This is a genomic window from Mycobacterium sp. pV006, from assembly GCF_041287115.1.
Taxonomy (GTDB): domain Bacteria; phylum Actinomycetota; class Actinomycetes; order Mycobacteriales; family Mycobacteriaceae; genus Mycobacterium.
Genome location: NZ_JBGGKT010000010.1, coordinates 110,659 through 167,318 on the forward strand (window position 1 = coordinate 110,659; position 56,660 = coordinate 167,318).

The following is a 56,660-nucleotide window of genomic DNA, read 5'->3' on the forward strand; positions in this document are numbered from 1 at the left end:
CGCTCGGAGATCTTCTGCCCCAGCAACATTCCACCCCCGCCGGGTTTGGCGCCCTGACCCAGCACGACCTCGATCGCGTCGGCCTTGCGCAGGTCGTCGGGGTTCATGCCGTAGCGCGAGGGCAGGTATTGATACACCAGGTACTTGCTCTGCCCGCGCTCCTCCGGTGTCATCCCGCCGTCCCCGGTGGTCGTCGACGTCCCGGCTGCACTGGCGCCGCGGCCCAGCGCCTCCTTGGCCGGCCCCGACAAGGCGCCGAAACTCATCCCGGCGATGGTCACCGGGATGTCCAGGTGCAGCGGATGTTTGGCATACCGGTCGCCGAGCACCACATCGGTCGCGCACCGTTCGCGATAGCCCTCCAGGGGATACCTCGACATCGACGCGCCCAGGAACAGCAGATCGTCGAAATGCGGCAGCGGGCGTTTGGCGCCCCAGCCGCGGATGTCGTAGATGCCGGTGTCGGCGGCACGCTGGATCGCCGCGATGGTGGTCCGGTCGAACGTCGCTGATTCGCGCAGTCCCAGGCGGGCACGGTCGTCGCTGGTGTAGGTCATCAGTAGGCACTCGCATTGTCGACGTGGAAGTGGTACAGCGAACGGGCCGATCCGTAGCGGGTGTAGGAGACGGTGTCGTCGTCCTCGAATCCAGCTGCCTTGAGCAACAATTCGAGTTCACGATGGTGCTCGTCGCGCATCGGTTTGGCGATGCAGTCCGCGCCGAGTGAGGCCACCCCGCCGCGCACGTACAGTCTGGCTTCGTAAATCGAGTCGCCGAGGGCCTCACCGGCGTCACCGCGGACCACCAGCCGGCCGGCCTGGGCCATGAACGCGCTCATGTGGCCGACGTCGCCGCCCACCACGATGTCGACGCCCTTCATCGAGATGCCGCAGCGCGCCGCGGCGTCGCCCTCGATCACCAGCAGTCCGCCGTGCGCGGTCGCGCCGGCCGACTGCGAGGCGTTGCCCTTGACCCACACCGATCCGCTCATCATGTTCTCGGCGACACCGGTACCGGCGTTGCCGTCGATGACGACCTCGGCGTGCTGGTTCATGCCGGCGGCGTAGTAGCCGACGTGCCCGTTGATGGTGACGCGTACCGCGGCGTCCAAGCCGACCGCGACGTTGTGGGCGCCGGCGGGATTCTCGATGACGAAGTCACCCTGCAGATCCGGTGCGTGCAGCGCGGCGTTGACCTCGCGTAGGGGAGTCTTGGACAGGTCGAAAACTAGCGCGTCCATGCGTACACCACCTCCGGTTCGGGCTCCCAGATGCGCGCGGTCTCGACGCCGGGCAGTCCGGCCAGCGCGCGGTACTCGCTGCCCATGGCGACCCAGTCGTCGGTCTCGGCGATGACCGCGGGTTTACAGGCGATGGCGTCGCGCACCACGGCGAACGAATCACGGTGGGACACCAGCAATGTGTAGAACCCATCGAAGGTCGCGCACAGTTGCTTGAGTGTGGTCTCGACGTCCCGCCCGTCTGCGAGCTGCGCGGCCACGAACCGCGCGCCGACCTCGGTGTCGTTGTCGCTGTCGAAAACCACTCCGGCCGCGCGTAGTTGGCGGCGGATGGTGGCGTGGTTGGCGAACGAGCCGTTGTGCACCATGCACTGGCCTTCCCCGACCGCGTAGGGGTGGCAGCCGGCGGGTGTCACCGCGGATTCGGTGGCCATGCGGGTATGCCCCACGCCCTGCCAGCCCTGCGCATTGACCAGACCCCAGCGATCGGTCAGCGCCCGCGGGTGGCCGACGCCTTTGAGGACCGCGAGATCGGCGCCGAAGCCGCCGATGAGAGCGTCCGGGTAGGACGAACGCACGGTCGCCAACAGTGTTGCGGAGTCCACGTCGGCGGACAGCAGGTAGCTGCCGGCGACGGTGACCGCGTCGACGCCGGTGCCCAGGGCCTCCGACAGCGCCGGGATTACCGACGCGGTCGCATCTGCCGGTTCGGCGAAGTCGACCACCGACACGCACCCGCGGCCCGGAGGCGACCAGGTCGGGTCACCGTAGACGGCGACACCTGCGGAGTCGCTGCCACGATCGCCCATCTCGCACAGCATCCCGGTGAGCAGTTCACCGAGGCGCGGATACAGGTCCGGGGTCCGCAGGTGTAAGCCGACGATCCCACACATGTATTGCTTCCCTCCGATTCGACCGCGTCAGAACGCGGTCAGGTAGTGGTCGATCTCCCACGGGCTGACACTGCTGTGATAGGAGAAGAACTCGTCGCGCTTGACCTTCGCGAAGTACCGGGCCACCCCGTCGCCGGCGGTGTCGAGTACACCGGTGATCAACGAGTCCGCCTCGAACGCCTCGATCGCATGCAGAAGGGTGGGTGGCAGGGTGCGGGTGCCGATTCCGCTGCCGACCGCACCGGGATCGGTGCTGCGCTTGATGCCGTCGAGGCCGGCGCCCAACGTCGCGGCGATCGCCAGATACGGGTTGGCGGCACCGTCACCGCCGCGCAGTTCGATGCGTTCGCTGTCGGGAACCCGGATGTAGTGGGTGCGGTCGTTGCCGCCATAGGTCGGCAGCCGCGGGGCCCACGACGCACCAGAGGCCGTCGACGTCGCCCCGGTGCGCTTGTAGGAGTTGACCGTCGGTGCGATGACGGCCTGCAGCGCGCACGCATGCTCGAGGATCCCGCCGATGAATCCGTATGCAGTGGCCGACAATCCGAGTCCGCGCTCGTCACCGACGTCGCACGGGAACACGGGGGTGCCGCCGCTGGTCAGCGACAGGTGCAGATGCAATCCGCTGCCGGTCTTGTCGGAGAACGGCTTCGGCATGAACGTGGCGACCATGCCGCGTTCGGCGGCGATCATCGACAGCAGGTAGCGCAGCGTGACCACCCGGTCGGCGGTGACCAGCGACTCGGCGAACTGGAAGTTCTGCTCGAACTGCCCGTTGCCGTCCTCGTGGTCGTTGGCGTAGTTGGACCAGCCGAGCTGATTCATCGCCGCCGAGACCGCGGTGAGATGGTCGTACATCCGGGTGACCCCGCGCGCGTCGTAGCACGGCTGGGCTGCGGTGTCGGCGGTGTCGGCCACGGCGACGCTGCCGTCGTCGTTGCGGCGCAACAAAAAATACTCGACCTCGGCGCCCACCCACGGTTCGTAACCGGCGTCCGAGCAGCGCGCGATCATCGACTTGAGGATGACCCGCGGTGCGTACGGCCACGGGGCACCGTTGACGTGGGGGTCGCAGTGCACGATCGCCAAACCGTCTTTGAGGAACGGCACCGGGGTGAACGAGTCCGGGTCGGGTACCGCGATCAGGTCGGGATCCTTGGGCTCCTGCCCCATGGCACCCACCGCGTAGCCCGCGAATCCGACTCCCTCGGTGGCCAACTGATGCACTGCTTCGACGGGAACCAGTTTGGCGCATGGCTTCCCGCGCAGGTCGACGAACAACGCCAGGATGAACTTCGTCTGTGACTCTTCGGCGAGAGCGGCGAGGTCACGCGGCATGGACAACCACCTTAGGTCTCGTGATGGGAATCAAAGTATCACTGTGTGAAACACGACGCATGTCGAAACGGCCGGTGCCGATCCCGACGGGACCGGCACCGGCCGCATCGGTTCGTCAGGCCGGCGCCATGTCGTACGACGATTCCCGGTGGAACTTCGCGTCGATGCCCTGCTCCTCCTCGTCCGGCGAAATGCGGATCCCGACAGTCTTTTTCAGGACGAAGGCGATCGCGAACGCGACCGCGAACGAATACACCATCACCGCCCCCGCCGCGACGGCCTGCCGCCACAACTGGTCGAGGCCGCCGCCGTAGAACAGGCCGTTGATGCCGTTGGGCATGCTCTCGCTGGCGAAGAACCCGACCAGCAGGGTGCCGACGAGCCCGCCGACCAGGTGGACACCGACCACGTCGAGCGTGTCGTCATAACCGAAGCGGGATTTCAGGCTCACGGCATACACGCAGACCGCACCGGCGATCGCGCCGACGAAGATCGCGCCGACCGGCGTCACCGCGCCGCACGCCGGCGTGATGGCCACCAGACCCGAGATCGCGCCCGATGCCGCGCCGACACCGGTGACGTGGCCGTCGCGGAACTTCTCGACCGTCAGCCACGCCAGCACCGCGGCGCAGGTGGCCGCGAACGTCGTGACCATCACGATGGCGGCCGAATTCCCCGCCGCCAGAGCCGATCCGCCGTTGAACGCATACCAGCCGGCCCACAGCAGGCCCGCGCCCAGCAGGGTCAGCGGTACGTTGTGCGGCTTGCGCAGCTGGCCGAACATCGCGGACTTGCCCAGCACGATGGCCACCGCCAACGCCGCCGCGCCCGAATTGATGTGCACCGCAGTGCCGCCCGCGAAGTCCGCGGCGCCCAACCGGTTGGCGATCCAGCCGCCGACCGAGTCCTCGGTGACCACGCCATCGAACGCGAACACCCAGTGCGCGACCGGGAAGTACACCAGCACCGCCCACAACCCGGCGAAGGCCATCCACGCGCCGAACTTCATCCGGTCGGCCACCGCGCCGGAGATCAGCGCCACGGTGATGGCGGCGAACAAGGCCTGGAAGACCGCGAATAGACTGATCGGCAGTCCGGCGACCGTCGTCATCGGTTCGAGCAGATCGGTCATGCCGAGGAACTCGGTGACGTCTCCGACGAAGCCGCCGTAGGAGGTGCCGAACACCATCGAGAACCCGAACAGCACCCACAGCACGCCGATCAGGGCGACGGCGCCGAAGGTCATCATCATCATGTTGGTGGAGCTCTTCACCGACACCATGCCGCCGTAGAACAGCGCGAGCCCGGGAATCATCAGCGTCAGCCCGATGACGCAACAGAGTATGAACGCCGTCGTCCCTGTATCCATAGAATCTCCTGCAGTGTGCGGCTCCACGGACGAGCCGTTCACTGACAGTTATCGACGTTTCTGTTACAGAGACCGTCGTGCGGTGTTGCGTTGCGGTAAATCGTCAGGTGCCGCCGACGGGCCAGTTCAGCACGACCTCGGACAGCGGCAGCCGCTCGCGCGGCCGACGGTCCCGCTCCGCGATCTCCGGCGCGACGGTGTCGTAGTCGCCGAGGCGGCCGACCGCCACGACGACCAGCGGACGCAGTCCACCGAGTGCGAGGTCGCGCCGCAGCGCGTCGGCGTCGAACCCCGCCATCGGATGGACGACCAGTCCACGTGCGACCGCCTCGATCGACAGGTTCGCTGTCGCGGCGCCGACGTCGACCGCACTGTAGAGGGCCGCGCGGTCGTCCTCGCCCTCGTCGGCGCACAGCACGATCAGCGCGCTCGCAGCCCGCGCGTAGCTGTTGCCGCGGCGCAACGTGGCGGCGATGGTGACGAACGTCTCGTCGTCGCGCGATCCGACCACGAAGCGCACCGGCTGCCGTCCGCCCCAGGTCGCGGCCCAGCGGGCGGCCTCCAACAATGCGATCAGATCGACCCGCTCGAGCTGCGCGACCTGGTCGAATGCGCGCGGACTCCACCGCTGCGCGATCGGCGGATGGATCCCGACCTCGGTGCTCGCCAGGCGGCCGGGCGGATGGTCAGCCACCTGGGGCACGCTACCGGCGAAATAAATGACGCGCGCCCAACCTCTATCCTCTATGGGGATTCCCCAGCTTGCGGAAGGGTCGTGCAGTGGCGCTCGTGGTACAGAAGTACGGCGGATCCTCGGTGTCAGACGCCGAGCGGATCCGCCGGGTCGCCGAGCGAATCGTCGAGACCAAGAAGGCGGGTCACGACGTCGTCGTGGTCGCCTCCGCGATGGGCGACACCACCGACGACCTGCTCGACCTGGCCAGACAGGTCTGTCCGTCGCCGCCGGCACGCGAACTGGACATGCTGCTGACCGCCGGGGAGCGGATCTCCAACGCCCTGCTGGCCATGGCCATCGAGTCGTTGGGCGCCAATGCGCGCTCCTTCACCGGCTCGCAGGCCGGCGTCATCACCACCGGCACCCACGGCAACGCCAAGATCATGGACGTCACGCCGGGCCGGTTGCGGTCCGCACTCGACGAAGGTCAGATCGTCCTGGTCGCCGGGTTCCAGGGCGTCAGCCAGGACACCAAGGACGTCACCACGCTGGGCCGGGGCGGTTCGGACACCACAGCCGTGGCCGTGGCAGCCGCCCTGGGCGCCGACGTGTGCGAGATCTACACCGACGTCGACGGCGTCTACACCGCCGACCCACGCATCGTGTCGAACGCACGCCGCCTGGAGACCATCTCGTTCGAGGAGATGCTCGAGATGGCCGCGGCCGGCACCAAGGTGCTCATGCTGCGCTGCGTGGAGTACGCCAAGCGCTTCAACCTGCCGATCCATGTCCGTTCGTCGTACTCGGACAAGCCCGGCACCCTCGTCAAAGGATCGATGGAGGACATCCCCATGGAAGACGCCATCCTCACCGGTGTGGCCCACGACCGCAGCGAGGCGAAGGTGACGGTCACCGGCGTCCCCGACGTCCCCGGCTACGCGGCCAAGGTGTTCCGCGCGCTCGCCGACGCCGACGTCAACATCGACATGGTGCTGCAGAACATCTCGAAGGTCGAGGACGGCAAGACCGACATCACCTTCACCTGCTCGCGCGAGAGCGCGCCCGGCGCGGTGGAGAAGCTCACCTCGCTGCAGAGCGAGATCGGGTTCACCCGGGTGCTCTACGACGACCTGATCGGCAAGGTCTCGCTGATCGGTGCGGGAATGCGCAGCCACCCCGGCGTCACCGCCACGTTCTGTGAGGCGCTGGCCAACGCCGGCATCAACATCGACCTGATCTCCACCTCCGAGATCCGGATCTCGGTGCTGATCAAGGACACCGAACTCGACCGGGCGGTGGCGGCGCTGCACGAGGCCTTCAACCTCGGCGGTGAGGAAGAGGCCGTGGTGTACGCGGGAACGGGGCGCTGACATGGGTCTGTCGATCGGGGTCATCGGTGCGACCGGCCAGGTCGGCCAGGTCATGCGGGCTCTGTTGGCGCAGCGCGACTTTCCCGCCGACGAGGTCCGGTTCTTCGCCTCGGCGCGTTCGGCCGGCAAGAAGCTCGAGTTCCGGGGACGCGAGATCGAGGTCGAGGACTCCGAGACCGCCGACCCGTCCGGACTCGACATCGCGCTGTTTTCCGCAGGGGCGACGATGTCGCGGGTGCAGGCACCCCGGTTCGCCGAGGCCGGCGCGGTGGTCGTCGACAACTCATCGGCCTGGCGCAAAGACCCCGATGTCCCGCTGGTGGTCTCGGAGGTGAACTTCGCGCGCGACGTCGCGCCCCGGGTCCGGTCGCTGCCCAAGGGCATCATCGCCAACCCGAACTGCACCACCATGGCCGCGATGCCGGTGCTCAAGCCGCTGCACGACGAGGCCGGGCTGACACGCATGATCGCCTCGACCTATCAGGCGGTCTCCGGCAGCGGGCTGGCCGGGGTGGACGAGCTGTTCGGGCAAGCCAGTTCCGTCGTCGCCGACAGCCGCGACCTCGTCTACGGCGGTGACGCGGTGAACTTCCCGACGCCGAACACCTACGTCGCGCCGATCGCGTTCAACGTGGTGCCGCTGGCCGGGTCGCTGGTCGACGACGGCTCCGGCGAGACCGACGAGGACCAGAAGCTGCGCAACGAGAGCCGCAAGATCCTCGGCATCCCCGAACTCGCGGTGTCCGGCACCTGCGTGCGTGTCCCGGTCTACACGGGACACTCGCTGTCGCTCAATGTCGAGTTCGCCGAACCGATCTCGGCGCAGCGAGCCACCGAGATCCTGAGTTCCGCGCCCGGTGTCCGGCTGGTGGACGTACCGACGCCGCTGGCCGCCGCAGGCATCGACGAGTCGCTGGTGGGGCGCATCCGCCAGGACCCGGGTGTCCCCGACGGTCGGGGGCTCGCGCTTTTCGTCTCGAGTGACAACCTGCGAAAAGGTGCGGCGCTCAACACCATTCAGATCGCTGAGCTGCTGGCCGCCAGCCTCTGACCCTTGCGCCGACACTGCATCCTGCGCGGGATCGTGGCGATTTTCTGCGCGTGGAATGCAATTTCGGCGAGCGGCGTGGCTCACGCGACTCCAGGCCTGCCGCCGCTGTTGCCGGGACAGGTGCTGCGGCTGGCACCCGCGGCGGGAACCGGGACCGCCACAGCCGATTACGGCATCGGCGCGACCGATCTGTGTGAGTTCATGGAGTTCCCCAGCGGGATCCTTCAGGTGTGCGGCGACAGCTTCGCCGGTCAGGGTGTGGGATACGGCGGTTGGTACTCACCGATCGCACTGCACGTGGTCGGCGAGTCCCTCGATGAGGGCGAGGTGCGCTACGACGGCGTCACCGGCGTCTACGAACCGCTGCTGGCCGACCCGGCGCCGCCGGCAATGTCACAGCTGCCCGCGGGCGTCATCGAGATCAACCGGGAGAACTACCTGTTGGTCACCACAACCCGCGAGCTGCGACCGCAAACCTCCCGGTTGGTGAAAGCCGTTGCCGGGCAGACGGGTTGGCCCACAGTGCCCGGATCGCTACGCGATGCCGCCTACGCCGGTGGCGCCCAGTCGCAGATCAGCGGCTACTACGACCCGATCCCGACCACCGAATCTCCGCGGGGCTGGGTGTACATCGTGGCCAACAACTTCGACCGCAGCGGGCCGGTGTCGCTGTACCGCGCCACTCCCGACGAATTCACCGACCGCGCCGCGTGGCAAGGCTGGACCGGCATCGAGTGGGGCGGGGACGCCGCGCCGCTGTGGCCCGATCGGATCGGCGAGATCAGCGTGCGCCAGATTGACGGTGCGACCGTGTTGTCGTACTTCAACGCCACCACCGGCAACATGGAGATGCGGGTGGCGGCGCACCCGACCCAGCTGGGTGCCGCACCCGTGACGACGGTCGTCGTTGCGGCGCCCTGGCCCGAGCAGGTCGAGCTGCTTCCGGCGCCGCAGGACAACCGGCTGGCCCAGCCCTACGGCGGCTACATCTCGCCGCGTTCGACCCTCGACGACGTCCGGGTGTTCGTCAGCCAGTGGAACACCACTCCGCGCGGTGGGGCTCCGTACCGCGTCATCCAGTACGCGGTGAACCCGTTCAAGCCGTGGGTTTCATAGCGGGCGACGCTTCGCCGCGCTGCGCATCAGTGCGATGGCTCCTGGCCGGGATAGGGCAGCAGCGCCATCTCGCGGGCATTCTTGATGGCCAAGGTGACCTGGCGTTGTTGTTGCACGGTCAGGCCGGTCACCGTCCGGGACCGGATCTTGCCGCGCTCGGAGATGAACTGCCGCAGGGTCGGGGTGTCCTTATAGTCGACGCGGTCGAGGCCCAGGCTGGACAGCAGGTTTCGGCGCTTCTTCGCGGGAGCGGCTTCGCGCCGCCTGCTCTTGGCCGATGTATTCCTCGCGTGCGCGGTCACCAGCTCGACTTCCGTACCCCGGGCAGCTGACCGCCATGTGCAAGCTCGCGGACGCGGACCCGCACCGGACTGGCGTCGCGTGGCTGACGATTGAGTTCCGACTGTGCCGCCAGCCTGTCCTGCGGTGTGGTGGCCGGCGACTTGATGATCGCCTTCAAGTAAGCTCGTCGTTCGGCATAGCGGGCGACGATGCCGCGGCGTCGTTCGTTCTGCACGATCTTGGACTTCTTGGCCATCAGCGCTCCTCTCGGAAGTCGACGTGTCGACGTACCACTGGGTCGTACTTGCGCAGCGTCAACCGGTCCGGATCGTTGCGGCGATTCTTACGGGTGACGTAGGTGTAGCCGGTACCCGCAGACGAGCGCAGCTTGACCAAGGGGCGAATCTCGTGGCGCGCCATCAGATTTTCTGCCCATCTCGGCGCATCCGTGCCACCACCGACTCGATCCCGTCGCGGTCGATGACCTTGATGCCTTTGGCGCTGACCCGCAGCCGGATCCGACGACCCTCCGCGGGCAGGTAGTACGTCTTGGTCTGGATGTTCGGATTCCAGCGGCGACGGGTGCGGCGGTGCGAATGCGACACCGAGTTGCCGAAGCTGGGTGAGCGGCCTGTGACTTGGCAGTGGGCAGACATGTCGTCTTCCTTAATGAAAATGATTTTCGACAAGGGGCGCTTCGAACTGTAGCGTGAACCCCGGGTTAATGACAATCGTTTTCATTAGTGGAGGATTGATGCGAATGCGCACTCCGGTGATCGTGGTGGCCGGTCAGGGTGACGTCGATGAGGTCGTCGGCGCTCTCCTTGACGACGGCACCGCTGTGGTGGAGCACTGGTTCGACGGGCACGTGGTGCACCGCAGAACGACTCTCATGCAGGGCCCGATGCCCGCGACTGCGGCGGAAGTGCTGGAGCTCACCAATTGCTGTCTGTCGTGCACAGTGCGCAACGGTCTGATTCAGCACCTGCGACGGTTGCACCGCAGGCCCGATGTCACCCGCATCGCCGTGCGGCTGATGCCGTGGATGGAACCGGAACCGGTGTGCTACTCGATAATGCACTCTGCCGCCGGGTGTGACGTGACGGTCTGCGCTGTCGTCACCCCGGTCGACAGCGCCACGTGGTTGACGCAGGCGCTGGGCGATGACGAACTCGACGACGGCCGCACCGTCGCTCAGGTGGTCGTGGCGCAGGTCGAGTTCTCCGATGTCGTCGTCCTGAACGGACCAGACCCTGAGACTCTGGCCGTGGCACGCAGACTCGCGCCGAGAGCGCGCGTCACCGTCGGCACGGATCGGCTGCACCTCGCGCTGGCGAATCTCGAGCCCGATGCGCGGCGCGGACGCGGCGACGATCCGTACGCTTCACTGCTGACGGGCCAGCCCCCGCTCGCGCCGGCCGGCCGGGTCCGGCTCGTCGAGTTCCAGGCTCGCCGACCGTTTCATCCGGCCAGGCTGCATGCCGCGGTCGACGCGCTCCTCGATGGCGTGGTTCGCAGCAGGGGGCGCTTGTGGTTGGCTACCCGCCCCGCGCAAATCATGTGGTTGGAATCGGCCGGCGGCGGCCTGCGCGTCACCCCGACGGGGAAGTGGCTCGCCGCCATGACCTCTCGAGAGATCGCCTACGTCGGGCCGGAGCGACGTGCCATGGCCGACCTGATCTGGGAGTGCCGGTACGGAGATCGGCACACGTCGTTGACGGTGTTGGTGTGTGGGGCCGACCCCGGCGAGATCATCGATGCGTTGAACGCCGCGCTGCTGACTGACGCCGAAATGCGCCGTCCACAGGACTGGTGCGGCTACGTCGATCCCTTCGACGGTCCCGTGGAGGGGCCGACCGACCAAGCGCGGCTGGCATGATCGGGAAGATGAGTATCGACGTCGCTTACACCGCAGAGTCCACCGCAACCGGAGGCGGCCGCGACGGCCACGTGAAGTCGGCCGACGGCAGGATCGACCTCGACACCCGTCCACCCAAGGAGATGGGCGGCAGTGGCGACGGGGTCAACCCCGAACTGCTGTTCTCCGCCGGCTACGCCGCCTGCTTCCTCGGCGCGCTGCGACTGGTGGCCAAGAACGAGAAGGTCACCCTCGACGAGGCCAGCGGAATCACCGCCAAGGTCGGCATCGGCAAGGGCGAGGACGGCGGGTTCGGCCTGACCGTCGAGCTGATCGGTTACCTGCCCGGCCTCGAACAGAGCGCCGCCGACGACCTCATGGAGAAGGCGCACGGCGTCTGCCCATACTCGAAGGCCACCCGCGGCAACATCGACGTCTCGCTGCGCGCGAAGGTCTGACGTGCGGGTCGCAGTCGCTGCTGCCGCGGCGTTCGGCGTCACCGCGGCGTTGCTGACGGCCACCCCGGCCGCAGCGGCCCCGTCGGCGCCCGGCGTCGTGAACTACGCCGTGCTGCCCAAGGGTTCGGTGGGCAACATCGTCGGTGCCCGGCTGGGTTTCGAGTCCACGTTCGGACGACCGTTCCAGGGGTTCTGGGTCGACAACCCGGTGTGCAACAACTGGGCGGACATCGGCCTGCCCGAGGTGTACAACGACCCCGATCTCGCCGCGTTCAACGGCGCGGTGGCCCAGACCTCGCCGACCGACACCACCCATCTGGTCAAGCAGGCGGTCGGGGTCTTCGCCACCGCCGAGGCCGCCGAGCGCGCGTACCGACGGGTCGTCGACCGCACCACGGGGTGCGCCGGCCAGACCACCGCGATGCATCTGGACAACTTCACCACCCAGGTGTGGACGTTCACCGGGGCTCCGGCCGGCGCAGCCGACGCCGACTGGGTGAAGAGCGAGGCAAACACCGACCGACGCTGCTTCGTCACCACCCGCAAACGCGAGAACGTGCTGTTACAGGCGAAGGTGTGCCAGTCCGGCAACGGTGGACCCGCGGTGAACGTGCTGGCCGGAGCGATGCAGAACACCCTCGGTCAGTGAACTGTCATCGGCAGGTCACGATTTAAAGTCTTCGACGTTGTCGGTCTGTTCACCCAAGATGGAAGCCGCGCATCGACGACCCCGGAAGGGGGTGGCTGCCCATGGCCCGCACCACCACCCGCGCAGGCATCGCATCCGACTGCTTGAACAGCGCTGACGCGGCGATCGCGCACATCGTCGACGGCTGCCTGACCGACGGCCCGGTGGGCCGGGTCGGGTTGGAGCTGGAAGCGCACTGCTACGACATCGCCGAACCGGCGCGCCGACCCGACTGGACCACCCTGACCGCGGTGATCGCCGGGTTGCCGAGCCTGCCCGGTGGCAGCATTGTCACCGTCGAACCGGGTGGCGCAGTCGAGCTGTCCGGCCCGCCGCTGGCCGACGCGGTCTCCGCCATCGCCGCGATGGCCGCCGACCGTGCCGTGCTGCGGGCCTGCTTCGCCGCAGCGGGGCTGGGCCTGGTCCTGCTCGGCGCCGACCCGCTACGTCCGGCTGGCCGGGTCAACCCGGGAGCGCGGTATCGGGCCATGGAGGCGTTCTTCCGTGCCAGCGGCACCGAGGCCGCGGGGGCGGCGATGATGACCGCGACGGCGTCACTTCAGATCAACCTCGAGGCCGGTCCGCGCGCCCAGTGGGCGCAACGGGTGCGCCTCACCCACGCGCTGGGTCCCACACTGGTCGCGATCGCGGCGAATTCCCCGGTGCTGCACGGCGAGGTCACCGGCTGGCAGTCGTCCCGGCAACGCGTGTGGAGCCGGCTGGACGCGGCCCGCTGCGGGCCGATCCTGGGTGCGGGCGACGACCCCGCCGACGATTGGGCGCACTACGCACTGCGGGCGCCGCTGATGCTGGTGCACACCCCGGAACCGGAGCCGCTGCGCGACTGGGTCTCTTTCGCCGACTGGGCCGACGGACGCGTGCTGCTGGCCGACCGCCGGCCCACCGTCGCCGACCTCGACTACCACCTGACGACGTTGTTCCCGCCGGTGCGGCCGCGCGGCTTCCTCGAGATCCGGTACCTCGACAGCGTGCCCGACGCCTTGTGGCCCGCGTTGGCGTTCACGGTCACCGCGCTGCTCGACGACCCCGTGGCGGCCCAGGTCGCCGCCGAGGCCACCGAACCGGTCGCGACGGCGTGGGACCTCGCCGCGCAGGCCGGCCTCGCCGACCCCGGCCTGCACCGTGCCGCGCGGCTGTGTGTGGACGCCGCCGCGCAGCGGGCGCCCGCCGCACTGCAGGAATCGATGGAATTGTTGACGCGTTCGGTGCATCAGGGGCGCTGCCCCGCCGACGACTTCACCGACCAGGCCGCCACCCACGGCGTCGCCGCGGCGGTCGGCCGACTCGCACGAGGGGAACTGTGACCACACGCGAGACACTCGCCGAGGAACTTGCCCGCGCCCGCGCCCGCACCCTGGGCCTGGTCGACTTCGACGACGCCGAGGTGCGTCGCCAGTACGACCCGCTGATGAGCCCGCTGGTATGGGACCTCGCGCACATCGGGCAGCAGGAGGAGTTCTGGTTGCTGCGCGGCGGCAATCCCGACCGCCCCGGCCTGCTGACCCCGCAGGTGGATTCCCTCTACGACGCGTTCGTGCATTCACGCGCCGCGCGCGTGGACCTGCCGCTGCTCCCACCTACCGAGGCGCGCAGCTACTGCGCGACCGTGCGCGGCAAGGTGCTCGACGCCCTCGACGCGCTGCCCGACGACCACCCCGACGTGTTCACCTTCGGCATGGTGGTCAGCCACGAGAACCAGCACGACGAGACGATGCTGCAGGCGCTGAACCTGCGCACCGGAGCGCCGCTGGTCGACCGCGGCCACCGACTGCCGGCCGGCCGACCGGATGTGGCCGGGACGTCGGTGCTGGTACCGGGCGGCCCGTTCGTCCTCGGCGTCGACGCTGTCGACGAGCCTTTCTCGCTGGACAACGAGCGCCCCGCCCACGTCGTGGACGTCCCTACGTTCCGCATCGGTCGCGTACCGGTCACCAACGGCGAATGGCGCCATTTCGTCGACGACGGCGGCTACCGGCAGCGTCGTTGGTGGTCGGCCGAGGGCTGGGCGCACCGCGAGGCCGCGGGGCTGACCGCACCGCTGTTCTGGAACCCGGACGGCTCCCGTACCCGCTTCGGGCACGTCGAGGACATCCCCGCCGACGAACCCGTCCAGCACGTCACCTTCTTCGAGGCCGAGGCGTATGCCGCCTGGGCCGGCGCCCGACTACCCACCGAACAGGAGTGGGAGAAAGCCTGCGCCTGGGACCCGGTGACCCGTTCGCGGCGCCGATTCCCCTGGGGCGCAGCGCAACCCGACGACACCCGCGCCAACCTCGGCGGCGGTGCGCGTCGGCCCGCCCCGGTGGGCGCCTATCCCGCCGGCGCGTCGGCCTACGGCGCCGAGCAGATGCTGGGTGACGTGTGGGAGTGGACCACCTCGAGGCTGCGACCTTGGCCCGGGTTCACCCCGATGGTGTACGAGCGGTACTCGCAGCCGTTCTTCCACGGCCGGGGCGACGGTGACTACCGGGTGCTGCGCGGCGGCTCGTGGGCCGTGGGCGCGGACATTCTGCGGCCGAGCTTCCGCAACTGGGATCACCCGATCCGGCGGCAGATCTTTTCCGGGGTGCGGCTGGCCTGGGACGAGGGCGATGTGTAGGCACCTGGGCTGGCTGGGCGAGCCGGTGTCGGTGGCGTCGCTGACGCTGGACCCGCCCTCGGGTCTGCTCGTGCAGTCCTATGCCCCGCGCCGCCAGAAGCACGGCCTGATGAACGCCGACGGCTGGGGCGTGGGGTTCTTCGACGGCGACGTACCTCGGCGGTGGCGCAGCGCCGCCCCGCTGTGGACCGATGCGTCATTCGCGTCGGTGGCCCCGGCACTGACCAGCGGGTGCGTGGTGGCCGCGGTGCGCTCGGCCAGCGTCGGGATGCCGATCGAACCGACCGCGTCGGCGCCGTTCACCGACGGGCACTGGCTGCTGTCGCACAACGGGCTGGTGGACCGGGCGGTGTTGCCGTTGTCTCGGCGCGCCGAGTCCACCAATGACAGCGCGCTGCTGGCCGCGCTGATCTTCGAGCGTGGCCTCGACGCGCTGGGCGAGACCGTCACCGCGGTGGCCGCCGAGGATCCGACTGCCCGGCTGAACATCCTGGCGGGCAACGGATCCCGCCTGGTTGCCACCACGTGGGGTGACACTCTGTCGGTGTTGCGTCGCGACGACGGCGTCGTGCTGGCCAGCGAGCCCTACGACGATGACCCGGCTTGGCAGGAGGTGCCCGACCGGCACCTCGTCGAGGTGGTCGACACGAGTGTGACGATGACACCGCTGAAAGGACTGTGATGCTGTCGCTGGAGAACCACCTCGCCGCCGACGCCGCTGCGACGGCGCTGCGCCGTGACGTGCGCGTCGGTCTGACCGCACAACCGAAGTCGTTGCCGCCCAAGTGGTTCTACGATGACGTCGGTAGCGAGCTGTTCGACCAGATCACCCGCCTGCCTGAGTACTACCCGACGCGGGCCGAAGCCCGGATCCTGCGTACCCACGCCGGTGACATCGCCGCCGCCTGCGCCGCCGACACCCTCGTCGAACTCGGCAGCGGTACCTCGGAGAAGACGCGGATGCTGCTCGACGCGCTCCGCGACGCAGGATCGCTGCGTCGCTTCGTCCCGTTCGACGTCGACGCCGGCATCCTGCGCTCCGCGGCGGAGGCCATCGGTCGGGAGTACCCGGGTATCGAGATCACCGCGGTGTGCGGTGATTTCGAGCAGCATCTCGCCGAGATCCCGGCGGGGGGCCGCCGGTTGATCGCGTTTCTGGGGTCGACCATCGGGAACCTGACGGCCGGTCCGCGTGCGGAGTTCCTCTCCGCGGTCGCCGACCTGATGGCGCCCGGTGACGCATTCCTGCTGGGCACCGACCTGGTCAAGGACACCGAGCGGTTGGTGCGGGCCTACGACGACAGCGCCGGGGTAACCGCCCGGTTCAACCGCAACGTGCTCGCGGTGATCAACCGCGCGCTCGGCGCGAACTTCGACCTCACGGCATTCGAGCACGTCGCCACGTGGAACGCCGCCGAGGAACGCATCGAGATGTGGCTCAGATCGACTGAGCCGCAACGCGTTCGCATCACCGACCTGGATCTCGACGTCGACTTCGCCGCCGGCGAAGAAATGTTGACCGAGGTGTCGTGCAAGTTCCGGCAGTCCGGGGTGGACGCCGAACTGGCCGCCGCAGGGCTGCGCCGCACCCACTGGTGGACCGACGACGCCGGCGACTTCGCGGTGTCGCTGTCGGTGAAATGACCCTCGCCGAACAATGGCGCGCGGCGCGCCCGCCGGTCGCCGGGGTGCACACCGACAGTGCGGCGTGCTCGCGACAGAGCCTGGCCGTCATCGACGCCGCCGCCCGGCATGCCCGCCACGAAGCCGAGGTCGGCGGCTATGTCGCCGCCGAAGCGGCGGCGCCGGCCCTGGACGCCGGCCGCGCCGCTGTGCGGGCCCTGACGACGATGACCGACGCCGAGGTGTTCTTCACCACCGGCTCGAGCCATGCCCTCGACGTCCTGTTGAGCTCGTGGCGCGGTGAGCGCCGACTGGCCTGTCTGCCGGGAGAATTCGGCCCGAACCTGGCGATCATGGCCCGGCACGGTTTCGAGATCGACCCATTACCCGTCGACGACGACGGCCGGCTGGATCCCGACGGCGCCGCACGCGCACTGGCGGTGAATCCGCCGGCGCTGGTGCACTTCACCATGCTCGGCAGCCATCGCGGCACGGTGCAACCGGTCCGCGCGATCGCGGTGACGTGTCGGGACCTCGGTATCCCGTTGGTCGTCGACGCGGCACAGGGTTTCGGTCATCTGGACTGCACCGGTATCGGCGCCGACGCGATCTACACGTCCTCCCGCAAGTGGACCGCCGGTCCGCGGGGTGTGGGATTGCTGATCACCCGCCCCGGCCTTCTGCCGGAGGCAGATCGACTGCGTCTGCGGCACGCCGAAGCGAACGTCGGGCTGCACGTGGGGCTCTGCGTGGCCCTGGGTGAGCTGATGGCATGCGGTCCGGAGACGGTCCAGGCCAGGCTGCGCGAGGTCGGCACGATGACCCGCGCCACGCTCGCGGCGGCGCCCGGCTGGCAGGTCATCGAGGACGTCGACGAGCCCAGCGCCATCACCACCCTGTACCCGTGCGACGGGGTCGACCCGATGACGGTGCGCGCCCGCCTGATTGCCGAGCATTCGATCGTGACGACCTACCTGGGTGTCGAGCGCGCACCCCGCGAGATGACCCGCCCCGCGTTGCGGATCTCCCCGCACGTCGACATCACCGACTCCGACCTGGAAGCGGTGGCCGCGGCACTGGGGTCCCTCACACACTGACCGTCGCGGGGGTCAGCCGCACCGGCATCTCCTTGACCCCCGGCACCATCGTCGCCTGCATCCGGGTGACCCCGCCGTCGAGCTCGATGTGGTCGAACCGGGCCAGCAGCTCCTCGAACAGCACCTGGGCCTCCAGCCGCGCCAGCTGCGCTCCCAGGCAGGAGTGCTCACCACAACCGAATGCCAAGTGCGGGTTCGGATTGCGAGTGAGGTCCAGGGTCTCGGCGGTGGCGCCGAAGATCTCGGGATCGCGGTTGGCCGACCCGTAGAGCATCGTGACGAACTGCCCCGCCTCGATGAGCCGGCCGCGGATCTCGACGTCTTCGGTCGCGCAGCGCGACATGTTGGCCACCGGGGAGGTGAAGCGCAGGAGTTCCTCGACCGCCAGCGGCATCAGCTCGGGATACTCCCGCAGCAGCCGTAACTGCTCGGGGTGCTCGATCAACGCGAGTGTGCCCAGGGCGATCAGGTTGCGGGTGGTCTCGTTGCCGGCGACCAGCAGCAGGAAACAGAACTGCAGCAGATCGGCGTCGCTGAGCCGGATCCCGTCGACCTCGGCGGCGACCAGCACGGAGAGCAGATCGTCGGCGTCGGTGACCTCGCCGCTGCGGCGGGGTGCGATGAGTTCCTCGAAGTACGCGTAGAGCTCGCCCATTGCCACATAGGTGTCCATCTCCACCTCGGGGTCGTCCATGCCGACCATGGCATCCGACCACCGACGGAACCGCTCCCAGTCGCTGTCCGGGGCACCGATCAGTTCGGCGATCATGCGCGTCGGCAGCGGGGCGGCGATCTTCTCGGCGAACTCGACGCGCCCGGACGGGTCGATGGCGTCGAGCGCTGCACGGGCGAAGGCGCGCAGCTTGGGTTCGAGCAGCGCGACCTGACGGCGGGTGAAACCCGAGTTGATCAGCTTGCGCAGCTGCCGGTGCCGTGGCGGGTCGGTGAAGATCAGGTTGCCGTCCAATGCCGGCGCCTCGATGGCCGGGTCGGGCACCGTGATGCCACGCGCCGACGAGAACAACCCCGGGTGCGTCGAGACGTACCGGATGTCTTCGTATTTCAGCAGCGCCCAGAACTCGTGATCGGCGTTCCAGCACACCGGATCGGTCTCGCGCAGCTCGCGGTAGGCCGGGTACGGGTCGCCGGCGTAGAACGCGGGCGAGTGCAGGGGGTGGGCCATCGGTTCACTCCTTTGTGTGCAGCAGGCCGGTCAGGATCACCTGCAGCCCACGCCGGAACAGCGCTTCGGCGTCAGCTGCGGACGTCAGTCCCGCCGGGCCGAGATGGTGGTGCAGCTGCACCGAGCCGAGCAGGTGGATGTAGAACACGACGTGGGCGTCGTCGACTCTTTGTGCGGGCCAGCCGGATTCGGCGAGGATCGCCTTGGCGGTGCGATCCATGAGGTGTGCCGTCCCGGTCAGCGGGCGTTGCTGGAGCAGGGCGGCGATGCCCGGCATGTCGATCATGGCGCGCCAGGCGTTGGTGTGAAGCGCGACGATGCGCTGCGTCCAGTCGCCCTCGGTGGGGACCTCGATGCTCTCGACGACCGATTCGGCGAGGAGATCCAGCAGGGCCGCCTTGTCCTTGACGTGGTAGTAGACCGATGACGGGGAGGTACCGGCCGCGGTGGCCAGGGCCCGCATCGTGACGTTCTCGACGCCGACCGAGCGGGCCAGGTTCAGCAGGTGGTTGACCAGGTGGGTGCGGTCGAGCGCCCCGTAGGGCAACACCGACGTCGCACGCCGTGGTCGGGCCACAGCAGTCCTTTCGACCAGCGTTCGGATTCGAACGATGTTCAAATTGAAGCATCGCCGAACGCCGCCGGTCAAGGATGGCGGCGCGGAAGTGTTACGGCGCCTTGTGTGCCGACAACAGGAATGCCTGCATGCGCAGGCGGCCGTGCTCGTCGAGCAGGTCCAGCGGCGGCGGCGGTCCCGCCGTCTTCGGGACGTTGGAGTGGATCAGTGCCGGCCGGATGTCGTCGATCTCCCAGTACGGTGAAACCGCTTCGCGGAGTTCGATTTCGGAGACCTCGTTGGGTCCGGGCGACATCTCCTCCGGAAACGCGCCTTTGGCGAACGCGAGCACGAAGTACCCGGCACCGGGTGCTGCGGCCCGGTGGACGGACTGCAGATAGGCGTCGCGGGCCTCCACCGGCAGTGAGTGGAACAGTGTGCTGTCGACGATGGTGGAGAACCGGCCGTCGAAGCCCGTCAGGGCGGTGATGTCGGCGGCCACGAATGTCGCCCGCTCGGACAGACCGCGTTCGGCGGCGGCGGCGGTGGCCGCAGCGACCGCGGTGGGACTGATGTCGATTCCGGTGACCGTGTAACCGTCGGCGGCCAGCGCCAGCGACAGCGCGGCATGCCCGCAACCGGCGTCGAGGACCTCGCTACGGAACGCACCGGCGCGCCACAGGGCCGCGAGTTCCGGCTGAGGCTCCCCGATGTTCCACGGCGGTTCGCCGTCGAAGTCGCCTTCGCCCCGGTATGCGCTGTCCCAGTCCATCACTTCGGCCATGGCGCCAACCTACCCGCGAGCACCCGGCACCTCCCAGGTGTGCACCGGTTCGTTGCTGTGCATGTGTTCGCAGTACAGGCGCAGCATCTCGGCCAGCGCGTCGGGCCGGCTCGCGCCCCTGCTCTGCAGCGCGCCGACCGTCGCGGCCTGCCACGCAGCGCCGTTGCGGCCGGTCTTGGCGCGGCCTTCGATCACACCCAGGTAGCGGTCGCGCACCTCGGCGGACACCTCCCAGCGCCGCAGCCCCTCGTCGGCCATCGGCAACAGCCGGCGCAGCACCAACTCGTCGGGGGTGATCTCGCCCAGCCCCGGCCAGTACATCCGGCAGTCCATCCCGAATTGAGCGGCCTGCAGGAAGTTGTGTTCGGCGGCAGCGAAACTCATCTGCGTCCACACCGGCCGGTCCTCCTCGGACAGCGTGCGCAGCATGCCGTAGTAGAAGGCCGAGTTGGCCATCATGTCCACCACCGTGGGACCTGCCGGCAGCACCCGGTTCTCCACGCGAAGGTGTGGTCGGCCATCGACGATGTCGTACACCGGTCGGTTCCACCGGTAGATGGTCCCGTTGTGCAGACGTAGCTCCGAGAGCCGAGGTGTGCGCCCGGCCGCCAACTCGGCCACCGGATCCTCGTCGGACAACTCGGGCAGCAGCGACGGGAAGTAGCGCACGTTCTCCTCGAACAGATCGAAGATCGAGGTGATCCACCGCTCGCCGAACCACACCCGCGGCCGCACACCCTGGGTCTTGAGCTCCTCGGGGCGCGTGTCGGTGGCCTGGGCGAACAACTCGATCCGTGTCTCGGCCCACAGGTGATGGCCGAAGAAGAACGGCGAGTTCGCCCCCAGCGCCAGCTGCGGACCGGCCAGCACCTGCGCGGCGTTCCAGTTGTTGGCGAAGTCGGCAGGCGAGACCTGTAGATGCAATTGCATGCTGGTGCAGGCCGATTCGGGTGCGATCGTCGCCGCCTGCAGGCTCAGGCGTTCCGGACCGGCGATGTCGATCATGATGTCCTCGCCGCGCGCGGTGAAAATCGAATCGTTGAGCGCCTGATACCGGATCGATTCGCTCATCCAGTGGCCCGACAGATGCTGCGGCATCAACGTCGGCAGGATCCCGACCATGACGATGTGCGCGTCGCTGAGATTGGCCTTGGCCTCGGCGGCGTTCAGGCTGGCGCGCACCTCGTCCTCGAGGTCGAGCGCCGAGCGGCCCGGCAGCCGTCGCGGCGGCACGTTGAACTCGATGTTGTAGGCGCCCAGCTCGGTCTGGTAGGCGGGGTCGGCGATCGATGCGAGCACCTCGGCGTTGCTCATCGCGGGCTGGTACCGGGAATCGACGAGGTTGCATTCGATCTCCATGCCCGTCAGCGGCTTCTCGAAGTCGAAGCTGGACTGGGCGAGCATCGTCTCGAACACATCCAGACACAGCTGCACCTTGCGGCGGTACTCCCGCCGGTGCTCGCGGCTGAATTCGGTCCGCTTGAGTTCCTCGCCCATGCCGCCGATGCAACAGCGTCGATGACGCACGCGCAAGTATCGGCGTGTTTGCGGCGTCCCGGCCCGGGTAGTGCGTCGGTTCGGCCCGCCTGAGACAGAGGAGTTCGACATGACCGATGTCGCCAACCAACCGCCCGACCCCGGTGACAGCCGCGACGTGCTGACCGACCGTCAGGGTCATCCGATCTTCGACAACCAGAACCAGCGCACCGTCGGCCCCCGCGGTCCGGCGACGATGGAGAACTATCACTTCCTCGAGAAGATGAGCCACTTCGACCGCGAACGCATCCCCGAACGCGTCGTGCACGCGCGCGGCGCCGTCGCGTTCGGCTACTTCGAGGCCACCGGCACGTGGGGTGACGAGCCGATCGAGCGCTACACCCGCGCAAAGCTGTTCAACACCCCCGGCAAGCGCACCGACCTGGCCATCCGATTCTCCACCGTGATCGGCGGCCGGGATTCCTCGGAGGTCGCGCGTGACCCGCGCGGGTTCGCGGTCAAGTTCTACACCGAGGACGGCAACTGGGATCTGGTCGGCAACAACCTGGCCGTCTTCTTCATCCGTGACGCGATCAAGTTCCCCGATGTCATCCACTCGCTCAAACCGGATCCCGTCACCCACCACCAGGAACCGGCCCGCATCTTCGACTTCATGTCCCAGACACCCGAGTCCATGCACATGATCGTCAACCTGTTCTCCCCGCGCGGCATCCCGGCCAACTACCGCACCATGCAGGGCTTCGGCGTGAACACCTACCGGTGGGTCAACGCCGAGGGCGAGACCTTTCTGGTGAAGTACCACTGGATGCCCAAGGCCGGGGTCAAGAGTCTGACCGAGGCCGATGCCGCCGCGATCCAGGCCAGGGAACTGGGCAGCGCCACCAAGGACCTGTACGAGTCCATCGAGCGCGGCGACTACCCGGAGTGGGAACTGCTGGTGCAGGTGATGAGCGACGACGAGCACCCTGAACTGAACTGGGATCCGCTCGACGACACCAAGGTGTGGCCGGAAAACGAGTTCCCGCCGAAGCTGGTCGGGCGAATGGTGTTGAACCGCACCGTCGACAACTTCTTCAACGACAACGAGCAGATGGCGCTGGGCACCGGCGTGCTCGTCGACGGGCTGGACTTCTCCGAGGACAAGATGTTGATCGGCCGCACGTTCTCCTACTCCGACACCCAGCGCTACCGGGTCGGTCCGAACTACCTCCAGCTCCCGGTCAACCAGCCGAAGAACGCCAGGGTGTCGACCAATCAGCAGGGCGGGCAGATGCAGTACGGCATCGACAACGTCGGCACCAACCCGCACGTCAACTACGAGCCGTCGATCACCGGCGGGTTGCGCGAAGCGCAGGCGCCGACCGCCGACGAGTACGGACCGGAGTACCGCGGACGCATCACCCGCACGCGGATCCCGCGCACCAACGACTACGAGCAGGCCGGTCAGCGGTACCAGCTGATGGACCAGTGGGAGAAGGACGACCTGGTCGACAACTTCGTCACCAACATCGGTGAAGCCACCCGCGAGGTGCAGGAACGGATGGTGTGGCACTTCCTGATGTGCGACGACGAACTCGGGCTGCGCGTCGGGGAGGGGCTGGGCATCACCGTCGACGACGTGCGAGACCTGGAACCGCTGAAGTCCCAGACCCTGTCCGACGAGGAGGAGCAGCGGCGGCAGAACCTCGGCAAGAACGGCCCCCGCGACGTCGAGGGGCTCAAGATGACGCACTGCGTCCCCAACGAACGGGTGATGCTGGCGGGGTCCTGACCGATCAGGACCGGCGGGCCACCATGATCTGCGGACTCAGACACCCGCCGCGCAACCGGACCTCGATGTCGGGGTGGGCGTGGCGGGCCAACGCCCGCAGCGCCGACGGGCTGTAGGCGCGCAGTGAACTGATCACGCCGTCGTGCACGAACGGCACCAGCGGTGCCCACGGCAGCATCGTGGCCAACCGCAGCAGATGCAGCGGTGCGGGCGGGCGCGGCAGGTCGATCACCAGCAGCGCATCGGCGACGCGGGTGCCCTCGGCGATCACCCGCGCCGCCGCCTCCGGCTCGAGGTGGTGCAACGACAGCGCGAACACCGCGAGGTCGAAGTGACCGTCCGGTGCGTCGATCGCGGTCGCGTCGCACTGCCGTACCTCGACGCGGCGGTGCGTGCCGAGCTCACCGGCGGCGATCGCCGCCACCGACGCGGCGTCGACATCGGTGACCGTCAGCCGGGCGGTGGGATGCCAGTCCAGCAGCAGTCGGGACAGCGCGCCGTGCCCCGCCCCGAGCTCGAGGATCCTCGGGTCGGCGACGTCGGCGACCTCGTCCAGCGCGATCTTGGCGAACCGGGCGTGCTGCCCGAAGAGCTCGCCGGTCCGGTCCAGCGCCCTGATGACGCTGCGCTTCTTGGCCGGATCGACGTCGTCGCGGTCGAGGTATTCGCGCCGGTCGGTCTGCAGCAGCCGGTCCAGACAGGACGCGTCCGGGCCACCGCGCGCCATGGTGCCGATATCAGCTGTGCGGGTGCCCATTGGTCCATGATGGACGAATGGCCGACTTCGTCGCTGCAATCGACCAGGGCACCACCAGCTCGCGGTGCATGATCTTCGACCACGACGGCACCGAAGTAGGCCGCCACCAGCTCGAACACGAGCAGATCCTGCCGAAGGCCGGCTGGGTCGAGCACAACCCCGTCGAGATCTGGGAGCGCACCAGCGCGGTGCTGGCGTCGGCGCTGAACAGCACCAACCTGTCCGCCGGCGACCTCGCCGCGCTGGGCATCACCAACCAGCGGGAGACGTCGCTGGTGTGGAACCGCCGCACCGGGCGCCCGTACTACAACGCGATCGTCTGGCAGGACACCCGCACCGACCGGATCGCGTCGGCACTGGACCGCGACGGCCGGGGCGACGTGATCCGTCAGAAGGCCGGTCTCCCGCCGGCCACCTATTTCGCCGGCGGAAAGCTGCAGTGGCTGCTCGAGAACGTCGACGGGCTGCGCGCCGACGCCGAGAACGGCGACGCGATCTTCGGCACGACCGACACCTGGGTGCTGTGGAATCTGACCGGCGGGCACCGCGGCGGGGTGCACAGCACCGACGTCACCAACGCCAGCCGCACGATGTTGATGAATCTCGAGACCCTGGATTGGGACGACGAACTGCTCGGGTTCTTCGACATCCCACGTCAGATGCTGCCCGAGATCCGGCCGTCGTCGTGCGCCGAGCCGTACGGGACGACAGTCGAGACCGGTCCCGCCGACGGCGAGATCCCGATCACCGGGATCCTCGGCGACCAACAGGCCGCGATGGTCGGGCAGGTGTGCCTGTCGCCCGGCGAGGCCAAGAACACCTACGGCACAGGCAATTTCCTGCTGATCAATACCGGCGAGGAGATCGTGCGTTCGGACAACGGGTTGCTGACCACCGTCTGCTACCAGTTCTCGGATGCGAAACCCATTTATGCACTGGAGGGTTCGATCGCGGTGACGGGATCGGCGGTGCAGTGGCTGCGTGACCAGCTCGGCATCATCAGCGGTGCGTCCCAGAGCGAGGCGCTGGCCCGCCAGGTCGAGGACAACGGCGGGGTGTATTTCGTGCCGGCGTTCTCGGGATTGTTTGCGCCGTACTGGCGTTCGGATGCGCGCGGCGCGATCGTCGGCCTGTCGCGGTACAACACCAACGCCCATCTCGCCCGCGCCACCCTGGAGGCGATCTGCTACCAGAGCAGGGACGTGGCCGACGCGATGGCCGCCGATTCGGGAGTGACGCTGGAGGTGCTCAAGGTCGACGGCGGCATCACCGCCAACGACCTGTGCATGCAGATCCAGGCCGATGTGCTCGGTGTAGATGTGGTCAAACCCGTTGTCGCCGAGACCACTGCGCTCGGCGCCGCCTATGCCGCCGGTCTCGGGGTCGGGTTCTGGGACGGTCCCGACGACCTGCGCGCCAACTGGCACGAGGACAAGCGCTGGACGCCACAGTGGTCCGAGGAGCAGCGCGAAGCCGGCTATGCGGGCTGGCGCAAGGCCGTCGAACGCACCCTGGACTGGGTCGACGTCGACTGACTCACTGGCCCGCCGCCACCAACTCGCGCAAGACGAGGTCGGGATTCTCCCGCTGCACCGTCTCCAGGCGCCACTTCGTGGCGAACACCGCCAGCAGCGCACCGTCGCTGCGGGTGAACACCTCCACCGACGGCAACCGGGACAGCAATTCGACGTCGTCGGGCTCACACAGACGGGCCACGGTGTAGGGCAACGGTTCCAACGAAATCGGGGAACTGAACTCGCCGGCCATCCGGTGGGCGGCCACCTCGAACTGCATCGGACCGACCGCCGCCAACACCGGCGCCTGGTCACCGCGCCGGTCGGACCGCAACACCTGCACGACACCTTCCTGGTCGAGCTGCTCGATGCCCTTGCGGAACTGCTTGTGCTTGCTCGGGTCGGTGCCGCGCGCGACCGAGAAATGCTCCGGCGAGAAGCTCGGGATCGGCGGATACTGCACGGGCACTTCCTGATACAGCGTGTCGCCGGGCCGCAGGGCCGCGGCGTTGGCCAGACCGATCACATCACCCGGCCACGCCGTGTCCAACGTCGAGCGCTGCTGACCGAACACCGACTGCGCGTACTTGGTCACGAACGGTTTTCCGGTGGCAGCATGGGTCAGCACGTCACCGCGCTCGAACGTGCCTGAACACACCCGCGCGTAGGCGATGCGGTCGCGGTGCGCGGAATCCATGCCGGCCTGCACCTTGAACACGAACGCCGAGAACGGCGCGTCGGGGTCGCGGCGGTTGCCGTCCACGTCGACCTGACCGCTGGGTGAGGGCGCCAGCTGGGTGAGGACGTCGAGGAGCTGGTTCACACCGAAGTTGAGGATGGCGGAGGTGAACAGCACCGGGGTCGACGTGCACCGCAGGAACGACTCCCGGTCGAAGTCGGCGTCGTCGGCGGACAGCAGTTCGGATTCCTCGACCGCGGTGTCCCAGTCGTCTCCGGCGATCTCGCGGGCTCGGGACGCGTCGATGTGCTCTTCGGGCGCGGCGGTGGCGCCGCCGGCCGTGCGGGTGTACTTGATGTACTTGCCGGTCCGCCGGTCGAGGACGCCCTTGAAATCGCCGGCGATGCCGACCGGCCAGGTCAGCGGCGTGGTCTGCAGCTGGATGCGCTCGTGGATCTCGTCCATCAACTCCAACGCGTGCCGGCCCGGGCGGTCCCATTTGTTGACCACCGTGATGATCGGGATGCCGCGGTGGCGGCAGACCTGAAACAGCTTCAGCGTCTGCGGTTCCAGGCCTTTGGCCGCGTCGATGAGCATCACCGCGCAGTCGACGGCGGTGAGCACCCGGTAGGTGTCCTCGGAGAAGTCGGCGTGGCCCGGGGTGTCGAGCAGGTTGATGATGCAGGTTTCACCGGATGCCGTGGTGTACGGGAACTGCAGTGCCGTGGACGTGATCGAGATGCCGCGCGCCTTCTCCATCTCCATCCAGTCCGACACCGTGGCGCGACGGTTGCCCTTGCCGTGCACGGCGCCGGCCTCGGTGATCGCCCTGGCGTGCAGGACCAGCGCCTCGGTCAGGGTGGACTTGCCGGCGTCGGGATGGCTGATGACCGCGAAGGTGCGGCGGCGGCGCGCCTCGGCGGCAACTTTGTCGGAGCGGGGTCCGGCCGCGGTGGCCGACCCGGGGGAAGTCGTCATTATGGTGGCGATTTTATTGGCCGCCGGGGTGGAAGCGTTAATCGCGCGCGGGATGATCGAGCGCGCACTGGGTCTCCTGGTCCAGGACGATGTCGCGCACCGCGGTGTTCTCCTCCAGATGCGCCACCGACGACGTCCCCGGGATCAGCAGCACGTTGGGCGCCACCGACAACGTCCACGCCAGCGCGATCTGCGCCGGTGTGCGGCCCAGCTTCTGGGCTGCGCGGACCACCGCCGGATGGTTGAGCACCGGGTTGTCCGGCAGGAAGCCCGAGCCCAGCGGGAAGAACGGGACGAACGCGATACCCCGCTCGACGCACAGGTCCAGCACCGGCTGCGAGGTCCGGTCGAGCAGATTGTAGGCGTTCTGCACACACACGATCTCGGTGCGCTCCAACGCGATTCGCAGATGCTCGACGGTGACGTTGCTCAGCCCGATACCGGCGATCAGGCCCTCGTCGCGCGCGGTGATCATCGTCGTCAGCTGCCGATCGAACAGCGCGCGGTCGACCTCGGGCTCGAACAGGCGCAGGTTCACTGCGGCCAGCCGGTCGGTGCCGAGGGTGCGCAGGTTGTCCTCGAGCTGCCTGCGCAGGTCGTCGGGCTCCTGGGCCGGCAGCCAGTTGGCCTGCTCGTCGCGTCTGCCGCCGACCTTGCTGACGATCGCCAGGCCCTCGGGGTAGGGGTGCAGGGCTTCGCGGATCAGTTCGTTGGCGACGTCGGGTCCGTAGATCTGCGCGGTGTCGATGTGGTCGATGCCCAGTTCGACGGCGCGGTGCAGCACGGCGATGGCCTGGTCACGGTCGCGCGGCGGGCCGAAGACACCGGGGCCCGGCAGCTGCATGGCGCCGAAGCCGAGCCGCCCGACGGTGTAGGGCCCGAGCGGAAAGCGATCCATGACCTTTGTCTACACGCGTCAGTAGGCTGAGGCCACACAGCCCAGCGTCGGGAGATGTCCATGAGCGAAACCACCAGCAGCGCGGCGTCGATCTTCGAGGTGGGCAACTACGCGCCCGTCCCCGACGAGCTCACCGAATACGATCTGCCCGTCGAGGGCGCCATCCCGCCTGAGCTGTCGGGCTGGTACCTGCGCAACGGGCCCAACCCGCGCGTCGCGACCGGACACTGGTTCACCGGCGAGGGCATGATCCACGGCGTGCGCCTCGAGAACGGCCGGGCCGCCTGGTATCGCAACCGGTGGGTGCGCACCGACAGCTTCATCTCCGACTTCCCGCTGTACAACGCCGACGGCACCCGCAACCTGCGCGCCAGTGTGGCCAACACCCACATCGTCAACCACGCCGGCAAGACGCTGGCACTGGTCGAATCGTCGCTGCCCTACGAGATCACCAACGACCTGCAGACCGTCGGCGCCTACGACTTCGACGGCCGCCTGGTGGACTCGATGACCGCGCATCCGAAGATCTGTCCCGACACCGGGGAGATGCACTTCTTCGGCTACGGCAACATCTTCACGCCACACGTGACCTATCACCGCGCCGACGCCGACGGCACCCTGTCGGTCAACCGCGGGCTGGACGTCCCGGCGCTGACGATGATGCACGACTTCGCGTTGACCCCGAACTACGCGGTTTTCATGGACCTGCCGATCGTGTTCGACCTCGACATCGCGATGCGTGGCACCGGCGACATGCCTTACAGGTGGAAAGACGACTACGGCGCGCGGCTGGGGCTGCTGCGCCGCGACGACCCGTTCGGCGAGGTGCGCTGGGTCGACATCGACCCGTGTTACGTGTTCCACGTCGCCAACGCGTACGAGGACGGGCAGTCGCTGGTGTTGCAGGCCGTGCGCTATCCCGAATTATGGCGTGACAACGGCGGATTCGACGCCCAAGCTGTGCTGTGGACCTGGACGCTGGATCTGGTCACCGGGAAGGTGTCCGAAAGCCAGCTCGACGATCGCCCCGTCGAGTTCCCCCGTATCGACGACCGCCTGGCCACCAAGGCCGCGCGGTACGCGGTGTCGGTCGGCAAGAACAGCTGGGTGCGTCACGACCTGACCACCGGTGCCGCTGTCGAACACCGGTTCCCCGCCTCGGGACCGGGCAACCCCGGCGAGGCCGTGTTGGTGCCGTCGACCTCTGGTGCGCCCGACGAGTCCAGCGGTTGGTACCTGGGCTATGTCTACGACGCCGAGCGTGACGGCAGCGACCTGGTGATCCTCGACGCCTCCGATTTCGGCGGCGATCCGGTGGCGACGATCCGCCTGCCACAACGCGTTCCGTACGGCTTCCACGGCAACTGGATCGCCGACTGATCTACGACGGCACCTATCGTCCCGCGATGGGGCGGGATGTCGTCGCCTCAACCGTTGGCAACTTGTCGGTGCCCAGGTGCATCATGAGTGACATGACGTCTGATGTCTGACACGGGTGCGCTGCGGAGTGCAACACTCAGTAGGTCGCGTGTCGCCTGAGGCTTGGAGAGGCCAGATGACAAGAAGTGCCACGTTGTCCGACGACGAGCTGCGAGATCGACGGAATGCGATCCTCGACAAACTGGGGCTGACGCTGGATGAACTGCGTGAGCGGGCGAAAAATTACGCGCTGGTCGGGGAGGAACACGACGCGTGGGAGCAGCTTGAAAGTATTGCGTTTCTCTTGGGAGAGAGTCCCGCCTAGCACTGATGGCGCTGACACACGACGAGTTCAACGACGAAGTCGATGAATTCGTAGACGACGTGGTCAATTCAGCTGACTGCTTACGGACCCGCCTTGGGTGGACGCTGGACGTCACGATGGCCGAGGCCGAGAGACTCCGCGCCGTCGTTGATCTGAGGCTCCCGCTGCAAGGGCCGGGTGAGGAGATGTACGGAAGCCTCGCGGAACTCACAGCGAACTACAAGCTGTGCGTGGACTCATTCGGTACCCATATCGCGGTCGAACATTCCTCGTTCACGCTGAAGGCGAAGGTGGACCGAACACCGATCATCCGTTGGGATTACGACCGAGATGCGACTCGCAAACCGCGCTCGCATGTCCAGGTGACCGCGCACCGCGGCGCGCTGTCCCACATACTGTCTCGACTAGGGCACGAGACACCGCACAGCATCGAGTCACTACATCTTCCGACAGGTGGAGAACGGTTCCGGCCGTGTCTGGAAGATGTTGTCGAATTCTTGATTCGTGACTGTGGCTTCAGGGGAAACGAGGATTGGAAGCAAGCCATCCGTCACGGTCGTGCCCGGTGGCGCCGCATTCAGACACGAGCTGCTGTACGCGATTCGCCCGAAAGCGCAGTTGCCGAACTCGAAGCATTGGGATACGCAGTGAGTCCCCCGGATAGCGGTCCGCTAGAGGAAAGGACTGACCGACTCACGGCCTGGTGAATCACAACGGGGCACGGGAAGCGTTCATCTCCGCGAGGCGCTAGGACGGCGGGGTGAAACCCCCGCTGTGTGTCGGTGCCGGCGGTGCCGGCTGTGCCTGCGGAGCCGGCCATGCCTGCGGTACCGGCCACGTCGGCGGCGGCGGTCCGCCGGACCGCACCGCGGCCTGCGGATGCATCCGCAGCAGTTCGCGGCGATGCCGCTCGGCCAGCACGGCAGAGAGCACCATGGCCGGTGGCGCGCCCGGCGGAGGCGGCGGCGAGATCTGGGCGACCACGTCCGTCGCGATCCGCAGCGCCATCTCGTCGCGCACCTGAGGCTGCAATTGCTCTGCGCGAGACAGGAACTGCCGGGCCAGTTCGGCCTGGGCAGGGGCCAAGCCGGACAGTTCGAGTGCCGAGGCCCACGACGCCAACTGCGGCGGCATCATCGGAGGCGGGGTCATCTTCGGGGCCCGCTCGCTGATCACCACGGTCCCGGCGAAGATGTCACCGATCCGTTTGCCCTTCGACGAGAGCAAACTGCTGATCACCGCCGGACCACCGGTGAACATCCAGATCTCGATGAAACCGGCCAGCGCACGGAACAGCGCCTGACGGAAACGTTCCGGACTGCCGTCGTCGGACACCACCCGCAGGCCCATCACGATCTTGCCCAGCGTGCGGCCCCGGGTGGCGGTCTCGAAGATCACCGGGTAACCCACGATCGCCAGCACGGTGAAGATGATCAGCACCGCGGCCGAGAACGCCTCGTCGAACTCCGACAGCGTCAGGGCCCACAGCGCCACGCCGATGACGTACACGATGAACACCACCGTGACGTCGATGAGAACCGACAGCGCGCGTACCGGTAACTGGGCGATCTGGATGTCCAGAACCACCGCGTCACCCGTCACCACGGGCTGTTGCTGGCCGACCATATCCGCCACGCTACTAAAATCCGTGTGATGGATGTCGACGCGTTCGTTCAGGCGAACCGCCCGTCATGGGACCGACTGGAACATCTGGTCAAGAACCGGCGCCGCCTCAGCGGAGCGGAGGCAGACGAACTCGTCGACCTGTACCAGCGGGTGTCCACGCACCTGTCGATGGTGCGGTCGTCGTCGTCGGACGGCGTGCTGGTCGGCAAACTGTCCGGTCTGGTGGCCCGCGCGCGGGCCGTGGTCAACGGGGCGCACGCGCCGCTGTGGCAGGAGTGCGTCCGGTTCTGGACGGTGTCGTTCCCGGTGGTGGCTTACCGCTCCTGGCGGTGGTGGCTGGGTTCGGGGGTGGCGTTCTTCCTCGTCGCGGCGGTGATCGGGGTGTGGGTGGCCACGCACCCGGAGGTGCAGGCCGCGGTCGGCACACCCGCCGAGATCGAGCAACTGGTCAACCACGACTTCGCCGACTACTACAGCGAGCACCCGGCCGGCTCGTTCGCGCTGCAGGTGTGGGTGAACAACGCGTGGGTGGCCGCGCAGTGCATCGGCTTCTCGATCCTGCTGGGCATCCCGATTCCCTGGGTGTTGTTCCAGAACTCCGCGAATCTCGGTGTGATCGGTGGCCTGATGTTCTCCGCCGACAAGGGCGACGTGTTCCTGGGGCTGCTGACCCCGCACGGCCTGATCGAGTTGACCGCGGTGTTCCTGGCCGCCGGCGCGGGCATGCGGCTGGGCTGGTCGGTGGTGTCGCCGGGGGACCGGCCCCGCACGCAGGTGCTGGCCGAGCGGGGACGCGCGGTGATCGCGGTGGCCGGCGGGCTGGTGGCGGTGCTGCTGATCGCCGGGGTGATCGAGGCGTTCGTGACGCCGTCGGGACTGCCGACATTCGTCCGGATCGCGATCGGGATCGCCGCGGAGGCGGCGTTCATCGGCTACGTCGTGTATTTCGGTCGCCGTGCCGCGCGGGCCGGGGAGACCGGCGACATCGACAACGCCCCCGATCTGGTGCCGACGGGCTGAGACCTACAGGCGCCCGGCGGCTTTCATGGCCAGGTAGTGGTCGGCCAGCGCGGGGGCGAGGTCATCGGGTGCCGCGTCGACCACCTCGACGCCGTGCCGGCGCAGGCGCCAGGCGACATCGCGGCGCTCGTTGCGGGCCCGTTCGGCGGCCGCCGCGTCGTACACGGCCACTGCATCCGAGCGCCCGGCGGCCAGCGTGTCCACCCGCGGGTCGGACACCGCGGCCAGCACCACGCGGTGTTTGGCGGTCAGCGCCGGCAGCACGGTGATCAGCCCTTCGTCGATCGCCGAGGCGTTCAGATCGGTCAACAGCACCACCAGCGCGCTGCGGCGTACCCGGCGCTGGATCGCGCTGACCATCGCGCGTGGATCCGACTCCACCAGAGCCGGTTCCAGCGGCGCCATCGCATCGACGAGCTTGGCCAGCAGATCAGTGCGGCCGGCGTTGAACACCCCGGCGCGCGTGGTCCGGTCATGGGCCAGGAAGTCGACGTGGTCACCGGCACGGGCGGCCAACGCCGCCAGCAGCAGCGCCGCGTCCATCGACCAGTCCAGCCGTGGCCAGCCGCCCATCGCCTCCGGGCGTGTCGGATCGACGCCGACGCGACCGGCCGACGTGCGGCCGGTGTCGAGCACGATCACCACCCGGCGGTCACGCTCCGGTCGCCACGTGCGCACCACCACGTCGGCGCGCCGCGCGGTAGCCCGCCAGTCGATCGAACGCACGTCGTCCCCGACGACATACTCACGCAGCGAATCGAATTCGGTGCCCTGACCCCGGATCAGCACCGGCGTGAGCCCCTCGAGTTCGCGCAGCCGCGCCAACCGCGACGGCAGATGCTTGCGCGACAAGAACGGCGGCATGATCCGGATCTGCCACGGCACGCGGTGGGAGGCCTGCCGGCCCGCCAGCCCCAGCGGCCCGACCGACCGGGCGGTGACCAGCGCCGAGACCTGATCGCCACGACGCACCGGTTGCAGCGTCGTCTGCAACGTGACCCGTTGTCCCGCAGCAAGATCCACCGCATGGTGGCGTGGCTGCGCACGCGCACTGGGTGCCCACGCATCACGGACTGCGCCGCGGAACCGCGCGCGGCCGCCGTTGGTGATCTCCAGGCCCGCCGTGACGGGCTGCCCGAGACGGGCCGAGGTGGGCCCGCTACGGGTCAACGTCAGCGCGCGCGGACTACCTGCGAGCGCGATGTCCACCACCACCGCGACGGCCAGCGCCGCCAGCAGCGCGACGAACGTCGCACCCGGGGCAGGGGACAGCGCCACCGGAACCGCGCACAGCAGCGCGATCAGGGCGACGCGTCCGGTCAACACCACAGCCGGGGCCTACCTCGGCACCGGCACGGCCGCGAGGATGCCCTCCAGGACGGTGTCGGCGCCGGCGCCCTCGAGTTCGGCCTCCGGACGCAACCCCACCCGGTGCCGCAGCGTGGGCCGCGCCATCGCCTTGACGTCATCAGGTGTGACGTAGTTGCGGCCGGACAACCACGCCCACGAGCGGGCGGTGGCCAACAGTGCCGTCGCGCCGCGCGGCGAGACCCCGAGCTGTAACGCCGGGGATTGTCTTGTGGCGCCGACGATGTCGACGATGTAACCGAGGATCTCGTTGGCCACCAGGACCTGGCCCACCGCCTCGCGGCCCGCAGCGAGCTCCGCCGGACCCGCGACTGGTTGCACCGTGGACAGGTTGCGCGGATCGAAGCCGCGGGCATGCCGGTCCAGGATCGCGATCTCCTGATCGCGCGGCGGCAACGGCACGTTGAGCTTGAGCAGGAACCGGTCCAGCTGCGCCTCCGGCAGTTGGTAGGTGCCCTCGTACTCGATCGGGTTCTGGGTGGCGGCCACGATGAACGGGTCGGGCAGCGGCCGCGGCTCACCGTCGACGCTGACCTGACGTTCCTCCATCGCCTCCAGCAGCGCGGCCTGCGTCTTCGGCGGGGTGCGGTTGATCTCGTCGGCCAGCAGCAGGTTCGTGAACACCGGCCCGGCGCGGAACTCGAACTCGGCGGTGCGGGCGTCGTAGACCAGGGAACCGGTGACGTCGCCGGGCATCAGGTCGGGCGTGAACTGCACCCGCTTGAACTCCAGCCGCAGCGCCGCTGCCAGGGTGCGCACCAGCAGTGTCTTGGCCACTCCCGGAACACCTTCCAGCAGAACATGACCGCGACACAACAAAGCGACGACCAGGCCGCTGACCACAGCGTCCTGCCCGACGACCACCTTGCCGATCTCGTTGCGCAACGCCATCAACGCGTTGCGGGCGGCTTCATGGCTGGGGGGCTGCGTCACGATTGTGCGACCTGCCTTTCGATGTCGTCGAGGGTGCGGGCCAAGTTCACCAGGTCGGTGTCGGTGGCCGGTGCGCTTCCGTAGAGCGTATGGGCGATGCTGTGCGCGTCGGTGCCGCAGCGCTGCGCGACGGCGTGCACCACGGTGCTCGGTGCCGCACCGGCCGGCAGGCCCAGACGCGGCAACATCCGCTGCATCGCCGCGGTGCGCAGGGCCTCGGCCGCCCGGTCGCGCGCTCGTCGGGAGCGGTACAACCGGCCCCGTCCCTCCACCGTCTCCGAGGCGCGCACCACGACCGGCAACTGTTCGGCGACCAACGGACCGAGCCGGCGGCCCCGCCACAACGCCAACAGCGCGACGGCGACCACCAGCTGCAGGACCAGCCAATTCACCTGCGGCGGAATGAGATCCATCACCGAGGCGTCACCGCGCGTCGCGCCGTCCTCACTGCTCTGCGGTGCATACCAGATCACGCGCGGTCGGGTGCCGGTCAGATTCAGGGCCAGGGCCGCGTTGCCCTCTTCGAGCAGACCCCCGTTGGTCACGAACGCCGCACTGCCCACCACGGTGACGGTGCGGTCCCCGTCGCGGTACCGGGCCAGCACCCCGTCGTAACAGCGGGTGACCGGTGTGTCGTCGGCGGCCTCGTAGGAATCGGCGGCACCGAAGAAGACCGGTCCGGCGCGGGTGGCCTCACGCAGGTCGCAATCCGGTGTGATGCCGCCGAACTGGACGGACTCGGTGCGCCGCAGCCGTGGTGCCAGCTGTTCCCGGGTCTTGCCGATCGGTTCGAGGAGTAACCGGTCACCGGGTACCGCGGACAGACGACGCAGTTGGTCGTCGTCGAAGAGGTGGAACGTCTGGGCCGCCACGAGCAGCGTGTCGGGCCGGGCCTCGCGCTCTACGTCGGCGACGGTGTCGGCCACCACGACCGTCACCCCCTGATCGCGCAACAATGCGACCAGCGCGTGCGTGCCTTCCTCGGATGTGGAGCGGGCGTCGAGCATTCCGCCGGGGCGCGCCGAGGTCAAAAACGCGGTCAGCGCCGCGACAGCCACCACGACGATCGACCCGGCCACCAGCCAGCGCGCGGCGCGCACCCGCTGGCGAACCGTCGGCCCCACCGCCGTCGAGGTCATCGCACCGACGCCCAGGGTTGCTGCGTCCCGGAGGACACGCCCGCCGGTGCGGGTTTCGCATCGGCCAGGTCGTCGTCGAGGGCGGCGACGAAGGCGTACTGGTCCGCCGACGCCGGGCGCTGTCCGTAGGTGACGTCGTTGAACGCTGTCGCCGCAGCGCTCAACCGTTCGGCGATCGCGGGCAGCTGTGCACCGGCGGTCGCGGCGAGCTCGGTGGCGGTGCGCCCGGCGACCGGGTCGAGCACACCGTTCTCCTCGAGCCGACGGGCCACCGCGCGCACCCGGTGTCGCACGGCGGCCGCCCAGTCCCCGTCGGCCGCGTGCCGTTCGGCGACGGCGCGGTGCTCGGCCGCACTGAGCACCGCGTCGCCGAACAGGACGTCCTCGGAGCCGGCGGCGGTGCGCATGGCGTTGCGCGCGATCCGGGCGGCCACGACCAGCGCCACCACACCGAGCAGCACCAGCACCGCGATGGTGACCCAGCCGCTGGGCACCTGCGCGGCGCCTGCGGTCAGTCGGTAGAGCAGTTCGTCGACCCATGCGACGAGCCGGTCGGTCAGCGACGGCTTGGGGTAGATCAGCTTGTCGAGTTCCTGCTGGGCGGCGTCGCGAGCCGGGTCGCGGTCGAGGTCTACAGGCGCCACGTCACCGCCGGCCGGGAATCCACAGGTGGTCGGTGGAGTCGGCGGGCGCGGCCGGGCCGGTCGCGGCGCCGGTCTGCAACACCAGGTCGAACGCCTCGGCCCGGATCCGCCGGTCGGTGTACTGCAGCACCACCACACCGGCGTTGAACGGGCCGGTGATGATCTGGCCGACCGCCCCGCCCACGGCGAACAGCACCAGCGCCACGGCCACCGCCGACGGGGCCGCCACCGCGCTCAGCAACAGCTGCCCGCCGAGCGTGAACGGGATCGACACCGCGGCGGCCACGATCTGGGCCACCACCATGGCCAGCAGGCGGATCCCGAACACCCGCCAGAAGTCGCCCCTGACCAGAGTGAAAGACCGCTTGATCGAGGAGATCACGTCGCGGCGCTCGAGCACGATCACCACCGGCGCGAACGTGATCATGGTCCCGACGTACACCACCGCGACGATGGTCAGCAGCGTCAACGGGGCGCCGACCAGGAACGCCGCCGACCCGTTGGCGGCCATCGCGACCCCGGCGATGATCAGGATCAACAGCCCGAACACCAGGACCGTCGCCAACAGGGTCAGCACCGCGAACCCGATCAGCGCCCAGATCCGCGGACGCAGCCGTCGCCACGCCTCGCCGATCGTGATGTGGGAGCCGAACACCGAGCGGCCGATCACCACCGTCAGCAGACCGGACAGCAGGATCGTCGACAGGCCCGTCGCCACCGAGGCCGCCGCGCTGGAGGCGATCGACGCGAGGTTCGCCCCGCCGCTCCCGATGAACGATTCGACCGACCCGACACCGCCGTCGATCGCGGTGGCCACGTCACCGGCGAACGCCGCCGGCCACAGTGACAGCAGTAACGCCAACAGCTGGGTGGCGACCACGACGATCGTGGTGAGCCCGAGCGTGGCCTTGGGGTTGGCCCGCATCGAGGCGATCGCGCCGTTGAGGATGTCGGCGAGCAGCAGCGGCCGGAGCGGGACGATGCCGGGCTTGAGCGCCGGCGGCGGGCCGTACCCGGGCGGCGGGCCGTACCCCGGCGGCGGGTAACCGGGCTGGCCATACCCGGGCGCCGGATAACCGTAGCCTGGCGGCGGATACGCCGGCGGCGGGTATCCCGGCGGCGGATGGCCCCCGGGGCCGGATCCACCGGCGTCGTAGGTCATGCAGCCATCTTGTCGAGCGTCGAGGCAAATGACAACGTGGTGACTTGGACCGCCGCGCCGTTTCACATCGGAAGCCGAGGGTATGAACTACGCATGACCCGATTCGGCTACACCCTGATGACCGAACAGAGCGGACCCAAAGACCTTGTCCGGTACGCGATCTCGGCCGAGAACGTCGGATTCGACTTCGAGGTGTCCAGCGACCACTACTTCCCGTGGCTCGCAGCGCAGGGGCACGCACCGTATGCCTGGTCGGTCTTGGGGGCCGTCGCCCATGCCACCGAGCGGGTCGAGCTGATGACCTACGTCACCTGCCCGACCATCCGCTACCACCCCGCGATCGTCGCGCAGAAGGCCGCGACCCTGCAGATCCTGGCCGACGGGCGGTTCACCCTCGGACTGGGCAGCGGCGAGAACCTCAACGAACACGTCGTGGGCCAACGATGGCCGACCGTGACGCGCCGCCACGAGATGCTCCGGGAGGCCATCCAGATCATCCGCGAGCTGCACACCGGCGAGCTGGTCGACTGGAAAGGCGAGTACTTCGAGGTCGACTCCGCGCGGATCTGGGACGTGCCCGACATCCCGGTGCCGATCGCCGCCGCCGTCTCCGGGGACCGCTCCATCGAGCAATTCGCTCCGCTGGCCGACCATCTCATCGCCGTCGAACCCGACAAGCAGATCGTCGACACCTGGCACGAGACGCGCCGCGGCACCGGCCTGCCGAGCGACGTGCGGGTCATCGGCCAGATCCCGATCTGCTGGGACCCCGACCGCGACGCCGCGGTGGCCCGCGCCCACGACCAGTTCCGCTGGTTCGCCGGCGGGTGGGCGGTCAACTCCGACCTGCCCACCACCGCCGGATTCGACGGGGCCACCCAGTTCGTGCGTCCCGAGGACACGGCCGACTCCATTCCGTGCGGGCCAGACCTCGACGCGATCGTCGAGGCCGTGCGCAAGTACTGGGAGGCCGGTTTCACCGACATCGCTCTGGTGCAGGTGGGCGGCGAGAGCCAGGATGAGTTCCTGGACAAGGCAGCAGGGCCGCTGCTGGACAAACTGCGCAGTGCCGCCGGATGAAAGGTTGCCGATGACCCGAGGTAAAGGCATCTACGACGACGAGAGCGGGGCCTCCGAAGCGTCAGCGGAGACCCGCACCGAAGACGCCGACGACGTCGAGGAGAAGACGCCGGACGTCGACTCCGGCTCCGGCGAACCCACGGCCTGACCGCCGCCCATGGACGTCCCGACCTGGGTGTGGGGACTGACGATCGCCTTCATCGTCGGTCTGCTGGCTTTCGACTTCTTCTTCCACGTCCGCAAGGCTCACGTGCCGACGCTGCGGGAAGCCGCGGTGTGGTCGGCGCTGTACGTGGGCATCGCGATCGCGTTCGGTTTCGGCGTGCTGATCTTCGGCGGCGGCAAACCGGGTTCGGAGTACTTCGCGGGCTACATCACCGAGAAGGCGCTCTCGGTGGACAACCTGTTCGTGTTCCTGGTCATCATCGCCAGCTTCCGGGTGCCCCGCGAGGACCAGCAGAAGGTGCTGCTGTTCGGCATCGTGTTCGCGCTGATCGCCCGCACCGGGTTCATCTTCCTGGGGGCGGCGCTGATCAACACCTTCGCGTGGGTGTTCTACGTGTTCGGGTTGATCCTGCTGCTCACCGCCGGCAATCTGCTGAAGTCCGAACGCGACGACGACGACCGCGAGGCCGACAACTTCGTCATCCGGCTGGCCAAGAAGTTCATCCGCACCACCGAGCACTACGACGGCGACAAGCTGGTCACCACGGTCGACGGCAAGCGCGTCCTGACACCGATGCTGCTGGTGATGGTCGCCATCGGCGGCACCGACATCCTGTTTGCGCTGGACTCGGTGCCGGCGATCTTCGGTCTGACCCAGGACGTGTATCTGGTGTTCACCGCCACCGCGTTCTCGCTTCTGGGCTTGCGGCAGCTGTACTTCCTGATCGACGGGCTACTGGACCGGCTGGTCTACCTGTCCTACGGGCTGGCCACCATCCTCGGGTTCATCGGCATCAAGCTGATCCTGCACGCGTTGCACGAGAACAACGTGCCGATCATCAACGACGGCGAACCCGTCCCGGTGGTCGAGGTGAGCACCTCGATGTCGCTGGTCGTGATCCTGGGCGTCCTGACGATCACGGTGGTGGCGTCGTTGCTCAGCCCGAAAGGCCGGGCGCAGAACGCGATCCGCAACGCCCGCCGGCACGCGCAGGCCTACCTCGATTCCGAGTACACCAAGGATCCGGCCGAACGTGAACGCATCTTCGCGGCGCTGCTCAAGGAGCGCGACCAGATCGTCGCGCTGGGACCGAAGTACCGGCGGATGGTCCGCGACGAGAAGACGCTGAAGGATCTGCTGGACCGCGCGGCGGCCAAACACCACGAGGCGGTGGATCGCGGGCAGGCCGAGCCTTTCACCCCGCGTGGGCTGACCTGACGCGATAACCGTCAGCGGCTGGCCACGGGATCGCCGCGCCGCTTGGTCTCCAAGCGGTACCAGGTCCACCAGAACAGCAGGGCCGCCCCGATGGAGCCCGCCGCCGCCAACCACTGGGAGCTGAGGAACAGCCGCCAGTCCGTGGGCAGATCGTTGACGTGGGCCGACGCGGCGAACAGCATCTGCAGTGCGCCGACCGTCAGGCTGACCGCCCCGACGACGCCGACCAGGACGACGAAGACCGTCCGCAACGTATAGCGGCCGGGGCTCGGCGAGACCACCGCACGGATCCGGCCGGTCTGAGCCAACAGCAGCGCCGCGGCCGAGGCCACGAACAGCGCCACCGCGTTGGCGGCCAGCGTGTCGGAGAGCCGGTGGGCCTTGATGATCACGGTGTAGGCGCCGATACCCACCGCCCAGGTGAGCGTCACGAACATCGCGATGCCGCGGAAACGGTAGGGCATCACGATCAGCGTGGCGTACAGCAGGCACATCGCCGCGGTGGTGTGACCGCTGGGCAGGGTGTTCTCGGCGAACGTGCCGTCGATCGGGACGAGCTCGGGACGCGACAGCACGTGATACTTGAGCACCTGGGTGACGGCCTGCCCGCCGAGGATGACGCCCGTCCCGGCGATCGCCAACCACACCTGGCGGCGCAGCAGCCCGATCGCCGCGACGACGAGCGCCGCGGCGAGCTGCGAGGACGTCGAGATGGTGTGGAAGGCCTCCAGTGCGACGCGACGCAGCTCCGGATCGACCTGTCCGGCGCCGCGCAGGGCCGCGTTCTCGAGTCGCTGACCGGTCGTGGTGTGCACCGCCACCAGATAGACCGCGCTGCCGAACAGCAGCGCGAAGATCATCGTCGCGATCCACTGGTATCGAGCGCGTCGCCGCGGCGGGCTCTCGACTGGATCTGGCACCGTCGTCACCGGTGAAGCCCCCCTCGAATGGTCTTCCGCGACACTAGTCGCTGCCCGGGCAGCAAGGCCGTTCTGTCACAGGAGTCGGGGTGATAGCGCTTTGACGCGTTCCCCGAGCTGTTCGTCACCGAGTGTGCCCAGCACTCTCAGGTAGATGTGTCATGCCCATGGTGCCGAAGCGACTGCCTGAGTCCGGTTTTCTTCATCAAATCTTTACCGGAAGAGGAACAGACGCACACCGGTCAGTCGCACGCTGGACTCGTGGGCGACTGTTCGTGCCCCTAACGACTCATGGTGCGAGATGACGTGAAAGTGGGTGTGCGGATGAAGCACAATGGATTTGGATACGCGTTTGTGACGCTGGCGGCGTCGGCTCTGGTTCTCACTGCCTGTTCCGACGGATCAACGGATAGCGCAACCTCGTCTGACGGCTCCTCGTCAGCATCGATTTCAGTCAGCACATCGGCGGCTGCCCGCGCCCACAACGACGCGGATGTGGCATTTGCCCAGGGGATGATCCCTCACCACGAGCAGGCGATCGAAATGAGCGACATGCTGCTCGGTAAGCAGGGTGTCGATCCGGCAGTGCTGTCTTTGGCGGAGGACATCAAGGCTGCGCAGGCACCTGAGATCGAGAAAATGCAGGGCTGGTTGCAGCAGTGGGGGGTGTCGGCGGCACCTGCCACCGACCCCGGTATGCCGGGGCACAGCATGCCTGGCCACAACATGCCAAACCAGGACATGCCCGGCCATAACATGCCTGGGGGCGAGATGGGTGAGATGCCCGCCATGGGTGGCGGCGGACACGGCATGATGTCCGAAGCCGACATGGCGGCACTGCAGAACGCGTCAGGCGCAGAAGCCGGCAGGTTGTTCCTGGAGCAGATGATTGAGCATCATGAAGGTGCAGTCACCATGGCGCAGCAAGAGATCGACAACGGGCAATTCCCGGAAGCGGTCGAGATGGCCCGCAGCATCACGGCAACGCAACAGGCCGAGATCGCCGAAATGCGTGGTCTGCTGAATCGGTAGGTGGGCGTTGCTAGTTCGCGGTTAGGCCGTGGGTCGCACTGCGAACGGATACTACCGGTAGTTCGACGGTGAAGGTCGTTCCGGTCCCCGGTCCGGCGCTTGACACTTCGATTGTCCCCCCATGCGCTTCGACAAGGGCTTTGGCAATGGCCAGGCCAAGGCCGGCGCCGCCGTGTCCACGGTCGCGGGCGGCATCAGCACGGTAGAACCGCTCGAAGATTCGCGGCAGGTGTTCTTCGGCAATTCCTTCGCCGTCGTCGGTCACCGTGATCACGACCTTATCCGCCACGGTGGTGCAGGTGAGTTCGACCGAGCCTTCGGGTGCGGTGTGCAGTAGGGCATTGTCGATCAGATTGCCGACCACTTGAGCGAGCCGTTGTTCGTCGGCCCACAATGCGGGCAGCTGCTGATGGTGATGCATGGTGATGGTTACACCCTTGTTGTCGTAGCGCTCTCGTGCCGCGTCGATACATCGGCGAACCACTGTCCCGACATCGATCATGTTGTGAGTCAGCGAGAATGAGCTTTCTTCCGCCTTGGCCAATGCGGCGACATCTTCGGAGAAGCGCACGAGCCGACGTGTCTGGTCGCGCAGCATGGCCGCGGTCGCCGGGGTCAGGGTTCGGACTCCATCCTCGAGGGCCTCGATGTAGGCCTCCAGCACTGCTACCGGGGTACGGATCTCGTGGGCAAGGTCGCCGAACAATCGCTGCCGCGTCGAGTCGACCGCTTGCAGTCGAGATGCCATATGGTTGAAGGCCACTGCGAGTGCGTCGAAGTCGTCGCCCAGCTGTGGAGGTGAGACCCGGGTGTCGTAGCGGCCTTTGGCGACCGCTGTTGCCGCCGCGGCAACTTCGGTGACCGATCGCTGCAATCGCTGGCTGAGGTAGTAGCTGACTGCCAGAGCGACCAGGGCTGACACTGCTACTGCCACACCGATGGATATGACAGTGGCGTAGCCGTACGCCTCTTCGGCGTGGAGTTCCTCCATCGAATCCGGCGGAACTCCTGCCCGGTGAAGGTGCTCGCGAAACAGGGGCGGTCCGACGACGCTGGCCACCAGCGTGGTGGTCACGCCCCCGGTGATCACCACGATCGCTTGCGCGGCCAACAAGCGCAGGGCGATGCCAGGTCGGCGCGACCGCGCCGGAGGCTTTGCTGCGATGGTCACCGGCCGGTGCCCATCCGATACCCCACTCCCCGCACCGTGACGATGAAGCGAGGTTGCGCGGCGTCGTCGCCGAGCTTGCGTCGTAGATGGCCGATATGAACATCGACCAGGTGCTCGTTGCCGACCCATGGGCCCTCACGCACGGTTTCGAGGAGCTGACGCCGGCTGAGCACCACACCCGGCCGACCGGACAGGGCCTCCAGGATGTCGAATTCGGTGCGCGTGAGCAGGATCGTTTCGTCGTCGAGGCGCACCTCACGGGCATCGACGTCGATGCTCAGCGGTCCGAACCGGCGTGGTGGCGCAGCGGTGTGCACGCCGGCGCCGGCCGCCGGGGATTGCAGAACCCGCGGGCGGCGCAGCATGGCCCGAATACGGGCGACGAGCTCGCGTGGGCTGAATGGCTTGGTGACGTAATCATCGGCTCCCACGGTGAGACCCAGCACGGTGTCGATTTCGGCGTCGCGGGCGGTCAGCATCACGACGTAAGCGTCGGAGAAGGTGCGTAGTTGCCGGCACACTTCCAGACCGTCGATACCGGGTAAACCCAAATCCAGAATCACGACATCGGGGTCGAGCTCGCGCGCGACGGTGATCGCCTCCACGCCGTTATCGGCGACGATGGCTTCGAATTGCTCGCGCTGGAGGTAACTTGCCACCACCTCGGCTAGGGGCACCTCGTCGTCGACGACGAGTGCTCGATAGCCTTTGGCCGACGCCGTTGAAGGAAATGCTGCGTGCTCCATGACCTCATGGTGCCTGTTCGCAGCACGATCGAATGCCGTCGAGGCTCCGGTCGCGGTGATCTTGAGCGGATCTTCACACAACGCATACCGAAACCGGACGATCCACTGGCGATGCTCGGGAGAAGGGCATCAGCGCGAGATGGCGGGACTGTACGGATTGACCACAGCAAATCTGTTGTGCACAGTCAGCGCGGGGCGTGGGCTGTGCGTGCCAGTACCGGTCAACCCCGTTGCGGCAGAGTGTGGCGGCGAAGGAGCGGGGCCGATTGTCATTCGACAGAGCACCCAAAGTAACTCTCCAACAACATATCTGGGAACAGATAAGGGTGGGGTTGCGAGTGCTGTCAGGGACCTGCTGCGACATCGCGCTGAGGTCACGACCCGGTTTCAACTCGGGAGTCGAGACCGTCCGGACGGATTTTCCGCTACGGTTGGCAACATTGTGAGGTGTCTTGCCGCAGTAATCGCCCTCTGGGTCGCGATCTTGGGTGCGGAGTCCGAGTTGTTGGGCTCGGAGGGTGCGCCTGTAGCCCACGGCCCGCACGCGCTGAATGCGTATTCCGCTGACGCCTCGTCGCTCGTCGCTGTCGAACACTCGCATATCTCTCGGGGCACGGCCCCGCTCTCGGCAGACACCTTCGCCGAAGCCGTCCTACCCCGCGGGGCGGTGTCCCTACTTGCTGTTGCCATGATGGCGGTCTTGGTGGGCGTTGCATTGTTGTGGCGTCACCGGGTGCTTTCGACTCCACGAGGTCCGCCCGAAGGGAGACCGCACACTCTGTCCGGGCGGGAGGTCCTCGCCCGATTGTGTATCGCGCGCCGCTGATCGGTCAGCGCCGGGTCGTCCCTCGTGATTCGAGGCGACGTCGTCCGGTGATCGCTGTCCGCCATCAGCTGCCGCGCACGGTCGCGGCGTCACAGAAGCGACATTTCACGATGAACCATGTCCTTTCCCACCAGTCTGCGCACACCCGACAGCTCGCAGAACAACCCAACCTCGGACGTTACGAACGACCCGCCACGATGGTCGGCCAGACGCCGGTCTTGAGGATCACCGAACCGTTCTCCGACATTGATCGAGGCTTCTGGGCCAAACTCGAAGGCTTCAATCCGGGCGGGATGAAGGACCGTCCAGCCCTGCACATGGTGGCCCGGGCACGGGCCGACGGCTCGTTGGCGCCGGGTGCACGTATTGTCGAATCCACCAGCGGAACCCTGGGTTTGGGGCTGGCGCTGGCCGGCACTGTCTACAGGCATCCGGTCACGTTGGTCACGGATCCGGGGCTGGAGCCGATCATCCAGAACATGCTCACCGCCTTCGGAGCTCGAGTCGAGTTGGTCACCGAACCCCACCCCGTGGGGGGTTGGCAGCAGGCCCGACGGGATCGTGTTGCACAGATCCTGCGGTCGGAGCCACGGGCGTGGCACCCCGACCAGTACAACAATCCGCACAACGTCGAGGCGTACCGAGGACTGGCACTGGAACTGCACCAGCAGTTGGGGCGGGTGGATGTGTTGGTGTGCTCTGTGGGTACCGGCGGTCACTCTTCGGGCGTGGCGCGCGTGTTGCGCGAATTCAACTCGCAGATGAGGTTGATCGGGGTCGACACGGTGGGTTCCACCATCTTCGGTCAGCCGGCCAGCACACGTTTGATGCGTGGTCTGGGTTCGAGCATCTATCCCGGTAATGTCGACTACCGCGCTTTCGATGAAGTGCACTGGGTTGCTCCGCAAGACGCCGTCTGGGCATGCCGTGCTTTGGCGGCTACGCACTACGCCAGCGGCGGGTGGAGTGTGGGGGCGGTCGCGCTGGTCGCCGGCTGGGTTGCGCGCTCGAACGCGGCCGATACCACCATCGCGGCCATCTTCCCCGACGGGCCTCAGCGATACTTCGACACCGTGTACAACGACGACTACTGCCGCAGTCATGGTCTGCTCGGTGCGATTCCTCCAACTGAGCCGAAGACCATCGACGATCCGCTGGCCACCGTGGTCACGTCCTGGACCCGGTGTGCGACCGTCGTCGATCCGATGAAGGCGGGGAGCTGATGGGCCTGATCCCGCAATTCCGAAGTTTCGGTTGGCCCACACGACTACTCATGGTCAACCAGTTCGGCATCAATCTGGGGTTCTACATGCTGATGCCCTATCTTGCGGCCTACCTCGCAGGGCCGTTGGGGCTCGCGGGGTGGGCCGTCGGTCTGGTGCTCGGTGTGCGGAACTTCTCCCAACAGGGCATGTTCCTGGTCGGCGGCACATTGGCCGACCGACTGGGCTACAAGCCGCTGATCGTCGGTGGCTGTGTTCTTCGCACGGTCGGGTTTACGCTCCTGGTAGTCGCCGAATCGCTGCCTTTCATGCTGATCGCTTCTGCAGCAACAGGTTTCGCGGGTGCACTGTTCAATCCTGCGGTGCGCGCCTACATAGCAGCCGACGCCGGTGCGCGCAGAGTCGAGGCGTTCGCACTGTTCAACGTGTTCTATCAGGCGGGGATCCTGGCTGGACCGTTGGTGGGCCTGGCGTTGATGTTTGTGAATTTCCGGATGACGGCGGCTGCTGCAGCCATCGTGTTCGCGGGCCTAACCGTCGCGCAGCTTTTCGCGTTGCCGCGACGGGCGGCCGAAGCGCCCGAGGAGAAAACCTCGGTGCTGCGGGACTGGCGCACGATCGCGTCCAACCGATCCTTTCTCCTGTTCGCGACGGCCATGATCGGATCCTATGTCTTGTCGTTCCAGGTCTATCTCGCGTTGCCGCTCCAGGCTCGTGACCTCGTGCCGGGCAACGACTCCGTGGTCACCGCAATGATTTTCGTCGTCTCGGGGCTTGTCGCCATTGCCGGTCAGATGCGCATCACGCGATGGCTGTCGGGGCGCTGGGGTTCGGGACGCTCGCTGACCATCGGCATGCTCGTCCTGGCGGCAGCGTTTCTCCCGCTGATCGTGCTTCCGAATGATTCTCGGGCCGGCGTCCTGGGCGCCGTGGCGGCGCTTCTTGTGGCGACCGGCGTGCTGGCAGTCGGTTCAGCGGCGGTGTTCCCGTTCGAGATGGACACCGTGGTGTCGCTGGCCAACGGGCGGCTTGTCGGTACGCACTACGGTTTCTACAACACGATTGTGGGAGTGGGCATCCTGGGCGGCAATCTCGCCACCGGCTGGCTCATGCAAACGACGAAAGATATCGGTCGGCCGGAGTTGGTGTGGGTGCTGCTCAGTGGGATCGGTGTCGTCTCGGCGTGCGGGCTCTACCGGTTGGACCATCGCGGCCGTCTGGAACCGGCGCCGACTGCAGGCGGCGCCGGCCCACGCTGAGACCGGCACTATCGATGGTCAGATGGGCAGGCACGGGGCGGAGCGCCCCGGATTGCGCCGCTGCGCTCTTGCCGGGTACCCCCAGGGGGTATAAGTTTGGGACCTACGCATACCCCGTAGGGGTATATAGCGGAGGACGCTGAGAGATATGAGCACGAGGACCTACACGGTAACGGGCATGTCCTGACGACGAGGAGGACAACCAATGACCCATTCGAACCCCACCGACTCGATTCCGCAGAACCACAACCACGAGACCTGCACCATGGCCGGCGACCCAGGCCACGATCACGCGGGCCATGACAGTCACGGCGCTCACGGCCATGGTGACCATGTCGCTCAGTTCCGAAAACTGTTCTGGGTCAACCTGATCATCGCTGTACCTGTGATCGCTTTTTCGTCCATGTTCGCCATGCTCGTCGGCTACGACATCCCCCAGTTCGCCGGCTCGCAATGGATCGCACCCGTGCTAGGCACCGCCATGTACATCGTCGGTGGACGGCCCTTCCTCACCGGTGCGGTCAGCGAAATCCGTGCGCGCCGACCCGGGATGATGCTGCTGATCGGGCTGGCCATCACCGTCGCATTCCTGGCCTCCTGGGGAGCGAGCCTGGGCGTCCTGCACCACGAGCTCGAATTCTGGTGGGAGCTCGCGCTGCTCATCGTGATCATGCTGCTGGGCCACTGGGTCGAGATGCGCTCGCTGGCCCAGACGACGTCAGCGCTGGACTCGCTGGCCGCGCTGCTGCCCGATGAAGCCGAGAAGGTCGAGGGCGAGCACACCGTGACGGTGTCACCTGCGGATCTGCGCGTCGGTGATGTCGTAGTGATCCGCCCGGGCGCCAGCGTCCCGGCCGACGGGACCATCATCGACGGACGCGCGGACATGGACGAGTCGATGGTGACCGGTGAATCCCGACCGGTCTCACGCAGCATCGGAGACGTCGTCACCGCCGGCACGGTTGCGACAGACTCCGGCTTACGCGTACAGGTCACCGCCATCGGGGACGACACCGCTCTGGCCGGCATCCAACGCTTGGTCACCGAGGCGCAGAACTCCTCGTCGCGAGCCCAGCGCCTGGCCGACCGCGCCGCCGGATGGTTGTTCTGGTTCGCAGTCGTCACCGCGGCTGTCACCGCGCTGATCTGGGCCCTCGTCGGCGAACCCGATGCCTCGGTCGTTCGCGCCATCACCGTTCTGGTGATCGCGTGTCCACACGCCCTGGGCCTTGCTATCCCACTGGTCGTGTCGATCGCCACCGAGCGAGCCGCACGAGGGGGTGTATTGATCAAAGACCGACTCGCACTGGAAGGCATGCGCGCAGTAGACGCGGTGCTCTTCGACAAGACCGGCACCCTGACCAGAGGCGAGCCCACCGTCAACGCCGTGTACGCCGCCGGCGACCGAAGCAAGGGAGATCTCTTGGCGCTGGCTGCGGCGGCTGAAACCGACAGCGAGCATCCGCTTGCCAAAGCAATCGTGAAGGCCGCGGCCGATCAGGGTCTGGATGTCCCGTCCGCAACCAGATTCGCATCTTCGCCGGCGGTGGGCGTGACCGCGACCGTCGACGGCCACCAGATCCGCGTCGGTGGGCCTCGGCTGCTCGAAGAGCTCGGCGAACCAGAGGTCGACGTCGCCGAGCAATGGCGTGCGAACGGCTCGATCATCCTTCACGTCGCGCTAGATGGCACGGTCATCGGCGGTTTGAGTTTGGCCGATGAAGTCCGTCCCGAATCGCGCGACGCAGTGGACGCACTGCATGAACTCGGCGTCGAAGTCGTCATGATCACCGGAGACGCCGAGGCGGTCGCCAAGACGGTAGGCGAAGCACTCGGTATCGACCGCGTCTTCGCCGGTGTCCGCCCAGAAGACAAAGCATCCAAAGTGGCTGCGCTACAAAATGAAGGAAAGAAGGTCGCGATGGTCGGAGACGGCGTTAACGACGCTCCTGCCCTTGCACAGGCCGACGTCGGCATCGCCATCGGCGCCGGAACCGACGTCGCCATTGCCTCAGCGGGAGTCATCCTGGCCAGCTCGGATCCACGCTCGGTGCTTTCGGTCATCGAGCTTTCCCGGGCCACTTACCGAAAGATGAAACAGAACCTGTGGTGGGGTGCCGGCTACAACCTCGTTTCGGTGCCGCTTGCTGCCGGGATCTTGGCGCCGATTGGGTTCGTGTTGCCGATGTCGATCGGCGCCATCCTCATGTCGCTGTCCACGGTTGTCGTCGCCTTCAATGCGCAACTACTGCGGCGTTTGGATCTTCGACCGGAAGCCAGTGCGCAAGCCGTGTTGCAGCGCCGACATATCAGCACATGATCCCCGTCGACTGATTCAGGCACGACCTGAGCGCGAGGCAGGCGCGAGCCCTAGTGTTCGTGGCTGCTGTGGTCATGTGGAGGTTGCACCGGCAAAACCCGGTCCGCCTCGATCGCGGGTGCCTGCGGTGGCCCCGGTGTGCTGGGACCGCCACGGAGTGGGGCGGTGTGCTCAGGATCAACCGGACCGACGTTCAGGGGGACGACCGGCGCGGGATCGTGCTCGTGGGCGTGCTGGTAGCCGCCGTGATGGCCGTCGGCGTGCTCGCCGTTGGTTGCGTGATGACCTGCATCGATCTCAGCGGGGCCGTGATGATGGCTATGCCGCTGACCGGACACGATGCCCACCGTTGACGCCAGGGTGATCACCGCGACCGCGCCGATGAGCACTGCGGCGCTTGCGAACGCCGAAACCGGTTGTCCCTGCAGTCCTCGATACCCAATCCATCCAGCGCCCATCACGACATATGTCTGGAGCAACAAAGCGGCCAAGTCAGCGCCCTGTATTACTTCCGCCTGTCCCGCGTGAGGGCCGAATGGGGCGCCTGCGGTCCGCGACAGCGCCCATAAGGCGATGGCGCCGACATTCAGCACGATCCCCGCCGCCAGAACCGGAGTGGTCGTCCTGATGAGTACCGTTCCCGCCCAGACCAACTGAAGGAATGCAAGGACACCGAAAAACACTCCGGATAGTGTCCATTCCTGCCAGTGGGACGGGACCACCGCGAAGTGTACGACCGCCGCCCCGAGGGAAGCGAGCGCGGCGCAGCGAGCAGCCAACCGGCTGTCCGTTCTCGGTGCCGCCTTGATGGCCATCGTCAGATAATGGCATCTGACGTATGAAATTGAGGTCGTCGACATGACATCTCAACCCGACCGTGATCGATTTGTACCGGCTCGATTCCCTGCAGTCCTGACACACTGCGACCATCGCGGACGCGGAAGCAAAAGGCCCCGAGCTGGAGAACCAGTCAGGGCCTTCTACCTGCAATCACACGAGTCGGGGTGGCGGGATTCGAACCCACGACCTCTTCGTCCCGAACCACGACACCAGGGCGTTTGATTGAGTTGGTCTGATTTGTACTGTCAAATTTGCCCACGTCGGCGCGTTGGACGTGTTGGTTCCAAGCTAATGGTGTTGAACTTACTGCGGACTGGCTGCGGACTCTGGGCTGAGCGCGCAGGCCACACGTCTGTACGCCAATGAGCAGCGCTCGAGGAAGGCTCGATGACGAACGGGGGCAACACGGCCAGCGGTTGGATCCGCAGGACCGCCCGCTGGTTGTGGCACTTCGTCCTCAAGTCCCGACGAATTGTCCTTGGTGCACGATTCCCCACGTGGATGAGGGAGTGCCCCGACTGGGTCGCCGGCGCGCTCACGATCGGCACCGGCTTCACAGGTACCTTTACCGGACTGAGTTCCGGTACGGCCCGCATCCTCTGGATTGTCGGCACCGCGTTCCTGGCAATTGCGGCGATCCTGCTGGCTGCGGCGCGCGACATCCAACGCCGAAGCACCCGCACGATCATCGAGAAGGTCAGCAGAAAGCACCGCGAGCATCTTGAGAACCTCCTTGGCAACCAGCTACACAGCTTGATGCAGCTGGTCGCCGAAGCGATCGCTACCGAGAATCAGCAAGCACGATGTGCGCTCGCGCAGGCTTCTCGCGCGGCCCTTATTTCCGCTGCTGCCAATCTCGTGGGGGACAGCGCGGCGGGCACCCGCGCCAACCTCTTCCGACTGTCTGATGATGGGACTGAAATGCGTCTGGCGCCCGGCGGCTTCGCCGGCCGCGGTACACGATCCAACCGGGTCTTCCGCGCCGGCCACAAGACGTTTGACCTCGCCCTAGTCGAGCAAGGACGGTTCGTCCACTCAGCAAAGGACGAACTGGTAGGCGCGGAGCGAGAAGTGCCCTATGAAACTTTCATCACCTATCCGGTATCCGTGGGTCGAGAACGGCTCCATGGGGTACTTACGGTTGACAGCCTCCACACCGGGGACTTGGAGAAGAAGCGCGATCAACCTGTGATGGCAGTATTATCGGCGCTCATCGCCGCGACATATGAATGCGAGAAGTACCAGGATGCTCCGGAATAGTCGGCCGGGTGAGTACGCTGGTAGATGCGGAAGTCCGCAGCAAAGAGGAGACAGTCATGCAGGATAGTACCGAGCAAGTGTTTGACGCCCGGGATACAGAGGCCATCAAGCTGCTGAAGACTGACCCTGACAAGTATTTCGCCGAGACGAAGCGTCGCCTTCCGTTTGGTTTCTCCAGCCGCGACGACAACGACGAAAAGTAGAAACTACAGTTCATCCGAAGCCAGCGTGCTGGCGCGACCCCTGCTTCTCCCGTAAGGCATTGCTTCAGGCCAGGCCGCCCTCCGGGTGCCACCCGAAGATCGCCCATGGAATCGTGCCTTCTCCGGACAATGGTGGCTCGGTTTCCCGGTAGGCCCTGAACGCAGCCTAGAAACCTGCTCGGCATAAGGATTGACTCCGCATCAATTGACCCCACGTCAGCGGGATCGCGCTCTGCGGCAACCTCTACAGCCGCCGCCTGAGCGGCTTTAAGCAGGCCCGAACCCTGCGGGTTGCGCAAACTTTGTCGGCGGCGTCGCTAGGGTTTCGAACAGGGGCGTTGAGCAAGGTCCCGGATTAATGGGGAGGGAAGCGCACGTGCGATTGACTGTCGACAAGGTCGTGACCTGGAACGACCCGTCGGCGCCCGGCGGAGTCACGACCGAAAAGGTCTACCTCGGTCCCGACCCCTTCGGCCTCGGCGGATTCCAAGTGGCAGTCGCTACAGCTGCGACCGCTCCTTCCCGACAAGTCCTTCGCGACCTATTTGGCGCTCGAAAGGGCAAGACCCAGGTTCAACTCGTAGTAGCCGTCGTCCACGACGGCACGGTCCATCTATTCGGTCCCGACCCGCAGGCACAACCTATCGAGCTTCCGATCGAGCAGGCGGAGCGCCAGCTTCAATCAGTCCTCGCCGAGCCTGACGTGCTGGCGGCCACTGAACGATTCGCTGGCTTCCGCAAGGCCGGCGACTCGACCGGAGTTCCGGGATTCACGAACAGCGGGCTGTTCGCGACGCACCACCTGACAAAGAACGTCCCACAGCGGGCAGATTGGGAGGGCCTTGGCAATCACGCCCTCCCCCTGCTCAGCCTGCGCAGAACGAAGCTCATCGAAGCGCTCGGCTTCAAGACTCAGGCCGGCCCGAACGGGACGCTATTGCTCTCGATCGACGGGCACCCACCACGCGCGGTTGCCATCCTCCTCGATGACACCGAGCAGTTCGACGCGAAGACCCAGCGGTTCCAGCTTTCTCCCGTTGCGTTCGGTCTTGCTGTGGCTTCACGCCAGGAGGTTCCATGGCTGGTGGTCCTCCGCAAGGATCAAATTCGGCTGTACCCGGGACGCGACGGCGTGGGCGTCGGTTCGAAGGGGCAGGCCGAGACCTACTTCGAGGTCGACCTGTCGATCATCGACTCCGAGTACGCCGCACTGCTGCCGCTTATCTTCTCGGCAAGTGCACTGACGACGGACGGCACCGCGGACGAGCTGTTGCGGGACAGCGGTCGCTACGCCACCGAACTCGGGGCACGTCTGCGGGAGCGCATCTATGACGAGATCGTTCCACCCGTCGCCGTCGAGGTCGCGCAGCGCCTCGCGAAGAACGCGGGCGTGAAGCTAGACGCTGACGGACTTTCCACGGCCTACCGTGTCACGCTGCGGATCCTCTTCCGCTTGCTGTTCCAGGCGTATGCCGAGGACCGGGGGCTGCTGCCGTCGGGCCGCAACGAAGGCTTCGACGCCAACAGCCTCAAGACCAACGCGCGGCGTCTTCTGGAGTCCGACACCGAGGAGTTCGGAGGGGGCTCAACGATCTGGCTGGACCTTGTTCAGGTATGGAACGCCATCGACCACGGCAACCCGCAGTGGCAGATCCCTTCGTACAACGGCGGTCTCTTCTCTACCGACCCGGACCGATCGCCCGAGGGCGCATTGATCAAGAAGATTGAGCTTCCCGACAACGTACTCGGCCCCGCGTTGCGAAGCCTGCTCATCGACGTGAGCAGTGACGGCACCCTCGGGCCGGTCGACTTCCGCTCGCTGAGTGTCCGTGAGTTCGGCACGATCTATGAAGGGCTTCTCGAGAGCTCGCTTTCCCTGGCTGAAGAGGATCTCACGGTCGACGACAGCGGGGCGTGGGTCCCGGCCGTGAAGGGCGACGAGATCCGTGCACCATCGGGCGCGGTCTATTTCCATACGGCTTCCGGTGAGCGCAAGGCCACAGGCTCCTACTTCACGCCGAAAATTGTCGTCGACCATCTCATCGAGCGCTCCATCGTCCCGGTGTTGACCGAGCACTTGGAAAAGATCGCGGGTCACCTATCTAAGGGTGACGCGGCAGCAGCGGCACGTGAGTTCTTCGACTTTCGGGTCGCGGACCTCGCGATGGGTTCGGGCCACTTCCTGGTTGCAGCGGTCGACAAGATCGAAGCGCTTATGCGCACGTTCCTCACCGAACACGCCGTTCCCGGCGTCACCGAAGAACTGTTGAGGCTGGCGGGCGTGGCCAGGGATGCGCTCGGCTCAGACGACGTCGCCAAGAGCGAGGTCGACGAGGTGGGCCTCCTGCGCCGCCAGGTCGCGCGCCGCTGCATCTACGGACTCGACATCAACCCGATGGCCGTCGAGCTTGCCCGTTTGGCGCTGTGGATTCACACGTTCGTGCCCGGTCTCCCGATGAGCAACCTCGACCATGGACTCGTCAACGCCAACAGCCTTACCGGGATCGGCACTATCGATGAGGCGCTCGACGCCCTTCAGCCTGGCCGCGCACCCGGCGAAGTCACTCTCTTCGACGAAATATTGACCGATCAGCTCGCTTCGTCGAAAACGCTTCTTGTCGACGTCGCCAACGCGAGTGAGGCCAACAAAGCCGAGGTCGAGGAAGGCGCCCGACTCCTCGCGGAGGCCCGTGAGGCGGCCGATACCGCCCGGCGCATCTTCGATGCAGCGGTTGCTGCACGAATGGGTTGGATCGACCCTGGGGTGATCCTCGATGAGGAATCGCTTCAGCGCGTCCTCGAACAACCTGGGGTTGCTAGGGCAGCGGAAGACCTTCAGCCCGCGCACATGCCGTATCTATTCCCTGAGGTGTTTCTGCGAAGTGCGGACGGTTTCGACGTGCTCCTCGGAAACCCACCGTGGGAAAAGGTAAAAGTCGAAACGCACCAGTGGTGGGGGCTTCGTCTTCCAGGCCTTCGCAGTATGCCCCAAAAGGCGAAGATTGCTGCGCTGCAGACGTTCCGCACGTCACGACCGGACTTGGATAAAGAGTTCGAGATTGAGCAGGAGCAGGTGCTCGCTCTCAATCAGGCGATAAAGAGTGGACCGTTCAAGCTCGGCTCAGGCGACACCGATCTCTATCAAGCCTTCGCGTGGCGAAACTGGCAACTTCTGCGCCGGGGCGGACGCGCGGCGGTCGTGTTGCCGCGCGGTGCGCTCTCGGGGTCGGGACTCGCTGAGTGGCGGCGAGAAGTCCTGGCGCAGGGGGCCTTCGCTGATGTGTGTTTCATCGAAAACGCAGGGAGGTGGGCCTTCGACATGGAGCCCCGCTACACGATAGGCCTCACCGTCACCGAGCGAGGCGACGATCATGCCGCCCGATGGGTCGGACCGTTCTCGAACGAGAAGGACTTGCGTTCGGGTGCCGCGCAATTGACTCACGTCAAGGGAGAGGAGTTTGTTTCGTGGTCGAATTCAGCGGCATTCCCGCTGATTCCCGATCCCAAGTCAGCCGAGGTCTTCGGTCAGATGAAGAAGAGTCCACGCTTCGACGAAGCGCGAGACGGCTGGGAATTCCGCCCCATCCGCGAGCTCGATGCCACTGGCGACAAAAAGGTTATGGAGTTCGACATTGAAGAGGCTAACGGCCGCATTCCGATCGACGCTGGAGCCTCTTTCAACTTGTGGTCGCCGGACTACGGGACGCCTTATGCATACAGCCCGCAAGAAGTGCTGCGCACATACCTCGGCGCCAAGGTAGCGACCTCTTCGAGGAACAGTCGGTCCGCTCTTTTCGGCATGGACTTCGAATCCGGCGAGCTTCCGCTCGATCAGCCGAGGATCGCTTTCCGAGACATCACGCGAGCCACAGACACTCGGACTGCGATCGCCTGCTTATTGCCGCCGGGGACTGCGACGGTTCACAACGCGCCGGCTCTGATTCGCAGGAGCGGCACGCCTCGTGCGGAAGCGTTCTTGCTCGGCGTCATGTGCAGCATTCCGTTCGACTGGGGTGCAAGGCGCTGGGTCGAGCTGCACCTCACATACGAGGTCCTATTCCAGTTGCCGGTTCCGCGCTACATCGCCGAGTCCGCCCTATGCAGCAGGGTCGCGCAGATCGCTGGGATGTTGGCAGCAGTAGATGACCGCTACACGGAGTGGGCCTCCGCGGTTGGCGTCGCCGTTGGGTCGGTGAAAACGGCAGCCGAGAAAGACGACCTGATCGCCGAACTCGATGCATTGGTAAGCCTGCTTTACGGGTTGACGGAGGATCAGGTCGAGCACGTTTTCGCGACGTTCCACCGGGGCTGGAACTACGAATCTCGCCTCCAGGCTGTCGTTAAGCATTACCAGGTTTGGAAGCACAAGGCATGACCGGGATAGATACTGAGTGGGCTATTGGGGCGCTCTACGAGTTCGTTCATGCAACCGACGAAGTCGGTTATGACAATGATCCGAGCAGT

General features: G+C 67.0%; 55 protein-coding genes (2 of these 55 only partly in view). 28 read left to right on the top strand and 27 right to left on the bottom strand.

Going from position 1 to position 56,660, the window contains the following annotated elements:
- The 6 genes from ACAG25_RS16765 to ACAG25_RS16790 all read right to left on the bottom strand — a co-directional run.
- Positions 1–557, bottom strand: the start of a protein-coding gene (locus ACAG25_RS16765; RefSeq protein ID WP_370489595.1) for an FMN-binding glutamate synthase family protein. The gene continues 808 nt to the left of window position 1, outside the view; the window shows 557 of its 1,365 coding nt (coding positions 1–557); the start codon lies at positions 555–557; the stop codon falls past the left edge of the window.
- Positions 557–1,240, bottom strand: coding sequence for a protein glxC (locus tag ACAG25_RS16770; RefSeq protein WP_370489596.1), 684 nt, complete (start codon positions 1,238–1,240; stop codon positions 557–559). The genes ACAG25_RS16765 and ACAG25_RS16770 overlap by 1 nt, the downstream gene beginning before the upstream one ends.
- Complete coding sequence (locus ACAG25_RS16775) at positions 1,228–2,133, bottom strand: glutamine amidotransferase (RefSeq protein WP_370489597.1); 906 nt, start codon at positions 2,131–2,133, stop codon at positions 1,228–1,230. Before ACAG25_RS16775 ends, ACAG25_RS16770 begins: the two co-directional genes overlap by 13 nt.
- 27 nt (positions 2,134–2,160) lie before the next feature.
- Complete coding sequence (gene glnT, locus ACAG25_RS16780) at positions 2,161–3,471, bottom strand: type III glutamate--ammonia ligase (protein WP_370489598.1); 1,311 nt, start codon at positions 3,469–3,471, stop codon at positions 2,161–2,163.
- Positions 3,472–3,586: 115 nt separating this feature from the next.
- On the bottom strand, positions 3,587–4,840 hold the full coding sequence (locus ACAG25_RS16785) for an ammonium transporter (RefSeq protein WP_370489599.1): 1,254 nt from the start codon (positions 4,838–4,840) through the stop codon (positions 3,587–3,589).
- A gap of 103 nt (positions 4,841–4,943) precedes the next feature.
- On the bottom strand, positions 4,944–5,534 hold the full coding sequence (locus ACAG25_RS16790) for a nitroreductase family protein (RefSeq protein ID WP_370489600.1): 591 nt from the start codon (positions 5,532–5,534) through the stop codon (positions 4,944–4,946).
- 86 nt (positions 5,535–5,620) lie between these two features.
- On the opposite strand from ACAG25_RS16790, the gene ACAG25_RS16795 reads away from it, so the two are divergent.
- Genes ACAG25_RS16795 through ACAG25_RS16805 form a run of 3 tightly spaced genes read left to right on the top strand, consistent with a single transcriptional unit; the run spans position 5,621 to position 9,053 of the window.
- Entirely contained in the window at positions 5,621–6,886 is a 1,266-nt protein-coding gene (locus ACAG25_RS16795; protein ID WP_370489601.1) for an aspartate kinase, read from the top strand.
- Between the two features lies 1 nt (position 6,887).
- A complete protein-coding gene (locus ACAG25_RS16800; RefSeq protein WP_370489602.1) occupies positions 6,888–7,937 on the top strand; it encodes an aspartate-semialdehyde dehydrogenase in 1,050 nt (349 codons plus the stop codon).
- A gap of 30 nt (positions 7,938–7,967) precedes the next feature.
- Complete coding sequence (locus ACAG25_RS16805; protein WP_370489687.1) at positions 7,968–9,053, top strand: DUF4185 domain-containing protein; 1,086 nt, start codon at positions 7,968–7,970, stop codon at positions 9,051–9,053.
- Between the two features lie 26 nt (positions 9,054–9,079).
- Here ACAG25_RS16805 and rpsR read toward each other — a convergent pair whose 3' ends face one another.
- The 4 genes from rpsR to rpmB are packed head-to-tail and all read right to left on the bottom strand — an operon-like array spanning position 9,080 to position 9,991.
- Positions 9,080–9,355: a 30S ribosomal protein S18 gene (rpsR, locus tag ACAG25_RS16810; protein ID WP_370489603.1), complete on the bottom strand. Its 276-nt coding sequence runs from the start codon at positions 9,353–9,355 to the stop codon at positions 9,080–9,082.
- Complete coding sequence (locus ACAG25_RS16815; RefSeq protein ID WP_370489604.1) at positions 9,352–9,591, bottom strand: 30S ribosomal protein S14; 240 nt, start codon at positions 9,589–9,591, stop codon at positions 9,352–9,354. Before ACAG25_RS16815 ends, rpsR begins: the two co-directional genes overlap by 4 nt.
- Positions 9,591–9,755, bottom strand: coding sequence for a 50S ribosomal protein L33 (gene rpmG, locus ACAG25_RS16820; RefSeq protein WP_370489605.1), 165 nt, complete (start codon positions 9,753–9,755; stop codon positions 9,591–9,593). The genes ACAG25_RS16815 and rpmG overlap by 1 nt, the downstream gene beginning before the upstream one ends.
- On the bottom strand, positions 9,755–9,991 hold the full coding sequence (gene rpmB / locus ACAG25_RS16825; RefSeq protein ID WP_370489606.1) for a 50S ribosomal protein L28: 237 nt from the start codon (positions 9,989–9,991) through the stop codon (positions 9,755–9,757). The genes rpmG and rpmB overlap by 1 nt, the downstream gene beginning before the upstream one ends.
- Positions 9,992–10,095: 104 nt before the next feature.
- Here rpmB and mrf point away from each other — a divergent pair, with 104 nt between their 5' ends.
- The 8 genes from mrf to egtE all read left to right on the top strand — a co-directional run bounded on the left by mrf (position 10,096) and on the right by egtE (position 17,679).
- Positions 10,096–11,214, top strand: a complete 1,119-nt coding sequence (gene mrf / locus ACAG25_RS16830; RefSeq protein WP_370489688.1) for a ribosome hibernation factor-recruiting GTPase MRF — start codon at positions 10,096–10,098, stop codon at positions 11,212–11,214.
- An 8-nt stretch (positions 11,215–11,222) separates the two neighbouring features.
- Positions 11,223–11,651: an organic hydroperoxide resistance protein gene (locus ACAG25_RS16835; protein ID WP_370489607.1), complete on the top strand. Its 429-nt coding sequence runs from the start codon at positions 11,223–11,225 to the stop codon at positions 11,649–11,651.
- Position 11,652: 1 nt separating this feature from the next.
- Positions 11,653–12,300 carry a sensor domain-containing protein gene (locus ACAG25_RS16840; protein ID WP_370489608.1) on the top strand — a complete coding sequence of 216 codons (648 nt, stop codon included), beginning with the start codon at positions 11,653–11,655 and terminating at the stop codon, positions 12,298–12,300.
- A 101-nt stretch (positions 12,301–12,401) separates the two neighbouring features.
- Positions 12,402–13,664 (top strand): ergothioneine biosynthesis glutamate--cysteine ligase EgtA, encoded by a 1,263-nt coding sequence (egtA, locus tag ACAG25_RS16845; RefSeq protein ID WP_370489609.1) that lies wholly within the window; start codon positions 12,402–12,404, stop codon positions 13,662–13,664.
- Positions 13,661–14,959, top strand: a complete 1,299-nt coding sequence (gene egtB, locus ACAG25_RS16850; RefSeq protein WP_370489610.1) for an ergothioneine biosynthesis protein EgtB — start codon at positions 13,661–13,663, stop codon at positions 14,957–14,959. Before egtA ends, egtB begins: the two co-directional genes overlap by 4 nt.
- Positions 14,952–15,641, top strand: coding sequence for an ergothioneine biosynthesis protein EgtC (egtC, locus tag ACAG25_RS16855; protein WP_370489611.1), 690 nt, complete (start codon positions 14,952–14,954; stop codon positions 15,639–15,641). The genes egtB and egtC overlap by 8 nt, the downstream gene beginning before the upstream one ends.
- Positions 15,638–16,603: an L-histidine N(alpha)-methyltransferase gene (gene egtD / locus ACAG25_RS16860; RefSeq protein WP_370489612.1), complete on the top strand. Its 966-nt coding sequence runs from the start codon at positions 15,638–15,640 to the stop codon at positions 16,601–16,603. The genes egtC and egtD overlap by 4 nt, the downstream gene beginning before the upstream one ends.
- Entirely contained in the window at positions 16,600–17,679 is a 1,080-nt protein-coding gene (gene egtE / locus ACAG25_RS16865) for an ergothioneine biosynthesis PLP-dependent enzyme EgtE (RefSeq protein WP_370489613.1), read from the top strand. Before egtD ends, egtE begins: the two co-directional genes overlap by 4 nt.
- Here egtE and ACAG25_RS16870 read toward each other — a convergent pair.
- The 4 genes from ACAG25_RS16870 to ACAG25_RS16885 form a co-directional block, all read right to left on the bottom strand.
- Positions 17,669–18,862, bottom strand: coding sequence for a cytochrome P450 (locus tag ACAG25_RS16870; protein WP_370489614.1), 1,194 nt, complete (start codon positions 18,860–18,862; stop codon positions 17,669–17,671). The genes egtE and ACAG25_RS16870 overlap by 11 nt on opposite strands.
- 4 nt (positions 18,863–18,866) lie before the next feature.
- Positions 18,867–19,439 (bottom strand): TetR/AcrR family transcriptional regulator, encoded by a 573-nt coding sequence (locus ACAG25_RS16875; protein WP_370489615.1) that lies wholly within the window; start codon positions 19,437–19,439, stop codon positions 18,867–18,869.
- A gap of 91 nt (positions 19,440–19,530) precedes the next feature.
- Positions 19,531–20,202, bottom strand: coding sequence for a cyclopropane-fatty-acyl-phospholipid synthase family protein (locus ACAG25_RS16880; RefSeq protein ID WP_370489616.1), 672 nt, complete (start codon positions 20,200–20,202; stop codon positions 19,531–19,533).
- 9 nt (positions 20,203–20,211) lie between these two features.
- On the bottom strand, positions 20,212–21,699 hold the full coding sequence (locus ACAG25_RS16885) for a glutamate--cysteine ligase (RefSeq protein WP_370489617.1): 1,488 nt from the start codon (positions 21,697–21,699) through the stop codon (positions 20,212–20,214).
- 109 nt (positions 21,700–21,808) lie between these two features.
- Here ACAG25_RS16885 and ACAG25_RS16890 point away from each other — a divergent pair, with 109 nt between their 5' ends.
- Complete coding sequence (locus ACAG25_RS16890) at positions 21,809–23,470, top strand: catalase (RefSeq protein ID WP_370489618.1); 1,662 nt, start codon at positions 21,809–21,811, stop codon at positions 23,468–23,470.
- Between the two features lie 4 nt (positions 23,471–23,474).
- Here ACAG25_RS16890 and ACAG25_RS16895 read toward each other — a convergent pair whose 3' ends face one another.
- Positions 23,475–24,227, bottom strand: coding sequence for a methyltransferase domain-containing protein (locus tag ACAG25_RS16895; RefSeq protein ID WP_370489619.1), 753 nt, complete (start codon positions 24,225–24,227; stop codon positions 23,475–23,477).
- Positions 24,228–24,244: 17 nt separating this feature from the next.
- Between ACAG25_RS16895 and glpK the strand changes: the two genes are divergently transcribed.
- Positions 24,245–25,762, top strand: a complete 1,518-nt coding sequence (glpK, locus tag ACAG25_RS16900) for a glycerol kinase GlpK (protein ID WP_370489620.1) — start codon at positions 24,245–24,247, stop codon at positions 25,760–25,762.
- 1 nt (position 25,763) lies between these two features.
- Here the strand turns inward: glpK and ACAG25_RS16905 are convergent, their stop codons facing one another.
- Both ACAG25_RS16905 and ACAG25_RS16910 read right to left on the bottom strand, forming a co-directional pair.
- Positions 25,764–27,398 carry a peptide chain release factor 3 gene (locus ACAG25_RS16905; protein ID WP_370489621.1) on the bottom strand — a complete coding sequence of 545 codons (1,635 nt, stop codon included), beginning with the start codon at positions 27,396–27,398 and terminating at the stop codon, positions 25,764–25,766.
- Between the two features lie 37 nt (positions 27,399–27,435).
- Positions 27,436–28,296 (bottom strand): oxidoreductase, encoded by an 861-nt coding sequence (locus tag ACAG25_RS16910; protein ID WP_370489622.1) that lies wholly within the window; start codon positions 28,294–28,296, stop codon positions 27,436–27,438.
- Positions 28,297–28,356: 60 nt separating this feature from the next.
- Between ACAG25_RS16910 and ACAG25_RS16915 the strand changes: the two genes are divergently transcribed.
- The 3 genes from ACAG25_RS16915 (at position 28,357) to ACAG25_RS16925 (ending at position 30,747) form a co-directional block, all read left to right on the top strand.
- Entirely contained in the window at positions 28,357–29,676 is a 1,320-nt protein-coding gene (locus ACAG25_RS16915) for a carotenoid oxygenase family protein (protein WP_370489623.1), read from the top strand.
- Between the two features lie 193 nt (positions 29,677–29,869).
- Entirely contained in the window at positions 29,870–30,040 is a 171-nt protein-coding gene (locus tag ACAG25_RS16920) for a hypothetical protein (protein WP_370489624.1), read from the top strand.
- Between the two features lie 5 nt (positions 30,041–30,045).
- Positions 30,046–30,747 carry a hypothetical protein gene (locus tag ACAG25_RS16925; RefSeq protein ID WP_370489625.1) on the top strand — a complete coding sequence of 234 codons (702 nt, stop codon included), beginning with the start codon at positions 30,046–30,048 and terminating at the stop codon, positions 30,745–30,747.
- Positions 30,748–30,787: 40 nt separating this feature from the next.
- Here ACAG25_RS16925 and ACAG25_RS16930 read toward each other — a convergent pair whose 3' ends face one another.
- Entirely contained in the window at positions 30,788–31,666 is an 879-nt protein-coding gene (locus tag ACAG25_RS16930; RefSeq protein WP_370489626.1) for an RDD family protein, read from the bottom strand.
- A 27-nt stretch (positions 31,667–31,693) separates the two neighbouring features.
- Between ACAG25_RS16930 and ACAG25_RS16935 the strand changes: the two genes are divergently transcribed.
- On the top strand, positions 31,694–32,686 hold the full coding sequence (locus ACAG25_RS16935; RefSeq protein ID WP_370489627.1) for a stage II sporulation protein M: 993 nt from the start codon (positions 31,694–31,696) through the stop codon (positions 32,684–32,686).
- A gap of 3 nt (positions 32,687–32,689) precedes the next feature.
- Here ACAG25_RS16935 and ACAG25_RS16940 read toward each other — a convergent pair whose 3' ends face one another.
- Genes ACAG25_RS16940 through ACAG25_RS16960 form a run of 5 tightly spaced genes read right to left on the bottom strand, consistent with a single transcriptional unit; the run spans position 32,690 to position 37,932 of the window.
- The gene (locus ACAG25_RS16940; RefSeq protein WP_370489628.1) at positions 32,690–34,015 is read right to left on the bottom strand and encodes a DUF58 domain-containing protein; all 1,326 of its coding nucleotides are present in this window, start codon (positions 34,013–34,015) and stop codon (positions 32,690–32,692) included.
- Positions 34,016–34,024: 9 nt separating this feature from the next.
- Positions 34,025–34,945, bottom strand: a complete 921-nt coding sequence (locus tag ACAG25_RS16945) for an AAA family ATPase (RefSeq protein WP_370489689.1) — start codon at positions 34,943–34,945, stop codon at positions 34,025–34,027.
- Positions 34,946–34,983: 38 nt separating this feature from the next.
- Positions 34,984–36,126 (bottom strand): DUF4350 domain-containing protein, encoded by a 1,143-nt coding sequence (locus ACAG25_RS16950; protein ID WP_370489629.1) that lies wholly within the window; start codon positions 36,124–36,126, stop codon positions 34,984–34,986.
- Positions 36,123–36,770 carry a DUF4129 domain-containing protein gene (locus ACAG25_RS16955; protein WP_370489630.1) on the bottom strand — a complete coding sequence of 216 codons (648 nt, stop codon included), beginning with the start codon at positions 36,768–36,770 and terminating at the stop codon, positions 36,123–36,125. Before ACAG25_RS16955 ends, ACAG25_RS16950 begins: the two co-directional genes overlap by 4 nt.
- Before the next feature lies 1 nt (position 36,771).
- Positions 36,772–37,932 (bottom strand): hypothetical protein, encoded by a 1,161-nt coding sequence (locus ACAG25_RS16960; protein WP_370489631.1) that lies wholly within the window; start codon positions 37,930–37,932, stop codon positions 36,772–36,774.
- Between the two features lie 93 nt (positions 37,933–38,025).
- On the opposite strand from ACAG25_RS16960, the gene ACAG25_RS16965 reads away from it, so the two are divergent.
- Genes ACAG25_RS16965 through ACAG25_RS16975 form a run of 3 tightly spaced genes read left to right on the top strand, consistent with a single transcriptional unit; the run spans position 38,026 to position 40,396 of the window.
- Positions 38,026–39,012, top strand: a complete 987-nt coding sequence (locus tag ACAG25_RS16965) for an LLM class F420-dependent oxidoreductase (RefSeq protein WP_370489632.1) — start codon at positions 38,026–38,028, stop codon at positions 39,010–39,012.
- Between the two features lie 10 nt (positions 39,013–39,022).
- Complete coding sequence (locus ACAG25_RS16970) at positions 39,023–39,160, top strand: hypothetical protein (RefSeq protein WP_370489633.1); 138 nt, start codon at positions 39,023–39,025, stop codon at positions 39,158–39,160.
- A gap of 9 nt (positions 39,161–39,169) precedes the next feature.
- A complete protein-coding gene (locus ACAG25_RS16975; protein ID WP_370489634.1) occupies positions 39,170–40,396 on the top strand; it encodes a TerC family protein in 1,227 nt (408 codons plus the stop codon).
- 11 nt (positions 40,397–40,407) lie between these two features.
- On the opposite strand, the gene ACAG25_RS16980 is transcribed toward ACAG25_RS16975, so the two are convergent.
- Positions 40,408–41,316, bottom strand: coding sequence for a phosphatase PAP2 family protein (locus ACAG25_RS16980; RefSeq protein ID WP_370489635.1), 909 nt, complete (start codon positions 41,314–41,316; stop codon positions 40,408–40,410).
- 324 nt (positions 41,317–41,640) lie between these two features.
- Between ACAG25_RS16980 and ACAG25_RS16985 the strand changes: the two genes are divergently transcribed.
- Positions 41,641–42,348, top strand: a complete 708-nt coding sequence (locus ACAG25_RS16985) for a DUF305 domain-containing protein (protein WP_370489690.1) — start codon at positions 41,641–41,643, stop codon at positions 42,346–42,348.
- Between the two features lie 10 nt (positions 42,349–42,358).
- On the opposite strand, the gene ACAG25_RS16990 is transcribed toward ACAG25_RS16985, so the two are convergent.
- Together ACAG25_RS16990 and ACAG25_RS16995 are read right to left on the bottom strand one after the other, a co-directional pair.
- Positions 42,359–43,519: a sensor histidine kinase gene (locus tag ACAG25_RS16990; protein ID WP_370489636.1), complete on the bottom strand. Its 1,161-nt coding sequence runs from the start codon at positions 43,517–43,519 to the stop codon at positions 42,359–42,361.
- On the bottom strand, positions 43,516–44,265 hold the full coding sequence (locus tag ACAG25_RS16995) for a response regulator (RefSeq protein ID WP_370489637.1): 750 nt from the start codon (positions 44,263–44,265) through the stop codon (positions 43,516–43,518). Before ACAG25_RS16995 ends, ACAG25_RS16990 begins: the two co-directional genes overlap by 4 nt.
- A gap of 936 nt (positions 44,266–45,201) precedes the next feature.
- Between ACAG25_RS16995 and ACAG25_RS17000 the strand changes: the two genes are divergently transcribed.
- From ACAG25_RS17000 to ACAG25_RS17010, 3 genes are all read left to right on the top strand, one after another.
- On the top strand, positions 45,202–46,314 hold the full coding sequence (locus ACAG25_RS17000; protein ID WP_370489638.1) for a PLP-dependent cysteine synthase family protein: 1,113 nt from the start codon (positions 45,202–45,204) through the stop codon (positions 46,312–46,314).
- Positions 46,314–47,573 (top strand): MDR family MFS transporter, encoded by a 1,260-nt coding sequence (locus tag ACAG25_RS17005; protein ID WP_370489639.1) that lies wholly within the window; start codon positions 46,314–46,316, stop codon positions 47,571–47,573. Before ACAG25_RS17000 ends, ACAG25_RS17005 begins: the two co-directional genes overlap by 1 nt.
- A gap of 265 nt (positions 47,574–47,838) precedes the next feature.
- Positions 47,839–49,893 (top strand): heavy metal translocating P-type ATPase, encoded by a 2,055-nt coding sequence (locus ACAG25_RS17010; protein WP_370489691.1) that lies wholly within the window; start codon positions 47,839–47,841, stop codon positions 49,891–49,893.
- Between the two features lie 50 nt (positions 49,894–49,943).
- Here the strand turns inward: ACAG25_RS17010 and ACAG25_RS17015 are convergent, their stop codons facing one another.
- Positions 49,944–50,708, bottom strand: coding sequence for a hypothetical protein (locus tag ACAG25_RS17015; protein WP_370489640.1), 765 nt, complete (start codon positions 50,706–50,708; stop codon positions 49,944–49,946).
- 412 nt (positions 50,709–51,120) lie between these two features.
- Here ACAG25_RS17015 and ACAG25_RS17020 point away from each other — a divergent pair, with 412 nt between their 5' ends.
- The 4 genes from ACAG25_RS17020 to ACAG25_RS17035 all read left to right on the top strand — a co-directional run.
- Positions 51,121–51,993 carry a hypothetical protein gene (locus tag ACAG25_RS17020; protein ID WP_370489641.1) on the top strand — a complete coding sequence of 291 codons (873 nt, stop codon included), beginning with the start codon at positions 51,121–51,123 and terminating at the stop codon, positions 51,991–51,993.
- Between the two features lie 8 nt (positions 51,994–52,001).
- On the top strand, positions 52,002–52,196 hold the full coding sequence (locus ACAG25_RS17025; protein ID WP_370489642.1) for a hypothetical protein: 195 nt from the start codon (positions 52,002–52,004) through the stop codon (positions 52,194–52,196).
- 376 nt (positions 52,197–52,572) lie between these two features.
- Complete coding sequence (locus ACAG25_RS17030) at positions 52,573–56,571, top strand: hypothetical protein (protein WP_370489643.1); 3,999 nt, start codon at positions 52,573–52,575, stop codon at positions 56,569–56,571.
- A protein-coding gene (locus tag ACAG25_RS17035; protein ID WP_370489644.1) for a TIGR02391 family protein crosses the window boundary here: on the top strand, positions 56,568–56,660 show its 5' end (the start). The gene runs 657 nt beyond the window's last position; only the first 93 of its 750 coding nucleotides appear in the window; its start codon is at positions 56,568–56,570; the stop codon falls past the right edge of the window. Before ACAG25_RS17030 ends, ACAG25_RS17035 begins: the two co-directional genes overlap by 4 nt.

What these genes read in the sequence shown, in the direction of transcription:
- ACAG25_RS16965 (WP_370489632.1), top strand. Translation starts at nt 38,026, where the DNA reads ATGACCCGATTCGGCTACACCCTGATGACCGAACAGAGCGGACCCAAA.
- ACAG25_RS16945 (WP_370489689.1), bottom strand. Translation starts at nt 34,945, where the DNA reads ATGGCGTTGCGCAACGAGATCGGCAAGGTGGTCGTCGGGCAGGACGCT.
- ACAG25_RS16995 (WP_370489637.1), bottom strand. Translation starts at nt 44,265, where the DNA reads ATGGAGCACGCAGCATTTCCTTCAACGGCGTCGGCCAAAGGCTATCGA.
- ACAG25_RS16970 (WP_370489633.1), top strand. Translation starts at nt 39,023, where the DNA reads ATGACCCGAGGTAAAGGCATCTACGACGACGAGAGCGGGGCCTCCGAA.
- ACAG25_RS16880 (WP_370489616.1), bottom strand. Translation starts at nt 20,202, where the DNA reads ATGGCCGAAGTGATGGACTGGGACAGCGCATACCGGGGCGAAGGCGAC.
- egtE (WP_370489613.1), top strand. Translation starts at nt 16,600, where the DNA reads ATGACCCTCGCCGAACAATGGCGCGCGGCGCGCCCGCCGGTCGCCGGG.
- ACAG25_RS16815 (WP_370489604.1), bottom strand. Translation starts at nt 9,591, where the DNA reads ATGGCCAAGAAGTCCAAGATCGTGCAGAACGAACGACGCCGCGGCATC.
- ACAG25_RS16915 (WP_370489623.1), top strand. Translation starts at nt 28,357, where the DNA reads ATGAGCGAAACCACCAGCAGCGCGGCGTCGATCTTCGAGGTGGGCAAC.
- ACAG25_RS16925 (WP_370489625.1), top strand. Translation starts at nt 30,046, where the DNA reads ATGGCGCTGACACACGACGAGTTCAACGACGAAGTCGATGAATTCGTA.
- ACAG25_RS16910 (WP_370489622.1), bottom strand. Translation starts at nt 28,296, where the DNA reads ATGGATCGCTTTCCGCTCGGGCCCTACACCGTCGGGCGGCTCGGCTTC.
- ACAG25_RS17000 (WP_370489638.1), top strand. Translation starts at nt 45,202, where the DNA reads ATGAACCATGTCCTTTCCCACCAGTCTGCGCACACCCGACAGCTCGCA.
- ACAG25_RS16870 (WP_370489614.1), bottom strand. Translation starts at nt 18,862, where the DNA reads ATGGCCCACCCCCTGCACTCGCCCGCGTTCTACGCCGGCGACCCGTAC.
- ACAG25_RS17020 (WP_370489641.1), top strand. Translation starts at nt 51,121, where the DNA reads ATGACGAACGGGGGCAACACGGCCAGCGGTTGGATCCGCAGGACCGCC.
- ACAG25_RS17010 (WP_370489691.1), top strand. Translation starts at nt 47,839, where the DNA reads ATGGCCGGCGACCCAGGCCACGATCACGCGGGCCATGACAGTCACGGC.
- mrf (WP_370489688.1), top strand. Translation starts at nt 10,096, where the DNA reads ATGCGCACTCCGGTGATCGTGGTGGCCGGTCAGGGTGACGTCGATGAG.
- ACAG25_RS16800 (WP_370489602.1), top strand. Translation starts at nt 6,888, where the DNA reads ATGGGTCTGTCGATCGGGGTCATCGGTGCGACCGGCCAGGTCGGCCAG.
- ACAG25_RS16890 (WP_370489618.1), top strand. Translation starts at nt 21,809, where the DNA reads ATGACCGATGTCGCCAACCAACCGCCCGACCCCGGTGACAGCCGCGAC.
- ACAG25_RS16775 (WP_370489597.1), bottom strand. Translation starts at nt 2,133, where the DNA reads ATGTGTGGGATCGTCGGCTTACACCTGCGGACCCCGGACCTGTATCCG.
- rpmB (WP_370489606.1), bottom strand. Translation starts at nt 9,991, where the DNA reads ATGTCTGCCCACTGCCAAGTCACAGGCCGCTCACCCAGCTTCGGCAAC.
- ACAG25_RS16785 (WP_370489599.1), bottom strand. Translation starts at nt 4,840, where the DNA reads ATGGATACAGGGACGACGGCGTTCATACTCTGTTGCGTCATCGGGCTG.
- ACAG25_RS16985 (WP_370489690.1), top strand. Translation starts at nt 41,641, where the DNA reads ATGAAGCACAATGGATTTGGATACGCGTTTGTGACGCTGGCGGCGTCG.
- ACAG25_RS17005 (WP_370489639.1), top strand. Translation starts at nt 46,314, where the DNA reads ATGGGCCTGATCCCGCAATTCCGAAGTTTCGGTTGGCCCACACGACTA.
- ACAG25_RS16975 (WP_370489634.1), top strand. Translation starts at nt 39,170, where the DNA reads ATGGACGTCCCGACCTGGGTGTGGGGACTGACGATCGCCTTCATCGTC.
- ACAG25_RS17015 (WP_370489640.1), bottom strand. Translation starts at nt 50,708, where the DNA reads ATGGCCATCAAGGCGGCACCGAGAACGGACAGCCGGTTGGCTGCTCGC.
- ACAG25_RS16930 (WP_370489626.1), bottom strand. Translation starts at nt 31,666, where the DNA reads ATGGTCGGCCAGCAACAGCCCGTGGTGACGGGTGACGCGGTGGTTCTG.
- ACAG25_RS16895 (WP_370489619.1), bottom strand. Translation starts at nt 24,227, where the DNA reads ATGGGCACCCGCACAGCTGATATCGGCACCATGGCGCGCGGTGGCCCG.
- ACAG25_RS16960 (WP_370489631.1), bottom strand. Translation starts at nt 37,932, where the DNA reads ATGACCTACGACGCCGGTGGATCCGGCCCCGGGGGCCATCCGCCGCCG.
- egtC (WP_370489611.1), top strand. Translation starts at nt 14,952, where the DNA reads ATGTGTAGGCACCTGGGCTGGCTGGGCGAGCCGGTGTCGGTGGCGTCG.
- ACAG25_RS16905 (WP_370489621.1), bottom strand. Translation starts at nt 27,398, where the DNA reads ATGACGACTTCCCCCGGGTCGGCCACCGCGGCCGGACCCCGCTCCGAC.
- ACAG25_RS16885 (WP_370489617.1), bottom strand. Translation starts at nt 21,699, where the DNA reads ATGGGCGAGGAACTCAAGCGGACCGAATTCAGCCGCGAGCACCGGCGG.
- ACAG25_RS16770 (WP_370489596.1), bottom strand. Translation starts at nt 1,240, where the DNA reads ATGGACGCGCTAGTTTTCGACCTGTCCAAGACTCCCCTACGCGAGGTC.
- glnT (WP_370489598.1), bottom strand. Translation starts at nt 3,471, where the DNA reads ATGCCGCGTGACCTCGCCGCTCTCGCCGAAGAGTCACAGACGAAGTTC.
- egtA (WP_370489609.1), top strand. Translation starts at nt 12,402, where the DNA reads ATGGCCCGCACCACCACCCGCGCAGGCATCGCATCCGACTGCTTGAAC.
- ACAG25_RS16835 (WP_370489607.1), top strand. Translation starts at nt 11,223, where the DNA reads ATGAGTATCGACGTCGCTTACACCGCAGAGTCCACCGCAACCGGAGGC.
- ACAG25_RS16935 (WP_370489627.1), top strand. Translation starts at nt 31,694, where the DNA reads ATGGATGTCGACGCGTTCGTTCAGGCGAACCGCCCGTCATGGGACCGA.
- rpmG (WP_370489605.1), bottom strand. Translation starts at nt 9,755, where the DNA reads ATGGCGCGCCACGAGATTCGCCCCTTGGTCAAGCTGCGCTCGTCTGCG.
- glpK (WP_370489620.1), top strand. Translation starts at nt 24,245, where the DNA reads ATGGCCGACTTCGTCGCTGCAATCGACCAGGGCACCACCAGCTCGCGG.
- ACAG25_RS16950 (WP_370489629.1), bottom strand. Translation starts at nt 36,126, where the DNA reads ATGACCTCGACGGCGGTGGGGCCGACGGTTCGCCAGCGGGTGCGCGCC.